The 43636-nt window shown below is 43.2% G+C and carries 36 protein-coding genes; 33 read left to right on the plus strand and 3 right to left on the minus strand.

Annotated features, from left to right (window positions below):
• Positions 1-259: 259 nt before the first annotated feature.
• Complete coding sequence (gene gpr / locus LIZ66_RS14530; protein ID WP_226837939.1) at positions 260-1171, plus strand: GPR endopeptidase; 912 nt, start codon at positions 260-262, stop codon at positions 1169-1171.
• Here the strand turns inward: gpr and LIZ66_RS19500 are convergent.
• Complete coding sequence (locus tag LIZ66_RS19500; protein ID WP_308768430.1) at positions 1125-1235, minus strand: DUF6783 domain-containing protein; 111 nt, start codon at positions 1233-1235, stop codon at positions 1125-1127. The genes gpr and LIZ66_RS19500 overlap by 47 nt on opposite strands.
• Between LIZ66_RS19500 and LIZ66_RS19505 the strand changes: the two genes are divergently transcribed.
• From LIZ66_RS19505 to LIZ66_RS14635, 23 genes are all read left to right on the plus strand, one after another.
• On the plus strand, positions 1200-1316 hold the full coding sequence (locus LIZ66_RS19505) for a DUF6783 domain-containing protein (protein WP_308768429.1): 117 nt from the start codon (positions 1200-1202) through the stop codon (positions 1314-1316). The genes LIZ66_RS19500 and LIZ66_RS19505 overlap by 36 nt on opposite strands.
• A gap of 143 nt (positions 1317-1459) precedes the next feature.
• On the plus strand, positions 1460-2707 hold the full coding sequence (locus tag LIZ66_RS14535; RefSeq protein ID WP_226837928.1) for a stage II sporulation protein P: 1248 nt from the start codon (positions 1460-1462) through the stop codon (positions 2705-2707).
• Between the two features lie 138 nt (positions 2708-2845).
• On the plus strand, positions 2846-4663 hold the full coding sequence (gene lepA, locus LIZ66_RS14540; protein ID WP_173769622.1) for a translation elongation factor 4: 1818 nt from the start codon (positions 2846-2848) through the stop codon (positions 4661-4663).
• A gap of 101 nt (positions 4664-4764) precedes the next feature.
• Positions 4765-5196: a hypothetical protein gene (locus LIZ66_RS14545; RefSeq protein ID WP_226837929.1), complete on the plus strand. Its 432-nt coding sequence runs from the start codon at positions 4765-4767 to the stop codon at positions 5194-5196.
• A gap of 56 nt (positions 5197-5252) precedes the next feature.
• Complete coding sequence (hemW, locus tag LIZ66_RS14550) at positions 5253-6389, plus strand: radical SAM family heme chaperone HemW (protein ID WP_173718897.1); 1137 nt, start codon at positions 5253-5255, stop codon at positions 6387-6389.
• A gap of 159 nt (positions 6390-6548) precedes the next feature.
• Entirely contained in the window at positions 6549-9386 is a 2838-nt protein-coding gene (gene uvrA / locus LIZ66_RS14555; protein WP_226837930.1) for an excinuclease ABC subunit UvrA, read from the plus strand.
• A 210-nt stretch (positions 9387-9596) separates the two neighbouring features.
• Positions 9597-10586 (plus strand): rod shape-determining protein, encoded by a 990-nt coding sequence (gene mreB / locus LIZ66_RS14560; protein ID WP_118579698.1) that lies wholly within the window; start codon positions 9597-9599, stop codon positions 10584-10586.
• 219 nt (positions 10587-10805) lie between these two features.
• Positions 10806-13082 carry an SF1B family DNA helicase RecD2 gene (gene recD2 / locus LIZ66_RS14565; RefSeq protein ID WP_195699130.1) on the plus strand — a complete coding sequence of 759 codons (2277 nt, stop codon included), beginning with the start codon at positions 10806-10808 and terminating at the stop codon, positions 13080-13082.
• Positions 12979-13719: a ComF family protein gene (locus LIZ66_RS14570; RefSeq protein WP_226837931.1), complete on the plus strand. Its 741-nt coding sequence runs from the start codon at positions 12979-12981 to the stop codon at positions 13717-13719. Before recD2 ends, LIZ66_RS14570 begins: the two co-directional genes overlap by 104 nt.
• A 92-nt stretch (positions 13720-13811) precedes the next feature.
• Positions 13812-14246 carry a hypothetical protein gene (locus LIZ66_RS14575; protein ID WP_118579692.1) on the plus strand — a complete coding sequence of 145 codons (435 nt, stop codon included), beginning with the start codon at positions 13812-13814 and terminating at the stop codon, positions 14244-14246.
• The gene (locus LIZ66_RS14580) at positions 14243-15361 is read left to right on the plus strand and encodes a hypothetical protein (protein ID WP_118579689.1); all 1119 of its coding nucleotides are present in this window, start codon (positions 14243-14245) and stop codon (positions 15359-15361) included. The genes LIZ66_RS14575 and LIZ66_RS14580 overlap by 4 nt, the downstream gene beginning before the upstream one ends.
• Before the next feature lie 44 nt (positions 15362-15405).
• Positions 15406-16293 carry a diadenylate cyclase CdaA gene (gene cdaA / locus LIZ66_RS14585; protein ID WP_118579686.1) on the plus strand — a complete coding sequence of 296 codons (888 nt, stop codon included), beginning with the start codon at positions 15406-15408 and terminating at the stop codon, positions 16291-16293.
• A complete protein-coding gene (locus LIZ66_RS14590; protein WP_148461731.1) occupies positions 16271-17566 on the plus strand; it encodes a CdaR family protein in 1296 nt (431 codons plus the stop codon). Before cdaA ends, LIZ66_RS14590 begins: the two co-directional genes overlap by 23 nt.
• 77 nt (positions 17567-17643) lie before the next feature.
• Positions 17644-17907: an HPr family phosphocarrier protein gene (locus LIZ66_RS14595; RefSeq protein WP_118579680.1), complete on the plus strand. Its 264-nt coding sequence runs from the start codon at positions 17644-17646 to the stop codon at positions 17905-17907.
• Between the two features lie 32 nt (positions 17908-17939).
• Entirely contained in the window at positions 17940-20525 is a 2586-nt protein-coding gene (locus LIZ66_RS18810) for a L,D-transpeptidase family protein (RefSeq protein WP_227200952.1), read from the plus strand.
• 261 nt (positions 20526-20786) lie between these two features.
• The gene (locus LIZ66_RS14605; protein WP_227200953.1) at positions 20787-22364 is read left to right on the plus strand and encodes a GH25 family lysozyme; all 1578 of its coding nucleotides are present in this window, start codon (positions 20787-20789) and stop codon (positions 22362-22364) included.
• Between the two features lie 49 nt (positions 22365-22413).
• Positions 22414-22500: a DUF6783 domain-containing protein gene (locus LIZ66_RS20130; protein ID WP_368370244.1), complete on the plus strand. Its 87-nt coding sequence runs from the start codon at positions 22414-22416 to the stop codon at positions 22498-22500.
• A 44-nt stretch (positions 22501-22544) separates the two neighbouring features.
• Positions 22545-23099: a dTDP-4-dehydrorhamnose 3,5-epimerase gene (gene rfbC, locus LIZ66_RS14610; RefSeq protein WP_118579668.1), complete on the plus strand. Its 555-nt coding sequence runs from the start codon at positions 22545-22547 to the stop codon at positions 23097-23099.
• Between the two features lie 10 nt (positions 23100-23109).
• Entirely contained in the window at positions 23110-23925 is an 816-nt protein-coding gene (locus LIZ66_RS14615) for an ABC transporter permease (protein ID WP_173773102.1), read from the plus strand.
• Between the two features lie 118 nt (positions 23926-24043).
• Positions 24044-25297 carry an ABC transporter ATP-binding protein gene (locus tag LIZ66_RS14620; RefSeq protein ID WP_226837934.1) on the plus strand — a complete coding sequence of 418 codons (1254 nt, stop codon included), beginning with the start codon at positions 24044-24046 and terminating at the stop codon, positions 25295-25297.
• A gap of 6 nt (positions 25298-25303) precedes the next feature.
• A complete protein-coding gene (locus tag LIZ66_RS14625) occupies positions 25304-26233 on the plus strand; it encodes a class I SAM-dependent DNA methyltransferase (RefSeq protein WP_148461728.1) in 930 nt (309 codons plus the stop codon).
• On the plus strand, positions 26230-27465 hold the full coding sequence (locus tag LIZ66_RS14630; RefSeq protein ID WP_173734903.1) for a hypothetical protein: 1236 nt from the start codon (positions 26230-26232) through the stop codon (positions 27463-27465). Before LIZ66_RS14625 ends, LIZ66_RS14630 begins: the two co-directional genes overlap by 4 nt.
• A gap of 1 nt (position 27466) precedes the next feature.
• Positions 27467-29941 (plus strand): glycosyltransferase family 2 protein, encoded by a 2475-nt coding sequence (locus tag LIZ66_RS14635; RefSeq protein ID WP_227200954.1) that lies wholly within the window; start codon positions 27467-27469, stop codon positions 29939-29941.
• A gap of 63 nt (positions 29942-30004) precedes the next feature.
• Here LIZ66_RS14635 and LIZ66_RS14640 read toward each other — a convergent pair whose 3' ends face one another.
• Positions 30005-31258, minus strand: coding sequence for a D-alanyl-D-alanine carboxypeptidase family protein (locus tag LIZ66_RS14640; protein WP_118579657.1), 1254 nt, complete (start codon positions 31256-31258; stop codon positions 30005-30007).
• A 262-nt stretch (positions 31259-31520) separates the two neighbouring features.
• On the opposite strand from LIZ66_RS14640, the gene LIZ66_RS14645 reads away from it, so the two are divergent.
• The 9 genes from LIZ66_RS14645 (at position 31521) to LIZ66_RS14685 (ending at position 43098) form a co-directional block, all read left to right on the plus strand.
• Entirely contained in the window at positions 31521-33389 is a 1869-nt protein-coding gene (locus LIZ66_RS14645) for a glycosyltransferase family 2 protein (protein ID WP_195590142.1), read from the plus strand.
• Between the two features lie 9 nt (positions 33390-33398).
• Entirely contained in the window at positions 33399-34355 is a 957-nt protein-coding gene (locus tag LIZ66_RS14650) for a glycosyltransferase family 2 protein (protein WP_195699133.1), read from the plus strand.
• 228 nt (positions 34356-34583) lie between these two features.
• Positions 34584-35987 carry an undecaprenyl-phosphate glucose phosphotransferase gene (locus LIZ66_RS14655; protein WP_173734901.1) on the plus strand — a complete coding sequence of 468 codons (1404 nt, stop codon included), beginning with the start codon at positions 34584-34586 and terminating at the stop codon, positions 35985-35987.
• Between the two features lie 14 nt (positions 35988-36001).
• The gene (locus LIZ66_RS14660; RefSeq protein WP_118579654.1) at positions 36002-37414 is read left to right on the plus strand and encodes an LCP family protein; all 1413 of its coding nucleotides are present in this window, start codon (positions 36002-36004) and stop codon (positions 37412-37414) included.
• 153 nt (positions 37415-37567) lie between these two features.
• Positions 37568-38488: a glycosyltransferase family 2 protein gene (locus tag LIZ66_RS14665; RefSeq protein ID WP_118579651.1), complete on the plus strand. Its 921-nt coding sequence runs from the start codon at positions 37568-37570 to the stop codon at positions 38486-38488.
• 216 nt (positions 38489-38704) lie between these two features.
• On the plus strand, positions 38705-40390 hold the full coding sequence (locus tag LIZ66_RS14670; protein ID WP_173734900.1) for a S1C family serine protease: 1686 nt from the start codon (positions 38705-38707) through the stop codon (positions 40388-40390).
• Positions 40391-40554: 164 nt separating this feature from the next.
• Positions 40555-41988 carry an ATP-dependent Clp protease ATP-binding subunit ClpX gene (gene clpX / locus LIZ66_RS14675; RefSeq protein ID WP_118579648.1) on the plus strand — a complete coding sequence of 478 codons (1434 nt, stop codon included), beginning with the start codon at positions 40555-40557 and terminating at the stop codon, positions 41986-41988.
• A gap of 107 nt (positions 41989-42095) precedes the next feature.
• On the plus strand, positions 42096-42620 hold the full coding sequence (locus tag LIZ66_RS14680; protein ID WP_148461720.1) for a zinc ribbon domain-containing protein: 525 nt from the start codon (positions 42096-42098) through the stop codon (positions 42618-42620).
• A 13-nt stretch (positions 42621-42633) separates the two neighbouring features.
• A complete protein-coding gene (locus tag LIZ66_RS14685) occupies positions 42634-43098 on the plus strand; it encodes a signal peptidase II (protein ID WP_178090597.1) in 465 nt (154 codons plus the stop codon).
• A gap of 37 nt (positions 43099-43135) precedes the next feature.
• Here the strand turns inward: LIZ66_RS14685 and LIZ66_RS14690 are convergent, their stop codons facing one another.
• A complete protein-coding gene (locus LIZ66_RS14690) occupies positions 43136-43384 on the minus strand; it encodes a helix-turn-helix domain-containing protein (protein WP_118579639.1) in 249 nt (82 codons plus the stop codon).
• Positions 43385-43636 lie beyond the last annotated feature (252 nt).

Consider the following 43636-nt stretch of genomic DNA (forward strand, 5'->3'; position numbering starts at 1 on the left):
AAAGCCGGGGCTAATACTTCAATTATTTTAGGACATTTTCAAAAACGCTTGACATACATATTTTCAAAAATGCTTGACATACATATTTTCAAAAATGCTTGACATACATATTTTTGCAAAAAAGTGGGGAAATTATATAAAAATCGAAAGGTGTGGCTGTGAAGAGTATGAATTGCACTGGGAAATATATTTTGCACACAGAAAACAGCAGGTGGAGCCGGTAATAAGGGAGAATTTGGGAAAGTATGGAGGAACTGATATGCTGGGAACTTACAAGCTCAGAACCGATTTGGCGGTAGAGGCAAGAGAACGTTTTACAGAGAACAATGTAGAAGTGCGCGGGGTGGAGGTTCAGGAAGATTATAATAAGGAAAAAGACATTCGAACTACTGTGGTGAAAATAACTACGGAAAATGGTGCCAGGGCGATGGGAAGGCCTCAGGGGACATATATTACAATTGAATCAGAAGGGCTTTCAGCGCCGGATGAGGACTATCACAGGGAAGTGTCTGAAGAACTTTCCGGACATTTACGCCAGCTGATCGGTCTGGAAAAGGAAAAGTCCGTGCTTATTGTTGGACTTGGAAATCCGGGGATTACGGCGGATTCATTGGGACCGGAAGTAATTGGAAATCTTCATATAACACGCCATCTGATCCGCGAGTATGGGCTGAAAAGTACAGAAAAGCAGATTCTTCATGCGATCAGCGGAATTGTTCCAGGCGTAATGGGGCAGACTGGAATGGAAACTTCGGAAATCGTGGAGGGCGTGGTGAAAATAACACGGCCTGATGTAGTGATCGCTGTGGATGCTCTTGCCGCAAGGAATACCAGGCGTCTTAATCGGACCATTCAAATCACGGACACAGGAATTACTCCGGGATCAGGGGTGGGAAACCACAGAAATGGTCTTACAGAAGAAAACCTGAATGTAAAAGTGATCGGGATCGGAGTGCCTACCGTGGTGGATGCGGCGACTATTGTTCATGATTCTATGGCTCATTTGCTTGAGACACTGGACGAGGCTGAACAGAAAGAATTTTTGGAAGAAATGATTTCTCCGCATCTTCATGGAATGTTTGTGACGCCGAAAGACGTGGACGAGACCATAAAATATCTGAGTTTTACGATTTCAGAAGGATTAAATATGACTTTTGCAGAGAGCTATTAGAGCGTGTTTGAAAAAAGCTTTCTGCAAGATGTGCGTCACAATTTGTGGGAGATTTTGCCCAGATGAGGGCGCCGTAGCGGGCTACGGCAACCGAATTCGGGTGAAATCATTCCCGCAAAGCAGGGGGTGCAGATTGCGGGAATGATTTTTCAAAACACGCTCTGGCTCATGAAGCTGGTGTAAAGGTGGTGAGAGGTGGGGAAATATTGAGAATGTGGAAAGTCAGCCTAAAAAAAGAAACATACGGAGGAAAAAACTGTCATAGGATAACCTTAAAGAGGTGATTTCGTGACAAAAGTCCAGAAGGTTTTCTGCGTGTTTCTTTGTCTGTGCTTTTTTGCGGTTCTGGCTGTGCTGCCAGGACCTTTTTCCATGCGGGAAACTGTGCATAATGTGTACAGGCAGTTTCCGTTCTATTATTTTACAGAAGAAAAAGCACAGGAAACCTGGATGGAAATGGATGGAGAAACTCTGGCTGAGATTGGGAAGAGAAATGGAGCATATTTAGAAGAAGTTGCAGAGAATGAGCGTAATTTGCGAGAGGAAAATGCAAAGAAATCCAAGGAAGCCAATCTGGAAAAAAACAGCAGTGCTTCTGAGGAAAGTAAGAAAATAAATAATACAGATAAAATAGAAAATAAAGATAACTCTGAGATGTCAGAAGTCATAGAAAACAGTGAAAATCACTTAAATTCAGAAACCCAGCCTGCAAATACCCTTCCTCAGTCTAACATCGTTCTCCCGCATCCAATTTTGGATTTGTCCAGAGACAAGCTGTCGGATTACGATTATCTAATGAACAATTTTTACATCGTAGATGAGAACACAGATGCATCTGCCGCAAAAATAAATGCTGCTGAATTTCTGGCAGAGGATTTTTCCTTGAGTCATGGCCCGTTGGAGCCGCAGATCCTTATTTATCACAGTCACTCCCAGGAAACGTTTTCCGATTCCAGGGAAGGAGAAGAGGAGGATACGATTGTGGGGGTTGGAAATTATCTGACCAGTTTGCTGTCAGAAAAATATGGTTATCAGGTGATCCATATAAAAGAAGCTTTTGATATGATGGGCGGAGAACTGGATCGGAATAAGGCCTATGATTATGCCTGTGATTACGTGGAAAAGGTTTTGGAAGAAAATCCGTCTGTGGAGGTGGTTATTGATCTGCACAGAGATGGAATCGATGAAGACAGACGGCTGGTGACCAAAATAAACGGAAAAGATACGGCGCAGATTCTTTTTTATAATGGCCTTAGTTACACGAATGCCCAGGGGAAGGTTTCTTATTTGCCCAATCCTTACATACAGGACAATCTTGCTTTTTCTTTTCAGCTGGAATATCAGGCAGCGTTGTATTATCCTGATTTTTACAGAGGAATTTACCTGGCGGGTTTGCGCTATAATCTCCATTTGCGCAAAAGAGCCTTGCTTCTGGAAGCCGGTGCCCAGACAAATACGGTGCAGGAAGTAAAAAACGCCATGGAACCCTTTGCAGACATTTTGAACAGAGTGTTAAAGGGCTGCGGAACAGGATAAAAATAATATATTTTATCCCGTCAAGAACGTTACTGTGAACGGAGTGAACAGGAACCATATAAAAGGAAGTGACAAACAGATTTAATCTGTGCTATAATCTTTTGATAGAATAAACAGTAAAGCATAACCAGAGGAGGAATGTCTGGAATGACAGACCAGAGTAAAATTCGAAATTTTTGTATTATTGCACATATTGACCACGGTAAATCTACACTGGCCGACAGAATTATAGAGATGACAGGGCTTTTGACTGAGAGGGAAATGCAGGCCCAGGTTCTGGATAATATGGATCTGGAGAGAGAACGTGGAATTACCATCAAATCCCAGGCTGTCCGCACGGTATATCATGGAAAAGATGGAGAAGAGTATATTTTCAATCTGATCGATACACCTGGACATGTGGATTTTAACTATGAAGTTTCACGAAGCCTTGCAGCCTGCGACGGTGCCATCCTCGTAGTTGACGCTGCACAGGGAATTGAAGCGCAGACGCTGGCAAATGTTTATATGGCACTGGATCATGATCTTGAGGTTATTCCGGTAATCAATAAGGTTGACCTTCCAAGTGCAGAGCCAGAGCGTGTTATCAATGAAATTGAGGATGTGATTGGACTTGAAGCCCAGGACGCACCGCAGATTTCTGCAAAAACAGGTCTGAATGTGGATCAGGTTCTGGAACAGGTAGTGGCTAAGATCCCGGCACCTGCAGGAAATCCGGATGCACCGCTGAAGGCACTTATTTTTGACTCCATTTATGATTCTTATAAGGGTGCCATTGTTTTCTGCCGAATGGTAGATGGAAAAGTCCGCAAAGGCACAACCATCCGTATGATGGCTACCGGATTTGTGGCAGAGGTTGTGGAAGTTGGGTATTTTGGAGCAGGACAGTTTATTCCATGTGAGGAACTGACAGCAGGAATGGTAGGCTATATTACCGCCAGCATTAAGAACGTAAGAGACACTCGTGTTGGTGATACTATTACAGACAATAGCCGCCCTTGCGAGGAGGCTTTGCCTGGATATAAGAAGGTAAATCCAATGGTTTACTGCGGCCTTTATCCGGCTGACGGAGCGAAATACGGGGATCTTCGAGATGCTTTGGAGAAACTGCAGTTAAATGACGCCTCTTTATTCTATGAGCCGGAGACATCTGTTGCTCTTGGATTTGGTTTCCGCTGCGGATTTCTTGGGCTGCTTCATCTGGAAATCATCCAGGAACGTCTGGAACGTGAATATGACCTTGATCTTGTTACTACAGCTCCAAGCGTTATTTACAAAGTACACAAGACAAACGGCGAAGTGATTGATCTGACAAATCCGACCAATCTTCCAGATCCATCTGAGATCGAATATATGGAAGAGCCAATCGTGAATGCTGAGATTATGGTAACTACAGAATTTATCGGTGCCATTATGGATCTTTGCCAGGAGCGCCGTGGCCAGTATCTTGGCATGGAATATATGGAAGAGACACGAGCACTTCTGAAATATAAGCTTCCATTGAATGAGATTATTTACGATTTCTTTGATGCCCTGAAATCCCGTTCCAGAGGATATGCGTCTCTGGATTACGAGCTTTGTGGTTATGAGAGAAGTGAGCTTGTGAAACTGGATATTCTGGTAAATAAAGAAGAAGTGGATGCCCTTTCATTTATTGTGCATGCAGATACTTCTTATGAAAGAGGCCGCAAGATGTGCGAGAAGCTGAAAGATGAGATTCCGCGTCAGCTCTTTGAAATTCCGATCCAGGCAGCAATCGGAAGCAAGATCATTGCCAGAGAGACGGTTAAGGCTATGCGTAAAGATGTTCTTGCCAAGTGCTACGGCGGTGATATTTCTCGTAAGAAGAAACTTCTGGAAAAACAGAAGGAAGGTAAGAAGAGAATGCGCCAGGTTGGAAATGTAGAGATTCCGCAGAAAGCATTTATGAGCGTACTGAAACTGGATGAAAATTAATTGTTGTCAATCCTGTGGTGAAAAGCAACAAATAAAGGTGTCTGAGTGTGACTGATTGACATAAGATATATGCCAGCTGGCATCAGACGCGGAGGTATCCGATGAAAGCTAAGATACGTATTCTGACAAGAAAAATAAAGAGAAGTTATAAAAAAGACAGGGAACAGTGGATCAAGGGCGGGATTTTGACAGTGATCCTGCTGGTAATCGTAATTTTTGCAGGCAGCTGTGCATGTGGGAAGAAAACGGTGAAAGCACCAGACGCAGAGTCGCAGGGCGTAATGAAGATCACGCCGATCCCTACAGCAACACCTACGCCGGTACCTCGCCAGGTAAATAAAGATGCGGTAGCGCAAAGCGGAAGCGTGACTATGGTGAATGAGTATCTGGTTCAGAAAGAAGAGGGAAAGGCTGCAGGCAGCAGTAAGAGCGGCTCTTCAGAAGAGCAGACTGCTGCAGATTCGTCTGACAGCGGCAGTGATGCTACTGGAAATTCAACAGATGAAGAAACTGAGACCGGTAGTGGAGATTAATTTTACAGAAACAGCATTGTAAACAGAAGAAAATAAACAATGTGGAGAAAATCAGAATGGGAACAAAGAAGAATGGTTTGGAATTGTACCTTCACATCCCGTTTTGCATAAAGAAATGTGATTATTGTGACTTCCTGTCAGGCCCCTCTACCAGGGCCGGGCAGGAAGCTTATATTTATGCACTTTTACGGGAAATGGAGACGGTTTCAAAGAATCTGAAAAAACGTCCGGTAGATACAGTTTTCATTGGCGGGGGAACACCTTCTGTGCCGGAATGTGATGTAATGGAAAAGCTTTTACAGGGGCTGAGAGATTATTTTTTGTTTTCGGCGGATGCGGAGGTAACGATTGAAGCAAATCCTGGAACATTGACGCCTGAGAAACTTTCTATTTACAGAAAATACGGAATTAACCGGATCAGCATTGGCTTACAGTCGCCAAACAATAAGGAACTGGCTATGCTTGGAAGAATTCATAATTATGCACAGTTTCTGGAAAGCTTTCAGATGGCAAGAGAGGCTGGCTTTTCCAATATAAATGTGGATCTGATGTTTGCCATTCCGGGACAGTGTTATGAAGGTTGGATAGAGAACCTTCGGATGGTGGCGGCACTTGGCCCGGAGCACATTTCGGCATACAGTCTTATTATTGAAGAAGGCACCCCTTTTTCCAGAAAAAAGCTGGATTTGCCTGATGAAGATACGGAGTACCGCATGTATGAAGATGTTGCTGTAGTTCTGAAAGAGTATGGCTATCATCAGTATGAGATTTCCAACTATGCAAAAGCAGGGTGTGAATGCAGACATAATGAAGGATACTGGCAGAGAAAGGATTATCTGGGGCTTGGGCTTGGAGCGGCTTCCTTATTGGGAAAGGAACGTTTTTCCAATACTTCCGATATGCAGGAATATCTGAAAAACAGCAGTGCACCAGAAAAAATTCAAAAAAACTGGGAACTTCTTACAAGAGAAGATGAGATGGCAGAGTTTATGTTTCTTGGACTTCGTATGACACAGGGCGTGTCCAAAAAGGAATTTCAGGAGTATTTTGGCACTGCAATAGAGAATATATATGGAGAAGTTCTGAAAAAATATAAGAAACAGGGACTGCTGTTGGAAGAAAGCGGCAGGATATTTTTATCAAGAGAAGGCATTCATGTGAGTAATGCAGTGATGGCAGATTTTTTGCTGTAAGTTTTGGTGGAAAAAGAATTTAGAAATGGTTGACGAACAAATGTTCCTGTGATATTCTTGAAGAACACATTAAGAAATGTCTGAGCCGGAGGATTCCGGATCAGATTAGGATACAGGGAGTTACAGCCGGTGCTTTCCGGTTAAGAAATGGAGGAACAGATGGCAGCAGAGAATAAGAAACAGTTTATCAGAATCAGAGGAGCCAATGAGAATAACCTGAAGAATCTCAGTGTGGATATTCCCAGAGATAAGTTTGTAGTTCTTACCGGCTTAAGCGGATCAGGAAAGTCTTCACTGGCATTTGATACGATCTATGCAGAAGGGCAGAGAAGATATATGGAATCTCTGTCTTCCTATGCCAGACAGTTCCTTGGCCAGATGGAGAAGCCAGATGTGGAGAGCATAGAGGGACTTCCACCGGCTATTTCTATTGACCAGAAGTCTACTAACCGCAATCCCAGATCCACAGTAGGAACGGTGACAGAAATTTATGATTATTTCCGTCTTTTATACGCCCGTGTTGGTATTCCACATTGTCCGAAATGCGGCAAGGTGATCGCCAAGCAGACAGTAGACCAGATGGTGGATCAGATCATGGAATTGCCGGAGCGCACCAGAATCCAGCTTCTTGCACCGGTAGTACGAGGACGCAAGGGTACCCATGCGAAATTACTGGATCAGGCCAGACGCAGCGGTTATGTACGTGCGGAAATCGATGGAAATGTGTATGAACTTTCAGAGGAGATTACCCTGGATAAGAATATTAAACACACGATTGCCATTATTGTAGACCGTCTGATCGTGAAGCCTGGAATTGAGAAAAGACTTACAGATTCTCTTGAGACAGTATTGAATCTGGCTGACGGATTGGCTGTGGTGGATACCATGGAAGGAAATTATATGAATTTCAGCCAGAGCTTTTCCTGTCCGGATTGTGGAGTCAGTATTGATGAGATCGAGCCAAGAAGTTTTTCGTTTAATAACCCATTTGGGGCCTGCCCGGAGTGTCTTGGCCTTGGTTATAAGATGGAATTTGACCCGGATCTTATGATCCCGGATAAGTCTCTGAGCATTTCTGAAGGGGCTATTGTAGTGATGGGCTGGCAGTCTTGCACAGATAAGAGCAGTTTTACCAATGCTATTCTGAATGCCCTTTGCAGGGAATACGGTTTTGATCTGGATACACCTTTTAAAGATTATCCCAAGAAGATACAGGATATTATTCTATACGGCACAGGCGGACATTCTGTGAAGGTTTATTATAAGGGACAGCGCGGAGAGGGGGTTTATGATGTGGCTTTTCCAGGCCTTATAAGGAATGTGGAACAGCGCTATAAAGAGACTGGCTCTGAATCTATGAAACAGGAATACGAGAGCTTTATGCAGATCACTCCGTGTAAAGCATGTAGGGGACAGCGACTGAAGAAGGAGTCACTTGCGGTTACGGTAGCGGATAAGAATATTTATGAAATTACCAATATGTCCATTGATAAGCTGAAGAGATTTCTGGCAGAAATGCAGCTGTCTCCGCAGCAGCAGCTTATTGGAAAGCAGATACTAAAGGAGATCAGAGCCAGAGTTGGGTTCCTGGCAGATGTAGGTCTGGAGTACCTTTCCCTGGCACGTGCCACTGGTACTCTGTCTGGCGGAGAGGCACAGAGAATCCGTCTTGCTACCCAGATCGGTTCCGGCCTTGTCGGGGTTGCCTATATTCTGGATGAGCCAAGTATTGGTCTGCATCAGAGGGATAATGATAAACTTCTTGGAGCTTTGATGCACCTAAGAGACCTGGGAAACAGTCTTATAGTGGTTGAACATGATGAGGATACTATGCGCGCAGCGGACTGTATTGTAGATATCGGACCCGGCGCAGGAGAACATGGTGGACAGCTTGTTGGAATGGGCACTGCTGAGGAACTTATGCAGAATCCGAAGTCCATTACAGGAGCATATCTCAGCGGAAAACTGAAAATCCCGGTTCCGGAAGTACGAAAGGAACCTACCGGTTATCTGACTGTTAAGGGGGCGGCAGAGAATAATCTCAAACATATAGACGTGGATATTCCTCTTGGAATTATGACCTGTATTACAGGTGTTTCCGGGTCTGGAAAGAGTTCTCTGATCAATGAAATCCTTTACAAACATCTTGCAAGAGATCTGAACAGGGCCCGCGTGATCCCGGGAAAGCATGATGATATTATTGGAATAGACCAGTTGGATAAGGTAATTGCCATTGACCAGTCTCCAATTGGCCGTACACCAAGATCTAATCCTGCTACTTATACAGGCGTATTTGACCAGATCAGAGATCTTTTTGCTGCTACAGCAGATGCCAAGGCAAAGGGGTATAAGAAAGGGCGCTTCAGCTTTAATGTAAAAGGCGGACGCTGTGAAGCCTGCAGTGGTGATGGTATTATTAAAATTGAAATGCACTTCCTGCCAGATGTTTATGTCCCTTGTGAAGTTTGCAAGGGTAAGCGCTATAATCGGGAAACTCTGGAAGTGAAGTATAAGGATAAGAGCATCTACGATGTACTGAATATGACAGTTGAGGAGGCAATGACGTTCTTTGAGAACGTTCCATCCATCAGAAGGAAGATAGAGACCTTATATGATGTCGGTCTTTCTTATATTCGTCTCGGACAGCCTTCCACCACTCTTTCCGGCGGAGAAGCACAGCGTATTAAGCTGGCTGCAGAGCTGAGTAAGCGCAGTACAGGTAAGACTATTTATATTCTGGATGAGCCTACCACCGGATTGCATTTTGCAGATGTTCAGAAACTGGTGGAGATTTTGCGTCGACTTTCGGATGGTGGAAATACGGTTGTTGTAATTGAACACAATCTGGACGTGATCAAGACCGCTGATTATATAATTGATATCGGACCGGAAGGCGGAGATGGCGGGGGAACAGTTGTTGCCAAGGGAACACCTGAAGAAGTGGCGAAGAATCCAGCTTCTTATACAGGACGTTATGTTGCGAAATATTTGAAGTGATTCTGATAATAAACCTCTTTCCAATTGAAGCATTTTTGTTTATAATGGTACGAAGACTATTAATTATGAAAAATCTATGAGACAATTATAAAGTCACATCTGCAGAATGTGGTGTTTATGATTACAGTTCGGAATGTGAATGGTAATCATTTACGGCACAATTCTTGCAGAGAAAGTGTGACAAAGTGTTTTGAGAGAAAGGGGAATTTAATGCCTGCCAGTGATATTGGAATTGACCTGGGAACCAGAAACAGTCAGGTATATTCCACTGGACGGGGGCTGGTAGTCAGTGAGCCGTCTATAGTGGTTTATGATAAGAACTCAGAGAAAATAAAAGCAATCGGTGAGGAAGCCAGACAGATGACCGGACATGTTTCATCAAATATGGAAGTAATCCGGCCAATCCGCCAGGGAGTGATCGTAGATTATACGGTTATGGAGAAGATGCTGAAGTATTTCATTTCCAAGGCAATGGGTCGCCATGCCTTTCGAAAGCCTAGAATCAGTATCTGTATCCCCAGCGGAACCACAGAGATTGAAAGAAAGGCAGTAGAGGAAGCTACTTATCAGGCCGGAGCAAGGGAAGTGTTTCTTGTGGAAGAGCCGATTGCAGCTGCAATTGGTGCCGGAGTAGATGTGACGAAGCCTTTTGGTAATCTGATTGTGGATATAGGAGGCGGAACCACTGATGTTGCCGTGATTTCCATGGCTGGCTCTGTTGTGTCTGCTTCCGTAAAGGTTGCCGGAGATAATTTCGACCAGGCAATCATGAGCTATGTGAGAAAAAATCACAGCCTTTTTATTGGGGAAGAGGCCGCTGAGAACATAAAAATAAAAATCGGAACTGCCTGCCAGGAAGCATCTCCGCGGATGCTGGAGGTAAAAGGCAGAAATGTGATCACCGGACTTCCCAAGGTTGTAACTCTGACTTCAGAAGAAATCCGTATTGCATTGAGGGATGCTACCAATCAGATTGTGGAGACTGTGCACGGAGTGCTTGAGAAAACTCCGCCGGAACTGGCTGCAGATATTGTAGACAGAGGAATTGTTCTCACAGGTGGCGGAGCATTGCTCCATGGAATGGACACCCTCATTGAGCAGAAGACCGGCGTAAGCACTCTGACTGTGCAGGATGCTATGTCTGCGGTTGTGGTGGGAACCGGTAAATATGCGGAAGTAATTACCAGGATGGAAGAATAATCTGATTGCTTTGAAAAGCGTAAACAGTAACATATAATTTGGCTATTCTGTTTTGCAAAAGATAAAATATTATGTAAACTATAATGAAAAGGGTACTGCGTTCTAGAGCGTGTTTGAAAAAGGCTTTCTGCAAAGTGGGGCGTGCAGATTGCGGGAATACTTCTTCAAACACATTCTAGCAGTGCCCTTTGGTTAGTGCTGGCGGCAGGAGAAGAACAAATGAGTGAGAAAGTTACAGGCTATATAGATCATGTCATATTCCGTAATGATGAAAATGGATATACAGTTATGGTTCTTAAGACCGCGGATTCAGAGGAAGAGCTGACTTGTGTAGGAACATTTCCTGACGTTACACAGGGTGTGACCATTGAAGCTGAGGGACAGTTTTCCCAGCATCATATATACGGCAGACAATTTAATATCCAGTCTTATGCGGAAAAGGCACCAGAGGACACCCAGGCTATGGAACGTTATCTGGGTTCCGGAGCGATTAAAGGGGTAGGTGCAGCACTTGCTGCCAGAATTGTGCGGTGTTTTGGCGAGGATACCCTTAGAATAGTGGAAGAAGAACCGGAAAGGCTGGCGGAAGTCAAGGGAATCAGTGAGAAGAAAGCCAGAGAGATTGCAGTACAGGTGACTGAGAAGGCAGATATGCGAAAAGCCATGATGTTTCTGCAGAAATATGGCATTTCCCTGAATCTTGGAGCAAAGATATATCAGAAATATGGTCAGTCCGTATACAGTGTGCTTCAGGAGAATCCCTATCGTCTGGCAGATGATATCTCGGGAGTTGGCTTTAAAATTGCAGACACCATTGCGTCACGTATTGGTATACATGCAGATTCAGATTACAGGATCCGCAGCGGTATGATGTATACTCTTCTCCAAGCTTCAGGGGAAGGACATGTATATCTTCCGAAGGACGAACTGTTTGACAGAGCTTCCCAGCTGCTTCAGGTAGATGTTTCTTATATGGAGAAACATCTGATGGATATGGCAATTGACCGGAAAGTTGTTTTAAAAGAGAATGACAGAGAGGTACTGGTTTATCCAAGCCAGTATTACCGCTTGGAACTGAATACAGCAAGAATGCTCACTGAATTAAATATCCGTTATCCACAGAATGAGCAGATGATGGAGCGAAGAATTGCCCAGATTGAGAAAGAAACAGGAACTGTTTTGGAGGAAATGCAGAAGAAGGCTGTTGTAGAGGCTGCTGGAAATGGCCTTTTTGTACTTACAGGAGGACCAGGTACCGGTAAAACTACCACGATCAATGCAATTATTCGTTTTTTCGAGGGCGAAGGCGCAACTCTTCGTCTGGCAGCACCTACAGGACGCGCAGCCAAGCGAATGACAGAAGCTACAGGTTATGAAGCACAGACAATACATCGGCTTCTGGAATTGAACGGTGTGCCGGATGAGGATGGCAGAGAGTCTCAGGGTGTTCATTTTGAACGGAATGCAGAGAATCCGCTGGATACAGATGTAATTATTATTGATGAGATGTCTATGGTGGATATTTTTCTTATGCATTCACTGCTTCTTGCGGTGACTGCGGGAACCAGGATCATTCTGGTAGGAGATGAGAACCAGCTGCCAAGTGTAGGTCCTGGAAATGTGCTGCGGGATATTATTCAAAGCGGCGTTTTTCCAGTAGTAGAACTGAAGAAAATTTTCAGGCAGGCCTCTCACAGTGATATTGTAGTAAATGCACACAAGATCCATAACGGAGAGCAGGTTTCCCTTGATAACAAAAGCCGCGATTTCTTTTTCCTGAAGAGATATGATGCCGATATTATTATCCGCGTGGTCATCGCACTGATTCAGGAGAAACTGCCGAAGTATGTGGATGCAAGACCTTTTGAAATACAGGTTCTGACTCCAATGCGAAAGGGGCTTCTGGGCGTAGAGAGGATGAACCAGATCTTACAGAGATACCTGAATCCACCAGAATCAGGTAAAAAAGAGAAAGAAATTGGAGACCGGCTTTTCCGTGAGGGAGACAAGGTTATGCAGATTCGGAACAACTATCAGCTGGAATGGGAAGTCCGGGGGAAATACGGAATTCCTGTAGAAGAAGGGGTGGGCGTATTTAATGGAGATACTGGCATTCTGAAGGAAATCAATGAATTTGCAGAGACTGCCACTGTGGAATTTGAGGATGGCCGTTTCGCTGACTATTCTTTTAAGCAGCTGGAAGAATTGGAACTTGCCTATGCTATAACCATACATAAATCCCAGGGCTCAGAATATCCGGCAGTTATTCTGCCGCTCCTTTCCGGCCCCAAGATGCTGATGAACCGCAATCTTTTGTATACAGGTGTTACAAGAGCACGGAAATGTGTTACTGTAGTTGGAAGTGAGGAGACTTTCGGGGAGATGATCCGCAATGAGAAGCAACAGAAACGTTACAGCTCTCTTTGGGCAAGGATACAGGAACTTTCTGGATCTGTTGTATCCAAGACGGTGTCCTCTGTGTCACAGGATTCTTAGGAGCAGCCATCAGTTGATCTGTCTGGACTGTGCCGGAGATTTAAGACCTGTATCGGGGCCACGGTGTTACAAATGCGGAAAACCGGTAAATGGAGATGAAGAATACTGCAGGGACTGCGGCGCCCATCCAGGCGCTTTTGACCAGGGACGCGGGATTTTTCTCTATGATGACCGGATGAGATACTCTATAATGAAATATAAATATTTTGGTTGTCAGGAATACAGCCGCTTTTATGGAAAAGCATTGTATATTTACGGAAAAGATATGCTTGCATTATGGAAGCCGCAGATAATCATTCCGGTTCCGCTTCATAGAAGAAAACAGCGCATAAGAGGGTTTAATCAAGCTGAACTTCTGGCGAAAGAACTGTCCCGTTATGCTGGGATTCCTGTAGATACTGCTATTCTAAAAAAGTGCCATGCTACCCGATCACAGAAAAAACTGGATGCGGCTGAAAGAAAGAAGAATCTTCAAAAAGCTTTTCAGGTTGTAGGAAATCCTGCAGGAATGCGTATCTTGCTTATTGATGATGTATATACTACTGGAAGTACCATGGATGTGCTGGCAAAGCTTCTGCTGGAAAAGGGAGCATCCCATGTATATTTTCTCACGCTGTGTATTGGAAACAACAGGTAAAAAAATACTTTTCATGGCATGGGATATATGATACAATCATCCTGTATGAGTATAGCTTTTCAGCTTTAAAAGAAACGCATAAGGAGCCATTTATGATAAACGAAGAAAAAGTAAAGATAATGGACCGGCTTGCTGTATATGAGAAACAGGAAGGCAGAAAGTATCTTCCAGTAAGCAAGTACTACAGGAGTGACTATATTGGTCTGGCGCTGATTAAGAATTTCTTTCTTGTAACAATTGGATATGGATTGATACTGGCTGTGATTGCAGCGTATAATTTGGAATATCTGCTGGATAATGTGCACAAGATGGATCTGATCTCTCTTGGAGTTGTAGTCCTGGGGGGATATATAGGGATATTGGTATTATATTCTGTGCTGACATATATCCAGTACACTGTGAAGTACCATAAGGCGAAGAAGAGTGTAAAACAGTATTACACTCAGCTGACGAAATTAGAGAAAATCTATACTCGTGAAGAAAAGAAATTCGCAGGACGTGAAATGTCAGGAGGATATAGAAAATGACAGCATTACTTGAGTTAAAGCAGAAAATAAAAGAAATATACGGACAGTATGAAATGTATATCCTGCCTGTAATGAAGTTTGTTCTTGCACTGGTTTATTTCCTGTGGATCAATGCGAATATGGGATATATGTCTCGCCTGAATAATGTATTTTTAGTACTGATCCTGGCATTGATCTGTTCCATTTTGCCGTCTTCCGCTATGATGTATATTGGTTTTGTGCTGATCCTTGTTCACAGTTATGCACTTGGAATTGAAATTGCGGCATTTATGCTTGTTCTGATCCTTCTGATGATGATCTTTTTCCTGAGGTTCAGTGGTGAACAGAATGTAACATTTGTATTTACACCGCTTTCCTTTGCATTCAGCCTTCCGGCATTACTTCCTATTGGAAGCGGACTTATGGAGAGCAGTTTATCTGCAATTCCGGCTGGCTGCGGTGTGGTTATGTATTATTTTATCCGTTTTTTAAGATCACAGTCAACAATTCTTGTGAATCCGGATCTGGAGATGACAGATAAGCTGCAGATCATGGCTGACGGTCTGGTACAGAACTGGGGAATGTGGATTGCAGTTGTTGCTTTTGTAGCAGTTATCCTTCTGGTACATCTGATCCGTACCCGCTCTTTTGATCATGCATGGAGGATATCTATTATTACAGGCGGTGTTGCCTATGTGTTTATAATGCTTGTTGGAAGTTTTGGAATGAACCTGAATGCAACTGTTGCAATGGTTCCGCTTCTGATCTGTACGATTGCAGCTGTTCTCCTGGCACTTGTGCTTGAGTTCTTTGCATTTGGAGGAGATTACAGCCGTGCAGAGCGTCTGGAGTATGAGGATGATGAGTACTTCTATTATGTAAAAGCAGTTCCCAAGGCTTCTGTTGCAACTTCCGAGAGAAGTATTAAGAAAATAAATGCAGAACCTGTTCGTGAAGAGCGCAAGGCAGAGGACAACTCTGGTACTTATGCCAATCCAATCTTCCGACAGGATGAGAAGCCTAAAAGAAAGAAAGCTTCTCCAGCAGCAGACAGAAAGCCAAGACAGGCAGAGAAACCTGCTGCTAAGGATATTGATTTTGAAAAAAAGCTTGAAGAATCTCTTAAAGATCTTTAAGGTTACTGCTTGGCAGTGAATGGTAACAAAGAAAGGAGTACACTATGCAGGATATGGCAGTCAGATTATCAGGATATTTGTCAAAACTCTCCCTGCCCAGTCTGGGAGTAACAGACATACTGGAGATTGCCCTGATTTCCTTCTTTATCTATCAGTTTATGGTGTGGATCAAGTTTACCCGCGCTTATACTCTGTTGAAGGGAATTCTGATAGTACTCCTTTTTATTTTATTTGCATATGTGTTGAAAATGAATACGATCCTCTGGATCATTAAGAATCTTTCTACTATACTTCTTACCAGTGTTGTTGTTATTTTCCAGCCAGAACTTCGGAAAATGCTGGAGCAGCTGGGACAGAAGAAGTTTATGGCTTCTATTTTCCCTTTGGATGCCGGCAAAGAGGTACAGGAAAGGTTTACAGATAAAACAATCAATGAGCTTGTGAAGGCATGTTTTGACATGGGAGAAGTAAGAACTGGCGCATTGATCGTCATTGAGCAGAATATCCGCTTAAGTGAATATGAGCGCACAGGAATCAATGTGGATGCAGTTCTTACAAGTCAGCTCCTGATCAATATTTTTGAACATAATACACCACTCCATGATGGCGCTGTCCTGGTGCGTGGCAATCGAATTGTAGCAGCTACCTGTTATCTGCCTCTTTCCGATAATATGGAGCTGAGCAAACAGCTTGGAACCAGACACAGAGCTGGTGTGGGAATTAGTGAAGTAAGTGATTCCCTGACAATTATTGTTTCAGAAGAAACCGGGCAGGTGTCCATGGCCCAGAACGGACAGCTCAGCAGAGGTCTTACCAGTGCTGAACTGAGATCTGCATTGATCAAGGCTCAGAATAAAAAGGTTGTAACTAACAGTAAACTGCGTCATCTGTTGAAAGGAAGAATGAGACATGAAGAAGACAAAGCTGACTAGGAATTTTACCTTGAAGATCATGTCTGTTTTCATCGGATTTCTGATCTGGTTTATTGTGGTAAATGTGGACAATCCGGTATCCAGTAAAAGTATCACCATTGCCGGAGAAAATGTAGAACTCCAGAATACGGCTTATGTGGATAGTGCAAACATGATGTGTATGCAGGATGATGATCCGGATCCTATAAGGGTTACAATCACAGGAGAGAGAAGACTTCTTTCCAGGATTACTCAGACCAATATAACCTTGACGGCAGATCTGCAGCAGGCAGGAAGCCTTGATACAGATCCGGTTATGGTTCCAATCACTGCCTCCTGTCCGGGAATCAGCCCCGAGAATATTAAAGTGACACCACAGTATCTCAGTGTCAGACTGGAAGAAAAAGTAACACAGGAGTTTCTGGTTAATGTAAATTACGGTTCCAGCCAGCCGGGCAAGGGCTACGAGGTTGGTTCCCAGACTGCAAGTCCGGAGAAAGTTAAAATTACAGGTCCGAAATCTCTTGTGAATAAAATTGATAAAGTAAATGCGACCGTTGATGTTGATGGCCGAACAAAGGATTTTTCCGAAGAGGCAGAACTGAATATTATTGATAAGAATCAGGACAGTCTTGCCGGAAGAATGGCTTATCTCACCATAGATAATACCAAAGTTGTTGTTACAACTAAATTTTGGAAGATTCGCACAGGCGTTAATATTGGTGCGGACTATGTAGGTGTGCCGGCAGATGGCTATCAGGTGGAGAGTGTGACTACTGTTCCGGATACTGTAAGTATTGCGGGAACAGATGAGGCATTGGAGACTCTGAAGCAGAATGACAACACGATCTGGATAGGCGGTACTGATATTGATATTACAGGAGAGACAACTGATATTGAGAAGAAAGTCAGTCTGAAAGATGTGCTTCCTGAGGATGTGAAGCTGACAAGCGGAACCAGTGAGGACGTTTGGGTGAAGGTAAGTATTTTACCTATTGGAAGTCATTCATATGGTCTTCCCTCCAATCAGGTTACGGTAGATAACCTTGCTGATAATCTTCTGGTAACATTTGGAACAGATAAGATTGAAATCCGCGTGAAAGCAACAGCTGGAGAGCTTGATGACTTTAATCTTGACGAAGTGAAAGCTTCTGTTGATCTGAAGGATATGGAAGTAGGAAGCTATCAGATCCCTGTGACTGTGAAGCTGCCTAAGGGATTTGAACTTCTGGATGATGTGGTTGCAGATGTGACTATATCAGAAGTTTCCAATTCAGATACTAATAATGAATGAGCTGTTGTTTACGGATAACGTTTGGCGAAATATATTGCCATGGATCTAGAGAACAGCAGCAATAAGGGAGAGAAACTATGGTAAGTGAGAAAGTAAGGGTGAACAATCCTTCCGGCCTTCATTTACGACCGGCAGGCATTCTTTGTAAGGAAGCTATGAAATATAAATCTCTTATAACATTTCAGTATGGTCAGGGGTCTGCCAATGCCAAAAGCGTGCTCAGTGTTCTGGGCGCGTGTGTGAAATGTGGTGATGAGATTACTATATTTTGCGAAGGCGAGGACGAAACAGAGGCTTTAAGAAATCTTGTAACTGTTATCAACAATGGTTTAGGAGAATAAGATTTACAACGTTACAATAGGGAGGCATAAAAGTGAAAAAGAGAGTAGCAGCCGCAGTTTTAGGGATTATGTTAAGTGTGTCCATGGGTCTGGAAGTTCCAGCCGCAGCTTTGGATAGCGGATTTGAATCCGGATTTACATCTGAACAGGCAGCAGATGTGCAAACAGAAGACGGAGCAGAAGCAGTACAGCCGTCTGAGGATACAGAGGCACCTGCGGATACGGCAGCAGCTGAGAAGCAGCAGGCACAGGAAAGCCAGGACAAGGAAGAACATACAGACAGTGAAAATTCAGGAGAAAGTACAGATGGTTTTTCCGATGGCTTTACTTCAGGTGAAACAGTGGAGGAGAATGGAGGTACTGCTCCGGTAGATGGATTTGAAGCTGTTCCTGAAGGCACATTGGATGGGACTCAGGAAGTACAGGCAGATAATTCAGACGGAGTATTTGACTGGAAAGAATGGGAGCAGACAGCTGATGGTTTTAAGCTTCGCAAGAAGAAATCAGCTGTAAGTGCAGCTGCTGAGGCTCAGAATGTGGCTGGTTCTGATGAGATTCAGGCTTTTGATGAAGTCCAGGAGAATGGCGAAGCAGCAGGTACGGAAAGTGTAGAGGCTGAAGGAACAGCTGCCCAGACTGAATATTATACTGCAGCAGATGGCATTGTAGAGATTACTACAAGAAACGAGGCTGGAGCAGTTCATACAGGAAGTTATCTGTTTGATGCCAATGGATTTCTGGTTACTGGCATTAAGACTTTAGCTGGAACGGAGAGTGCAAATGGGGCTGTTGGTGAATTCTATTTTACAGCTTCCGATAGTGCACAGGCATATACAGAATATAATGGACAGGGTGCTGCACTGGTTCCGTGGAAGACCACACTTGGTCAGATGAAGAAGGATTACTGGCTGTGGAACAAAGAAAGCAGAAACTTCCATTATTATGGCGCAGATGGTAAGGCATTAACCACTGCACAGCTGGATGAAGCCGCCAAGGCAAATAATACATATACAGGATATTATAAGATCAATGATGAGTATTATTGTCTGGATGAGAATGGAACACCACGTACAGGGGATGTTACTCTGACAGTAAACGGAGTAGCTGCACAGTACTACTTCCAGCCAGCAGAAACAGATCAGGAAATTCCAGGAAAGATGTACCGTGATGGATGGAAGAGTTTTGCAGGAACAGCCGGTGAGCAATGGAAATATTATGATTCCGGTGAGCTGGACAGCAGTAAGATTGGACAGCTTATGGTTCATGGCGTTATTGTAACAGAGCTTGACGGACATAAAGATGCGGAAAATTCCTATCTGATCGATAAGAATGGCTATCTTCTTAAGAAGACTATGAAGAAAGCCACAGATGGCAAATATTATCTGACAGATAAGAATGGCTGTATTTATAAGAATCGTATTGTCACTTATAAAAAGAAACAATATTATGTAACAGAAACTGGTGCAAGAGCAAACTGGAAAAAGGTATGGCATCGCTGTCCTGGGGCTGGAAACAGAATGTACTATTTTGGTTCTACTGCTGGCCGGATCGTGAAGAAAACCGGATGGCAGAAAGTAACCACCTCTAAGGGGAAATTCTATGGCTGGTTCCTGTTCAATAAAAAAGGAAAGCATTATGCCAATACACTGAGAAACGGATATTATTTCAAAGCTGACGGAAGACTTGCCAGCGGAGTTACCGTGATCAATGGCAAGAGTTATTTCTTTAAACCATCTACATCTAATACAAGAAATGGCCAGATGGTTAAGAATGAAATGTTTGTTTACAAGAAAAAAACATATTTTGCAGACTCTAAAGGTGTACTTCGCAAGAGCGGATGGCAGAAGATTGATGGAAACTGGTATTACTTCAAGAATATGAGTCTTGTGAAGAATGCATTCGTGAAGAAAGGCAAAAAATATGGATATGTAGATGCCACTGGTAAGTTCACTACAGGCTGGGTGGTTGTAGACAATTCCCAGAATCTGGTTCGTTACATTAACCCGGATAAGAAGGGCTTTGTGCAAAATGAATCCAAGTGGATTGATGGCAAGCTGTATTACTTTGATAAGAATGGTTACAGAATCAATGACGTGACAAATATTTACAAATCAGGATATACAGTTGAAGTGGATCGTGTAAATGGTGTTATGACAATTTATGCAGATGCGAACCGTACAATTCCGGTTAAGACCATTCGTGTTTCAGTAGGCAATCCTGGAACAGATACTCCGACAGGCAGATATAAACTGACAAGATACAGCAGATGGCAGGCGCTTATGGGACCGTCCTGGGGACAGTATGGTACTCATGTAGATGGTGCTGGTCAGGGCGGAATTTTCGTCCACTCTATTGCATGCGGCTCAGCAAACAGCTATAATTTACCGGTTAGTGCATATCTTAAGCTTGGAAGCCCGGCTTCCCATGGCTGTATCCGTACCTGTGTTGCCGATGCAAAATGGGTATATGAGAACTGCAATGGTTCCACCATTTATATTTTCGATGGAACCTATAAGTCTGACGAAGTATTCAAAGGACCGCTGGGACGTCGCGCAATTACACCGCTGAAGGGAATTAAGAATGGCGGATACTACGATCCGACCGATCCAGCAGCTTAATAGCTTACTCTGAAAGATATTTGTTGATAAAAAAAACGACATAAAAAGCCAAAAAGAGTGTCTTAAAATTATCAGATTTGATGATTTTAAGGCACCTTTTTACTGTTTTGGAGAATAACATTGAAATTTGAAAATGGAAACTGTATAATAACAAAGTAACACATTTTTAACATCTTGTAAGAAACAAGCGAATAAGGGAAAACGGTAAACACTACTGGTCCGGTAAGGAACGTAACCTGAAACTGTTTATCAGGAGGAGATATGGGAAAATGGAAAAAATGGCTGTCTGCCGGTTTATTTACAGCTATGCTTGGAACTGCAATAATTGCAGGACCAACTGCAGATGTAAGTGCCAATGCAGGAAATAAGCCATATAATATTGAAAATGTTTCACCAGATGCGCATCTGGCACCAAGTGTAGGAGATTCCTCTTCCAAGACAAGCTCAAAGGCATGGCACAAAATTGACGGAGTCTGCTACAATGGAAGTGGAAAGAAAGTAGAAGGAGCCATTACCAGAGGTATGGATGTCTCAGAATGGCAGGGAAAGATCAATTGGAAGGAAGCCAAGAAAGATCTGGATTTTGCCTTTGTGCGTATTTCCTATGGAACCAGACATCTGGATGATTATTATGCCTATAATATGACTGAGGCAGAAGCAGCAGATGTGCCGGTAGGAACTTATGTATACAGTCTTGCCAAGACAAACAAAGAAGCACTTGCTGAAGCGCAGCTGGCCATTCGTCAGATGCAGGGACATAAGGTTTCCTATCCGGTAGCTTTTGACCTGGAAGATGAAGCTACATTGGGAACCTTGACTAGAAAGGAAATTTCCCAGATAGCTCTCACATTCTGTGATGAGATTCGCAAGGCAGGATATACACCAATTCTCTACATGAATCTGAATTGGTATAATAATTTTGTAGACTGGAATGTTCTGGAAGGCTCCGGTCTGGATGTCTGGATTGCAAGCTACGGAGATACAATTCTTGCACCGAGCGCCAGCAAATACAAATACACCATCTGGCAGTGCACAGCTGGTGATGAAGTTCCAGGTATGATCAGTACCAAGAAGCTGATCAGTGGAGTTCCCAAAGAGAACAATGTGGATCTGAACTTTGGCTATGTAGATTATACAACCAAGATTGTTCCCAGATGGAATTCTCAGGAAGGCTATACCCCTGCAAAACAGCCGTTATATTCAGATCCCAAGCTTCACAAGAATGGCTGGACCACTGTTAAAAGCAGAAAATATTACTACACAAATGATAAAAAGGCCAAAGGCTGGCTGGAAATTGATGGCAAGTATTACTGCTTTAGTTCCGTAGACGGACACTTATATAAAAGCAAGCTGATCAAGAAAGACAGCACTGCTTATTACGTGGACAAAAACGGTGTACGTGTAGAAAATAAAGTTGTGACAAAGAAAGGCAAGACCTACTATTTCGGAGCAGATGGCAAAGCCCTGACAGGTATGCGCAAGGTGGGCAGGAAATATTATTATTTTAGCACTACATCCTTTGCTATGGAAAAGAATTACAAATATGTAGCAGCTAACGGCAGCATTTACTATTTTGGAAGTAAAGGTTACCGTGCAAAGAACAAGTTTATCACCCTCACAGAGAATGGCAGGAAGAATACTTACTATTTTGGAAAAAATGGAAAGGCTTATAAGGGCTGGTACACCATCAAAGGAAAAAAATATTATTTCTACCGCGGAACGGGTGCCGGCGCAGGAGTACGTGCGCAGAACGTGAGCCTGACCAGTGCAGATGGACTCGTTTCCGTATTTAACAAAAATGGTGTATGTACCAAACAGTACAGATTGGATGAACAGTAACCGCAACCAATAATCTTGATTTATCAGACGGAATCATGTATATTAGAGCGTGTTTGAAAAATCTCCCATAAATTGTGACACACATCTTGCAGAAAAACTTTTTCAAACATGCTTTAAGAAGTCGATAAGACTGTAAATTTGACTGAATATAAAATGAAAGATAAATAAGGAGAAAAGAAAATGGGAAAAATTAAAGTAACAAATTGTGATGATATTGAAGGATTAAAAGTAATTGAGCCAACCGTATTTGGAGATTCCAGAGGTTATTTTATGGAGACTTACAATTACAATGACTTCAAAGAGGCAGGAATTGACGTAGAATTCGTACAGGATAATCAGTCCAGCTCACGTTATGGTGTTCTTCGCGGTCTCCATTTCCAGCTTCATTATCCACAGGACAAACTTGTCCGCGTAGTAAACGGAGAAGTGTTTGATGTGGCTGTAGATTTAAGAGAGGGCTCCAAAACTTATGGAAAATGGTACGGAGTTGTTCTTTCAGCAGAGAATAAGAAACAGTTTTTTATTCCGAAAGGATTTGCACATGGCTTCCTGGTTCTTTCTGAGAATGCGGAGTTTACTTATAAATGCTCCGATTTTTATCATCCAAACGATGAGGGCGGTCTGATCTGGAATGATCCGGACATCAATGTACAGTGGCCGATTCCGGAAGGTATGGAGCTGATCTTCTCTGACAAGGATCAGAAATGGGGCAGCTTTAAGGAACTTAACAGATAGGAGACTGTAAATGCTTAAGTCTATTTTTTCCCTGCCGGCGGATTTATATAAAAACCGCCGGCTGGTTATGAAACTGGCAAAAAATGATTTCAAGACCCGATATGCAGGTTCTTATTTTGGAACCTTCTGGGCTTTCGTTCAGCCGGTGGTAACAATTCTGGTATACTGGTTTGTATTTTCAGTGGGGTTCCGGTCCAACACAGATGAACTGGGAGTCCCTTTTGTGCTTTATCTGGTAGCTGGTATTGTGCCCTGGTTTTTCTTTTCTGATGCGCTTTCCGGAGGTACCAATTCGCTTCTGGAATACAATTACCTTGTAAAAAAGGTAGTATTCAACATTAGCGTCCTTCCGGTGGTAAAAATAATTTCTGCTTTATTTGTACATGGCTTTTTTGTACTTCTGGCAATTATTCTTTATATATGTAACGGAAGATTTCCAGACTGGTACTACCTTCAGATATTGTATTATAGTGCATGCGTCTTTTTCCTTGTTCTGGGACTTTGCTATGCTACCAGTGCAATAGCAGTCCTTTTCCGCGATCTGAACCAGATTATTGGTATCGGATTACAGGTTGGAGTATGGTTGACTCCTATTATGTGGGTGTCAGAGAGCATGATCGGTGCCAACAGCCTTCTATACAAAATTCTTCAGCTGAATCCTGTATTTTATATTGTATCAGGATATCGTGACGCATTTATTATCAAGCGCTGGTTCTTCGAAAGACCAGTCTGGACATTATATTTCTGGATATTTGCCATTTGCTGCTTCCTGTTTGGAAACTGGATCTTTAAGCGGCTTCGGGTTCATTTTGCAGATGTTCTGTAAATAGGAGAAAAGCAGTTATGAATCGAAATGTATTCAGCGAAGAAGGCATGTTCGATGAAGTACAGAACTGTAGAGGAACTGAGCAGTTACAAAGCGGATAGAAAAGAAAGGAAACAACGTGGAAAGTAAAAACGCCATTGAAATAAGAAATTTGTCCAAGATGTATAAGCTCTATAACAGACCACTGGACCGCCTGAAGGATTCTCTGGGGCTTAGTCGTAAGAAGCTGTATAAAGAGCATTATGCACTTAAGGATGTTAGTTTTGATATTGGAGAAGGAGAATGCGTTGGTATTATTGGAACAAACGGCTCCGGAAAATCCACTATTCTGAAAATTATTACCGGTGTACTGGCTCCTACAGCCGGAACCGTAACCGTAAATGGAAGAATTTCGGCTCTTCTGGAACTGGGAGCCGGATTTAATCCGGAATATTCTGGTATGGAAAATATTTTCCTGAATGGTACCATGTTAGGTTTTTCCGAAGAAGAAATCAACGCAAGGCTGGATGAAATCCTCAGTTTTGCTGATATTGGTGATTTTATCCATCAGCCGGTAAAGACCTACTCCAGTGGTATGTTTGTACGCCTGGCCTTTGCTGTGGCTATCAACATAGATCCGGAGATCCTGGTAGTGGATGAAGCACTTTCTGTAGGTGATGTATTTTTTCAGGCGAAATGCTATCATAAGTTCGAGGAATTTAAGAAACAGGGCAAAACTATTTTGTTTGTAAGTCACGACCTGGGAAGCATTTCCAAATACTGCGATCGTGTTATTCTTTTGAATCAGGGTGTCATGCTGGACGAGGGCACGCCTAAAGCTATGGTAGACATGTATAAGCAGCTTTTGGTACATCAGGATCCGGTGAAACAGGCAGAAGGCTCAGAGACAAAGAAAGAAGACTGGAAACAGGGATTCCTTGTGAACCCGAACACATTGGAGTATGGGGAAAAACAGGCTGAGATCACAGACTTCGTTGTAATGGATTCCAAGAGCCTTCAGACCAACACGATCGAGAAGGGGTCTAAATTTCAGATTAAAATGCGCATTCATTTTCATGAAAGCATTCAGCAGCCTATTATGGCTTTCACATTCAAGAATATTCAGGGAACTGAGATCACAGGAACCAACACTATGTATGAAGGTGTGAATGTGGAACACACAGACGCAGGGGATGAGTGTGTAGTGGTTTTTGAGCAGAAAATGGATATGCAGGGTGGGGAATATCTTCTCTCCTTTGGCTGTACCGGCTATCGGAATGGAGATTTTACCGTATTCCATCGTTTATATGATGCATGCAACATAACTGTGGTTTCTTCCAAAAATACAGTTGGATTCTACGATATGAATTCCAAAGTGTGGATAGAGGAATAATAAAATATGCAGGAAAAAATCGGAAACGTAACATTAGATTATGAATATTACCCAGGCGAGGATCTGTACAGTGATGGTCCTGTGGAAGAAGAACTTCTGGAAATTGCGAAAAATTATCAGGAGAAGGAACTAAACCAGTTGATCTATGAGCGAAACAGCTGGCCGGTCCTTTATCATTTTTCACATATTCGCCAGAATATTCTGGAGTGGCTTCCTATCACAAAAGAACAGAAGGTTCTGGAAATCGGGTCCGGATGTGGACCGATCACAGGAGTTCTCGCGCGAAAAGCCAAAAGTGTCACCTGTATCGATCTGTCAAAAATGCGCAGCACCATCAATGCATATCGAAATCGCGAATGTGATAATGTGAAAATTATGGTAGGAAATTTTCAGGATGTGGAGAGTAGCCTTACTGAGAAATATGATTACATTACCCTGATCGGTGTGTTTGAATATTCCCAGGGCTATATCGGGACAGCACAGCCTTATGTGGAAATGCTCCGACGCATTGCCCGCCATCTGGCACTGGGAGGCAGAATCGTGATCGCGATTGAGAACCGACTTGGCCTGAAATACTGGGCCGGCTGCACCGAAGATCATGTGGGAAAATATTTTGAAGGACTGGAGAACTATCCGGATACCAGAAGTGTGCGGACTTTTTCCAGAAAGGAACTGTCTGATATTATTGACCAGGCTGGTGAATTTAAGACCACTTTCTATTATCCATATCCGGATTATAAATTCCCGATGACTATTTATTCAGACAAGCGTCTGCCGAAGAAAGGCGAGCTTCGGGATAATTTCTGCAATTTTGACCGTAACAGAATACAATTGTTCAATGAGGGAAAAGTATACGATTCCCTCACTGATGCAGGACTTTTTCAGGAATTTTCCAATTCATTCCTGGTGATTGTGGAAAGGAAGGAAAACAAATGAAAGAGATTATTTTCAGTAAATATTCCAATGAAAGAAGCCGTTCCTTCGCAATTCGCACTGACATTGTGGAAGAAGATGGGAAAAGATGGCTGGAGAAAAAATGGCTGTATCCGGAAGGAAAAGAACATGTTCTTCGCATGAAAAAATGGAATCAGAAGCTTGATCAGATGTATGGGGAAGTTCCGTTTCTGAGCAACAAGTGCGAGATAGGCGAAGACTGTGCTTATTTTGAGTATCTGGAACAGGAGAATCTTGCAGAATATCTGGATGATCTGCTGGGAAAGGGAGAAAAGGAAAAAGCTGAGAAAATTTTTACGGAATATCTGGAAAACGTACAGAAGCTTCACAGCAAAAAGCCGTTCACAATAACTGAGGAATTCAAAAATGTTTTCGGTGATGTGCCTATGCCTGGCGGACTGACATGTACAGATGTTACGAATATTGATATGATCTGTGACAATGTTGTAATGACCCGTCCATATACACTTCTGGACTATGAATGGACATTTGAGTTTCCTGTTCCCTGTGAATTTGTACTGTATCGGATCATCCATTACTATATACAGACGCATAAAGTGCGTGAAGTGCTGAATGCAGCCGGATTTTATGAGAAATTTGGTATTTCAGAAGTGATGAGAACCAGTTTTTCCAGAATGGAAAGCGGTTTTCAGGTATATATCACAGGCACGCATGTTCCTATGAGGGAGATGTATGCCACAATGACTCCAGGGGTGGAATATTTGTCCCTGAGTAATCTGGGACCGCTGCAGGTATATTTCGCGGAACAAAGAGGTATGTATTCCGAAGCAAGTTCTGTAAAAAGGCCTATTATGGCCGGAAAGGTAAAATGCACCTTGAATCTGCCGAAAAGCTGCAGGTTTATAAGAATTGATCCAGGTGATCATCCGTGTACGGTACATCTTGCAGCAATCCGCTTTGACAGGATGCCTGCTTCCATGGATGGGGTTCTGACACCCGATGGAACAATCTGCGGCAGCTGGGCCTTCCTTTCACGGTTTGATCCCTGCATTGTAGATATAGAGGTTCCGGAAGGTGCTAAGAATCTTACACTGAACCTGGAGATTGATGAGGCAAAAGAAGATATGCTGAATGAGATCCGTGCCCTTGAGGTGAGAAGCCACAGTCTTAAAGGAGTGCTTGGAGAGCGGGCGAGAGAAGCAGTGGACCGTCTGAAAAATGGTCGGGAATCTTCTGCAAAGAAAGGAAAGTAGAATGAATCAAAAGGTAATGCTGGTTGAAAAAGAACGGTTTCTTTTGAATGATAATTGCAAATATATGATCACAGGAAGGGTTTCAAAGGAAGCAGATATAGAGTGTTATCTGGATGGTATCCGCCTTCCTTCTGAGGCAAACCTGATTACTGTGATGACCGGATTTATGAGGGCTGTGGAGACGAAAAATCCAGGAGGCAAATGGGTGGAGGTACTAGTTACCCTGCCTGAAAATCTGCAGAATTACAAAAAACTTGAGGTATACGCTGTTAACGGAAAGGAGCGTTTCCTCTGGTATAAGATGAAAACTCCGGATCTTATGAGAAAACAGGGAAAACCTCAGCTTTTTGTTGATGGGGAATCTATAGTCAGAGAGCAGAAGAAGGTGATACTTGCCGGCTGGGCAGTAGGAACTACACCTGTTTCCCTGCAGGTATATGACGAAAATAAAAAGCCTGTGAAAATAACCCTGAAGCGGAATACCCGAATGGACGTGGCTGAAATGTTTCGGGAATGCGAAGTGAATAAGGATTGCGGATTCCATATCCAGGCAGAAAATGTATCTGGAAAGAAGGCTTATCTTGTTGCAAAGGATGAGAACGGAAAAAAGGCAGTCTACCAGATTGGTATTTCAAAGGGCGAACGCTTTAAGGCAAAAGCCAGCCTTTATTCGAAAAAGGCAATGGAGAATTATCGTTCCAATGGTATTCATACTGTGATCCGGAAGTCTCTGATCAAGCTGGAAGCGTTGAGCAAGGGAGACGGTCTTTACCAGACCTGGCTGAAGGAGAACAGGGTTACTAAGAAAGAACTGAATCAGCAGAGAAAGACTGTTTTTCAGGAGAACATTAAGTTTAGCCTTGTGGTTCCTCTCTATAAGACGGATAAGTATCTTTTGAAGGCTCTTGTGGATTCTGTGCTGGCGCAGACATACAGCAACTGGGAACTTTGTCTTTCAGATGGAAGCGGAGCAGATTCTCCAATCCGCAGTATTCTGGAAGAGTATCAGAAAAAGGATCCAAGGATCAAAGTTGTTTTCAATGACAAACAGCTGCAGATTTCAGACAATACAAATGCTGCTATTGGAATTGCCACTGGAAATTATATTGCATTTGCAGATCATGATGATACCCTGGCAGAGGAAGCTTTTTATCAGATGGCAAAGGAGATCTCACAGCATCCGGAGGCGGATCTTATTTATTCTGATGAGGATATTATTGATATAAGAGGAAATCGGCTTTTCCCTCATTTTAAGCCAGATTTTAACCCTGATTATCTGTGCTGCGTAAATTATATCTGCCATCTGGTGGTTGTAAAGAGAACGCTTCTCGACCGAACAGGGCTTCTGCGGCCAGAATATGACGGTTCTCAGGACTTTGATTTTCTGCTTCGCTGCACGGAGCATACAGACAGTGAGAAAATCCGCCATATTCCCAAAATTCTGTATCACTGGAGAAGCCATGAGGGTTCCACAGCGGGAAATCCGGATGACAAGCCATATGCAGTGATCGCAGGAGAAAAGGCACTTGCAGGGCATTATGAGCGCATGGGAATTAAGGCAGAGGTGGAATACACTGGATGCCCGGTCGTTTTCAGAACCCATTTTGTTATAGAGGGTGACCCGAAGGTATCCATTCTGATTCCGAATAAGGATCATACAGAGGATCTGAATAAATGTGTGACTTCCATTCTGGAGAAGAGCACCTGGAAAAATATCCAGATTATCGTAATTGAGAATAACAGTGAGAAGGAAGAGACCTTCCACTATTATGAGGAACTTGAGAAGCGGTATCCTCAGGCAAAAGTGGTTACATGGGATGGTCCCTTCAACTATTCAGCAATCAACAATTTTGGTGCAAAATATGCGGATGGAGATTATTTACTTCTGTTGAATAATGATACAGAGGTTATTACTCCAGAGTGGCTGGAGAACATGATGGGCTATTGCCAGAGAGAGGATGTGGGCATTGTAGGTGCCAAGCTCCTTTACCCGGATAATACGGTTCAGCATGCTGGTGTCGTGGTAGGAATCGCAGGTTTTGCAGGACATATTCTTACCGGATATGACAGATATGCCACAGGATATTTGTGGAGACTGGCAACTACACAGGATGAGAGCGCAGTAACAGGTGCCTGTCTGATGGTGAAGCGAAGCGTTTTTGAGGAGCTTCATGGTCTGGATGAAAGCTTTGCAGTGGGACTGAATGATATTGATTTCTGTCTTAGGGCAAGGGCACTTGGTAAACTGGTCGTATTTACTCCGGAGGCATGCCTGTACCATTATGAATCTAAGTCACGTGGACTGGAGAATACACCGGAGAAGAAGGCGCGTCTTCAGAAAGAGGTGGATCATTTCCGGGAACGTTACAGAGATTTTCTGAAAAAAGGTGATCCGTATTACAATCCGAATCTGAGTATTGTGAGAGGGGATTGTGCATTCAGGATGGCGTATGAGAAGAAGGATGAAATAGTTTGATGCAGAACTAAGATAAAAACCCAGTCGGGAGAGGAAGATACCCTGTCCCGACTGGGTTTTTTATTAGGATTTTACAATTTTCACGATCCTCCAGATCAAAAGAATCAGAAGAAGTAAGAATACACCGGCAATTACAAAATACGGAATTTCAGTGTGATTATCGGAGTAGTCCTTGGCCGCCTGCATGTGCTGCTGACCTTCCTGGACGGAGGCAGTATCATCAGACTGAACAACTTCAAGGACTGCAGATCCCACAGAAGTGCCGTTAAAAAGGTAGGTGCGGTCAATCTGGTCGCCGTTCTGGGAATCTTCTGTGGTAAGGCTATCGGCACCGGTGCCGGCTGGAACTACTACATCACCGCCGGAGATAATGCTGAAATCGCTGTCTCCAAGGGATAAAGTTACAAACTGATCGAATCCATAATTGAGAATAGAGGCTGCATCAGGAGCTGTCTGACCGGAAGCACCTTTCAGGACTACGCTGATCAGAGTCATGCCATTTCGCTGGGCTGCACATACCAGTGTACTTCCAGAGGCTTCCGTATAACCTTCCTTACCGCCGATACATCCTTCGTAAAATCCGGTGCTGCCAGTATCTGTCATGGTGAATTTGCTGGTCAGGTTACGGGCTGCCGCTTTATTGGTGGCAGGGATCGTGTAACTGGTGGCTGCTGCGATGGTTCTGAAAGACTCATTCTGGATGGCGGCCTGCATGATCAGCGCCATGTCGTGGGCCGTAGTGTGCTGGTTGTCATCCGGAAGTCCGGTGGGATTCGTGAATACGGTATTGGTACATCCAAGCTCCTGCGCTCTGGTATTCATCTGCTGGACAAAGCCGTCTACAGAACCGCCTACATGCTCTGCAATCTGCAGTGCAATATCATTGGCAGAGGCAACCATAATGGCATACAGGCACTGCTCTACAGTGAAAACCTCATCAACCTGTGAGGAAATACTGGCACCGCCGTCTGTGACACCAGAAACTCCGGTGGCGGTCATGGTAACCTCATCTGTGAGCTGTGTATTCTCAAGAGCCAGAAGACAGGTCATGATCTTGACTGTACTTCCGGGGAAAAGTACTTCGTCTGCATTCTTGGAATAGAGAATGGTATTGGTGGTATTCTCCATGACTACAGCCGCTTCAGAAGAAATATCGGAAGCCTGGGGCCATCCGGAAATGGAATTGGTAGATATGGTACCTGATGCTTCAACTGCTGCACTCTGGTCTGCCTCTTCTGCAGATATGGGAACCTGGAAAAGAAGAGATGCAAAAAGACCAAGAGCCAGAAAAACTGAGGTTATCTTTCGCTTTTTCATAGTATAATGAACTCCTGTATTAAAATAAGGGTATCTGCAGTGATGTCTGAGAACAACATCGTAACACTCTTTCTGACAGTGCAGATACAATTCTGTTGCAAGTATAACATATAGTATATTTTTCCTGTAAAATAGAAAAATATAATACAAATATAATCATATCCTAAAATGTGGTTCAATTCAACCTTTCTTTTACAGCTTCCTTGCAAAATTGTTTCTTCAATGTTAAAATAGGGTCATTATAAAAGCAAAGGATTTTAATATGAGCGATAAAAACGGATCAGAGGGACGGATCCAGTGGTCTCGTTTCTTCAAAAAATTATCTCCTTACATGATCCAGAAGGGACTTTTATATCTGAAGCATTATGGTCCCAGGGAGTTCTGGATACGGCTGCACGAGCGATTTGAGCCGGAGGAGATCCCTTATGGTCCCTGGTACGCGGCATATGTGCCGGACCAGACGGTCCTTGACAAACAAAGAAAGAAAAAATTTGCTTACGCACCTCTTATCAGCGTGGTAGTTCCGGCTTATCGTACTCCGGAATTATTTTTGCGGCAGATGATCGATTCACTGGAAGCACAGACCTATGAGGACTGGGAGCTTTGCATTGCCAATGGAAGTCCGGAAGATCAGTCCATGAGAAAAGTGCTGGAAGAATACAGCAGCAGGGACAGGAGAGTACGCTGGCAGGAGCTCACTGAGAATAAAGGGATTGCAGAGAACACCAATGCTGCATTTGCCATGGCAAAGGGAGAATTTGTGGGGCTTCTGGATCATGATGATCTTCTTGCGCCAAATGCTCTTTACGAGGTTGTGAATGCACTGAACCAGCATGAGCACGGGGATGCAGTATACACAGATGAGGATAAGGTGACTGCTGAACTGGATGAGCATTTTCAGCCGCACCTGAAGCCAGATTTTAATATTGATCTGCTTCGTTCCAATAACTATATTTGTCACTTTTTTGTTGTGCGGCGGCAGCTTGTAGAAGAAGTGGGCGGATTCCGCAGGGAATTTGACGGAGCACAGGACTATGATTTTATTTTCCGTTGTGTGGAAAAAGCCAGGGAAGTGGTGCATGTACCGGAGATTTTGTACCATTGGCGTACCCACAAGGCATCTACTGCTGATAATCCTGCAAGTAAGATGTACGCTTTTGAAGCAGGCAAACGCGCTATCGAGGCACATCTTGAAAGGACTGGAGTAAAAGGCACTGTAAGCCATACTCCTGATCTTGGATTTTACAGAGTGAAATACCCGGTACAGGGACATCCGCTTGTTTCCATTATCATTCCCAATAAAGACGAGAAGGAAACTCTGGAGAAATGCCTAGAATCTATTAAGAAGAACACACTCTACGACAATTATGAGATCATTATCGTGGAGAATAACAGCACTACAGATGAGATTTTTGATTATTACAGGAAGATTTCAGAGGATCCCAGGATCCATCTGATCTGCTGGAAAAAGGAATTCAACTATTCCGCGATCAACAACTTTGGGGTCAAAAATGCCAGAGGTGAATATCTCCTTTTTCTAAATAATGATGTAACGGTCATTACAGAGGACTGGATGGGAGAAATGCTGGGTGTGTGTCAGCGAAGAGAAGTGGGAGCAGTAGGTGTGAAACTGATCTATCCGGACAATACCATCCAGCACGCAGGCTGTGTGATCGGAATTGGTGGAATTGCAGGTCATATGTTTGTGGATATGCCTGCGGATCGTACCGGATATCTCCACAAGGCGTCTATTTTACAGGATATGAGCGCTGTAACTGCAGCCTGTATGATGATGAAGCGCAGTGCTTTTGAAAAAGTGGGCGGCTTCACAGAAGAACTTGCAGTCGCCTTTAACGATGTGGATCTGTGCCTGAAGACTACGAAAGCAGGTTATCTGGTGGTTTATGATCCTTATGCAAGGCTTTACCATATGGAATCCAAGACCCGCGGAGCAGAGAACAATGAGGTGAAAGTCAGACGTTTCCAGCGGGAAATCGAATATATGAGATGTAACTGGATCGATATTCTGAAGAACGGTGATCCCAATTATAATAAGAATCTTTCCCTGACCAAGTGGAATTATTCTTTAAGACCACTTCCGGGCATGACCGGCAAAAAGGAGGAAGACTAAGAAGACATTATGCAGGAAGTATCAGTCATTATTCCCAATTATAATGGGATGGCATATCTGGAGGGTGTGCTTTCAAGCCTGGAGCAGCAGGCGTTTCAGAATTTTGAGACCATTCTGGTGGACAATGGATCCTCAGATGGAAGCGTTGCCTTTGTAATGGGGAACTTTCCCTGGGTACACATTGTGGAGCTGCCAGATAATTTCGGCTTTTCAAGAGCTGTAAATGAGGGGATTTATGCATCACGGACACCTTATGTGCTCCTTTTGAATAACGATACAGAAGTAGATAAGAATTTTGTGGGAGAAATGCTGGCAGCTATAAAGCGTCATAAGAAGGCATTCTCCTGCAGTGCAAGGATGATCTGTTATCATGACCGGAATAAACTGGATGATGCAGGAAATTATTATTCTGCTCTTGGCTGGGCATATGCCCGGGGCAAAGGAAAGGATATTCATTCCTTTGAGAAGGAAGGGCGGATATTTGCTTCATGCGCCGGCGCAGCTATTTACCGTAAGAAGGTTTTTGAGAAAATCGGATATTTTGATGAAGAGCATTTTGCATATCTGGAAGATATTGATGTGGGCTATCGTGCCAGAATCTTTGGATATGAGAACTGGTATGTGCCAACTGCACTGGTCTATCATGTGGGCAGCGGAACAAGCGGCTCCAGATACAATCAGTTTAAGACCAGATATTCTTCAAGAAATAATATTTATCTGATCTACAAAAATATGCCAGTTCTTCAGATTATTTTGAATCTTCCTTTTCTGGTGCCGGGCTTTGGCATGAAGATCCTGTTTTTTTTCCAGAAGGGAATGGGCAGGGAGTATGTGGCTGGAATTAAAAATGGATTCCAGATCAGTCACAGAAATAAAAAAGTGAAGTTCCACATGAGAAATCTTGGAAGATATGCAAGAATCCAGCTGGAATTGTGGTGGAATATAATTTACAGATTTATGGTATAAAAAGTTTGTGCAGAAGTGATTCGTTAGTATTTCGTAACTTTTTTTCACATTAATGTATGAAGAATTTATTGCAATTCTGTTTTATCTATTATAAGATAGAGAAAGTCACAGACCAGATAGTGCTTAAAGCGTGAGATGTGGATGAAACGCGCAGCAGGAACAGGTTTGTGAAGGTTGCTGTGAGTGACAGAACCAGCAACATGCGAAGAAGGGCAGAGGTGGCAGAGATTGATTAAAGATAATCAGAAGAACTTCAGTCGGCTCCATGTCGTTATAGATGCCTGTGTAATTACGTTATCTTATATGTTTGCCTGGGCGCTGAGATTTATCGGACCTTTTGCAGCAAATGCAGTCCGGGCCAGAAGCTTCCAGCAGTATATGTCTGCACTGGTATTTATTCTGCCGGCATATATTCTGCTGTATCATGCGTTTTCGCTGTATGAACCAATGCGTATGCAGGGAAGACGTCTTGTGCTGTCTAATATTGTGAAAGCCAATTCTCTTGGTATTCTGATCACTACATTTATTTTGTATACCATTGAAGAAGGCGATATTTCCCGTTCCGTACTGTATATGTTTTACGGAATCTGCATTGTGGCAAGCTGGGGAGCAAGAATGTTCATTTTCTACAGCCTGCGCAAAATGCGAAAGAAAGGACTGAACCAGAAACAGGTAGTACTGGTTGGGTACAGCCGGGCAGCAGAAGAGTATATTGACCGCATTCAGCAGAACCCTCAGTGGGGATATGTGGTAAGAGGCATTCTGGATGACAATATTACTGCAGGTACCATGTATAAAGGCGTCAAGGTGATCGGAAGAATTGCCAATCTAAACGTGATCCTGCCGGAGAACAGGCTTGACGAGATTGCGATTACACTGGGATTAAGTGAATATTACCGACTGGAGGAGATTGTAGCGCTTTGTGAGAAATCAGGAGTGCATACAAAATTTATTCCGGATTATAATAAGATTATTCCTACGAAACCATATACAGAGGATATTCTGGGACTTCCGGTGATCAATATCCGGTATGTTCCTCTTAGTAATACTTTTAATGCCATGATAAAAAGAATAATGGATATCTGTGGCTCCATTATTGGAATCATTGTGGCGTCGCCGATCATGCTGGTACTATGTGCGCTGATAAAGCTCACTTCTCCTGGACCGCTGATCTACCGTCAGGAACGTGTGGGTCTCCATAATCAGACTTTCTGGATGTATAAATTCCGTTCTATGGAGATTCAGCCGGAGGCAGAGGAGAAGAAAGCCTGGACAGTAAAAAATGATCCCAGGGTTACAGCAATCGGCAGATTTATGCGAAGAACCAGCCTTGATGAACTTCCCCAGCTTTTTAATATTTTAAAGGGAGATATGAGTCTGGTAGGGCCAAGACCTGAGAGACCATTTTTTGTGGAAAAGTTCCGTGAAGAGATTCCGAGATATATGGTGAAGCACCAGGTAAGACCCGGGCTGACCGGATGGGCACAGGTAAACGGATACAGAGGTGACACTTCCATCCGCAAGAGGATTGAGTGTGATCTTTACTATATCGAGAACTGGACTGTAGGGCTTGATATCAAGATAATGTTTATGACGATCTTTAAAGGATTCATTAATAAGAATGCGTATTGAGAAAGGAAAGAAAAATGGCAAGACCTGGTAGAAAAAAGAGGACTGCTTTGTTTATTGTGGAAATTATCTGTCTTTTGCTGTTTATTGGCGGATTGTATGTATATGGACAGATTGATTCCAGATTGAACAAGATTGAGACACCTCAGCTGGATGAGAGCAAGATTGTTACGAATGTGACAGCACCACAGATGTCTGGCTATACAACTTATGCACTTTTCGGAATCGACCAGCGTTCCAAGAATGCTGCGCTTGATGCACAGAACAGTGATACCATTATCATTGCAAGTATTAATAATGATACCAAAGAGGTGAAGCTTGCTTCCGTATATCGTGATACTCTTCTGGATATTGGAAATGATACTTATACCAAGGCAAATGCTGCTTACGCATATGGTGGTCCGGAACAGGCCATTTCCATGCTGAATACCATGCTTGACCTGAAAATTACGGATTACGTAACTGTTAATTTTAATGCAATGGTAGCTGCAATAGATGCACTTGGCGGTCTTGATATTCCTCTTTCCTATGCGGAAATGGTGTTTATGAATGACTATTGTATAGAAACTTCCCAGGAGACCGGCAAAAGCTACACGCCAGTAGAACTGCCGGATCCCAAGCCGGAGAACGAGGAGGAAATCCTTGGAACATACCATCTGAATGGTGTACAGTCAGTTTCTTACTGTCGTATCCGTTACACTGCAAGCATGGATATGGGACGTACTGAGCGTCAGCGCCGTGTGATCGGAATGATGGTTGACAAAGCAAAGGCAGCAGGAATTACCACCATTTTCAATATTATGGACGAGGTATTTCCTATGATTTCCACATCCATCACGAAGACTGAGATTCTGAACCTGATTCCGACGCTGATGGGGTATAACATTGCAGATACTACCGGTTTCCCAGCCAAGTACAAATTTGCGGATGTGAAGAAGGCCAGCATGGTTGTTGCAGACACGCTGGAGGATAATGTAAAGGAACTTCATAAGTTTCTGTATGGTGCTGATGAGAATTACCAGCCGTCACAGAACATCGTGGAGGCGAATGCCCGGATCATTGAGCTTGTAGGCGGTGCAGATACCTTGGTTGACCAGTCTCCGATTGCAAGTAATGAAGCAGGAAATTCTTCTGATATTGTATGGCAGGGTGACGGAAGCGGAAACTATGATTACAACGATTATGGTGGAAGCGATTACGACAATAGCTATGATAACAGCTACGACAACAGCTATGATAACAGCTACGACAATAGCTATGACAGCGGAAACGACTATAGTGGAGACGATAGCGGCGATTATAGCGATGGCAGTTATGACAGTGGAAGTGATTCTGGAAGCAGTTACGATAATGGAGGAGACTACAGCGGCGGAGATTATAGTGGAGACAGCTCCGGCGATGGCGGTTTCGAAGATGGAAGCGGATATTGATCAGTAGATAAATATTCCATGATTGAAAATTTAAAGGGACCATCCGAAAGGAAGTGGTCCCTTTTTCGCGAAAAGGATGTGCGCTCTGCCAGCATTGTTACCATATTGCGAAAGTATATTTATTCGTGCAGAACCTGAAAGAGGAGAGATACTATGGAAACAGTTGACGTAATTATTCCTGCATACCGTCCGGGAAAAGAATTTGAGAAGTTGTTGGATTCTCTTTCCACACAGAATTATCCAGTGGAAAAAATTCTTGTTATGAATACAGAAGAGAAATTCTGGAACACGGCCTGGGAGAAAAAATTTCCAAAAGTGGACGTGGTACATTTGAAAAAGGCGGATTTTGACCACGGTGGAACCAGATGCCGGGGAGCAAGACTGTCTGATTCAGATATTATGGTATTTATGACTCAGGATGCAGTTCCGGCAGACAGAAATCTGATTGGAAATCTGATCCGTCCACTGCAGGAAAATTCCAAAGTTGGAGCTGCCTACGCAAGACAGCTGGCTCGGGAGGACTGTGCTTACCTGGAAAAATACACCAGAAGATTTAATTATCCGGAAACTTCTTCTATAAAATGGGAAAAAGATACTGGCATATATGGAATAAAAACTTATTTTTGCTCCAATGTGTGTGCAGCTTATAAGAAAAGTATTTATGAGGAAATTGGCGGTTTTGTAAAAAAAGCTATTTTTAATGAAGACATGATCTATGCAGGAACTATGGCAAAGCGGGGATATGGAATTGCCTATGCTGCAGATGCCTGTGTGATCCATTCACACAATTATTCATGCAGACAGCAGTTTCACCGGAATTTTGATCTGGGTGTTTCCCAGGCAGATCATCCGGAGATTTTTGAGGGAGTACCATCAGAGGGAGAGGGACTTCGCCTTGTGAAAAAGAGCCTGGCTTATCTTATAAAAACAGGGCATATCTGGCTGGTTCCCAAGCTGGCAGGGCAAAGTGGCTTCAAATATATGGGATATTTTCTTGGAAAAAGATATAAAAAGCTGCCGAAAAAGGTGATTTTGTTTTGTACTATGAACCGTGAATATTGGAAAAACGAGTAACTGTTCAGTGTTTTTACAGTTATGCACTTCGTGAATAGGGACTGTGGCTATGAAAGGTGACACTTTTTTTCGTGTCACCTTTTCTTAATGAATCTATCACATTTTCAACACAATTGCTTGCTAAACTTGTATCATAAATAAAAGAAAATGTTACAGAATGCTGCAGATTCCAACGTGAACAGCAGCACTGTTTATGAACATAGAAGGGAGCAGAAAATGAGTGATGAATGGAATTGGGGACAGGAGCCAGAGAAAACGGATGGCAGCTCCCAACAGCCAGAGAATACAGATGAATCCGGATCGGCTGCATCGGATCAGACAGCGGCCCCCGAAGATGAACTGAATGAAAATGTAACTTATCATTACAGATATACCAGCAGCAGAAACTCAGATGGTGCAGGAAGCACAGACAATGGAAATTATTACGCTTCCAGCAATAATTCAGATACTTCCGGAAATTCATCCAAAGACAGCGGTTTTGAGTCCCAATCTTCGGAACCCAGATATGCGCATTATCAGGTTGATGAACAGGAGAAGAAGCCTGAGGAAAAAAAGAAAGGAAGACATCACAGACTTCATAATGATAAGGCAGCATCTTCCGGTTTGGGAAGGAAAGCAGGAAATACTATTACGCTGGCTGTGATTTTTGGTCTGGTGGCAGGTCTGGTATTTCAGGCAGTGAATATGGTGTCGGATAAATATTTTAAGAAAGAAACTCAGACTGCAGTAGGGTCTGCAGAGACACTTACTTCTTCAGCATCTGCCAGTACTACGGCAGAAGAAAGCACAGATGCAGGCGAAGGCATCAATGCAGAAATCGTAGCAAATGAAAAAGGTCCCGTTGCAGGGGTTGCCCAGGCTGCAATGCCCTCAGTCGTGGCAATCACTTCAGTAAGCATGCAGGAAATTCGCAGCTTTTTCGGCTATGGAATGGAATATCCCAGTACAGGAAGCGGTTCTGGTATTATTGTCGGAGAGAATGATGATGAACTTCTCATTGCTACCAACAATCATGTAGTGGAGGGCGCTACTACACTGAGTGTCTGCTTTATCGGAAGTGATGTGGTAAGTGCAGAACAGGAAACTGAGAATTATATAAATGGAAATGGAGACTTGAATATTGATGGTGCAGTTTCCGCAAAGATAAAAGGAACTGACGAGGATACAGACCTTGCGGTGATTGCAGTTGAAAAAAGTGACATTCCGGAAGAAACCATGAGCCAGATTAAAATTGCCCAGCTTGGCAATTCGGATGATCTTGCTGTTGGTGAGCAGGTGGTTGCCATTGGTAATGCACTTGGTTATGGTCAGACTGTAACATCTGGCTGGGTAAGTGCCCTGGATCGCACTGTTCAGTCCGATTCCAATACTTATGAGGAGCTGATCCAGACAGATGCAGCAATTAATCCTGGCAACAGTGGTGGTGCCCTTTTAAATATGCAGGGAGAATTGATTGGAATTAACTGTGCCAAAATTGCATCAAGCAGTATAGAGGGAACCGGATATGCCATTCCGATTTCCAAGGCACAGCCCATTCTGGAAGAACTTATGAATCGTAAGACAAGGGATAAAGTTTCAGATGAGTCACAGATTGGCTATCTGGGAGTTAAATTCGCCGATCTTTCCAGAGAAGCAATCCAGATGTATAATATGCCATCTGGTGCATTTGTTATGGATGTGTATCCGGGAGAGGCAGCAGATAATGCCGGAATCCAGAAAAGTGATATTATTACCAAGCTGGATGGCCAGAAGGTTTCAAGTAAGGCTGATATCAACGATAAGCTTCAGTATTATTCAGCTGGTGAAGAAATCGAAATTGAGGTGGCACGGTTAAATAACGGAGAGTATGAGGAATCGACAGTAACTGTTACATTGAGTGCAAGACCGGATGGTAATCAGTAATATGCAAGGGGAGCTGATAAGGCTCCCCTTTTCACATTTTATAAAAAGTTAATTTCTAAATCAGAGAAAAGTATGGTACAATAAGAAAACAAAAATGATTTTTACATAAGATAGGAAAGACTGCTGGTTAGCCTGATAACAGCAGCAGGAAAGGAAATAATTATATGACTGAACATTTTGACGATGAAAAAGACGAAATCATCGATGGCGATATAACAGAGAAGAACGATGATCACGAAGATGACAGCGATTATGAGAAATTCTGTTTTCTCTGTCATCGTCCGGAGAGCCAGGCAGGCAAAATGATCGAGCTTCCTAACAATATACATATCTGTAATGATTGTATGCAGAAAAGCTTTGACACCATGACCCAGCAGATGAATAACGGACTGAATCTGAACGATCTTCTTAATATGCCTAATGTGAGTATGATCAATCTTGGCAGTATTCAGGATGCAATTCCTCGTCCGAAGAAAGTAAAGAAGAAAAAAGAAGATGCCAGGCCAGAGATTGATCTTAAGAAGATCCCGGCACCACATAAGATCAAGGCAAGCCTTGACGAATATGTAATTGGTCAGGAGAGAGCCAAGAAAGTAATGTCTGTTGCTGTCTATAATCATTATAAGCGTGTGGCTACAGACACTATGGATGAGATTGAGATAGAGAAGTCCAATATGCTGATGATCGGACCTACCGGATGCGGAAAGACCTACCTGGTAAAAACTCTTGCCAGACTTCTGGACGTGCCGCTGGCTATTGCAGATGCTACTTCTCTTACAGAGGCAGGCTATATTGGTGACGATATTGAGAGTGTGATCTCCAAGCTTCTTGCTGCAGCAGATAATGATGTGGAGAAAGCAGAGCATGGGATTGTCTTTATTGATGAGATTGACAAGCTGGCCAAGAAAAAGAACACCAATCAGCGTGATGTAAGCGGTGAAGCGGTTCAGCAGGGACTTTTGAAGCTTCTGGAGGGAAGCGAGGTAGAGGTGCCGGTCGGAGCCAACAGCAAAAATGCCATGGTTCCTATGGTAACGGTAAATACCAGAAATATTCTGTTTATCTGTGGAGGGGCATTCCCGGATCTGGAGAATATTATCAAGGAGAGACTGAATAAGCAGGCATCTATCGGCTTTTACGCAGACCTGAAGGACAAATATGACAATGATCCACATATTCTGGAGAAGGTGACAGTAGATGATATCCGTGCATTTGGTATGATTCCGGAATTTATCGGACGTCTGCCGATTATATATACACTGGACGGACTGAATGAGGATATGTTAGTGCAGATTCTGAAGGAACCGAAGAATGCAATTCTGAAACAATATCAGAAGCTCCTTGCCCTGGATGAGGTGAAGCTGGACTATGAGGAAGATGCGCTTCACGCGATTGCGGCCAAGGCACTGGAGAAACACACTGGAGCCAGAGGTCTTCGCGCCATTCTGGAGGAATATATGCTGGATATCATGTATGAGATTCCGAAAGATGACAGTATTGGACAGGTGATCATTACCAGAGAATATATTGAAGGTACAGGCGGTCCGAGAATCCTGCTTCGCGGACAGGAAATTCCCCTGATCGGGATGGCACAGTAGACAGGGAAACAGGTGTTTCATCATTTTGCAGCTGTTCAGGAGACAGCTTTTAGCCGTAAAAGTACTGAATAGTTACAACACTTTTTATATGAAAGGGAGATGGTATTATGGCACGCGATTTTTTTGACGAGTTAAGTGACACAATTACAAGGACAACCAAGGATCTTGGAAAAAAAGCCGGTCAGCTTTATGAGGCACAGAAGATCAGAAGCAAGATTTCCAGTGAAGAGCAGATGGTACAGAAACTGAAAGCAGACATTGGAAATGTGATCTTTGAGAAGTACAAAGAAGGTGCAGAAGTAGAAGAAGCTCTTAAAGGGTTCTGCGAAGAGATTGAGCAGCATCTGGATATTATTGATGGATATAAGGATGCAGCAGCGGAGATGAAGGGACGGAAAATCTGTCCGGCATGTGGAAAATCTGTAGACAGAAGTGTCTCCTTTTGTCCATATTGTGGCTCTGTATGCCCGACTCCGGAACCGGAGAAAGCTGAGGGTGATGTGGTGGACACTGAGACTGCAGAACCTGTAGAAGAGACAGAAGAGAAGCAGGCAGAGAATGAGGCAGGTACAGAGGAAGAAAAGGTCTCAACAGAAACTGAGGAAAGTGGTCAGGATTTTCCAGGTAAATAAGGAGGCTGCATTTATGCTTTCGCTAACAATTGCCGGCGGAATTTTTCTGTTGGATTATAAGATAAAAGAACATATTGACAGTACCCGCCTTCAGGGAAGCAAAGAAGAAGTACTGGGAGGCAGACTGCTCCTTCGGAACTGTCACAATAAAGATAAGATTCTTGGTAAGGTAAAAATCGGCAGGGAGAATTGCCAGGAGCTTGCAGCAGCTGGTATGGGCTGTGTGGCAGGGGAATACTGGCACCAGCTTCTCCACGGCGGAAATAAGCTTAGCAGAGTCGGTCTTGCCATGATCCTGGGTGGTGGAATGGCCAACTACACAGACCGTCGAAATAAAGGATATGTTACAGATTATGTGAGCCTGAATGTGAAGAAAAAAGAAATTCGTAAGATCGTATTTAATCTGTCTGACGTATGTATTGCTGCAGGTACCATTCTGTGGGCAGCAGGAAATTTATTTTCATATAGGAAAAAATAATCTGAGACAGAAAACAAAAGACACCTGGCACAGTGCGCTAGGTGTCTTTTGTTTTTCTGGAGAGCAGTGAGGGAGGATAAGGCTGCTTTGTATCTGTGCGTTCCAGCAGATAATCTACACTTACATTATAGAAGTCTGCAATTTTGCATAAGACATCAGGAGGGATGATTCTTTCCCCTCGTTCATAACGTGAGTAGGTACGCTGGATCACATTGAGATAGTGAGCCATGTATTTCTGTGTCAGATCATGATCTTCCCGCAGCTCTCTGATTCTTTTGTACGTCATATTTCATTTCTCTGGTGTAAAAGTATAAATAGTATCAGCCGTCAGCCACAGGTGGATAACGGTTGATTTCATTATAGATTGCGGTTCCCTTGGAATAGTTAAAAAGACCAAAATGGACTAAGAACAAATCTATGCCGGAATCCTAAAAGATACAAAAATATATTTTTTAAATTTTTCAAATTTTTTTGAAAATTAGTGTGTCAAGCGTTTTTGAAAATGTCCTAAAATAATTGAAGTATTAGCCCCGGCTTT

The sequence above is a fragment of the Blautia faecis genome, from assembly GCF_020554845.1.
GTDB classification, from domain to species: domain Bacteria; phylum Bacillota; class Clostridia; order Lachnospirales; family Lachnospiraceae; genus Blautia_A; species Blautia_A faecis.

Bases quoted from the DNA above. Each gene is read 5' to 3' on its own strand.
- gpr (WP_226837939.1), top strand. From the start codon at position 260: ATGCTGGGAACTTACAAGCTCAGAACCGATTTGGCGGTAGAGGCAAGA.
- LIZ66_RS19505 (WP_308768429.1), top strand. From the start codon at position 1,200: ATGTGCGTCACAATTTGTGGGAGATTTTGCCCAGATGAGGGCGCCGTA.
- lepA (WP_173769622.1), top strand. From the start codon at position 2,846: ATGTCTGGAATGACAGACCAGAGTAAAATTCGAAATTTTTGTATTATT.
- LIZ66_RS14545 (WP_226837929.1), top strand. From the start codon at position 4,765: ATGAAAGCTAAGATACGTATTCTGACAAGAAAAATAAAGAGAAGTTAT.
- hemW (WP_173718897.1), top strand. From the start codon at position 5,253: ATGGGAACAAAGAAGAATGGTTTGGAATTGTACCTTCACATCCCGTTT.
- uvrA (WP_226837930.1), top strand. From the start codon at position 6,549: ATGGCAGCAGAGAATAAGAAACAGTTTATCAGAATCAGAGGAGCCAAT.
- mreB (WP_118579698.1), top strand. From the start codon at position 9,597: ATGCCTGCCAGTGATATTGGAATTGACCTGGGAACCAGAAACAGTCAG.
- recD2 (WP_195699130.1), top strand. From the start codon at position 10,806: ATGAGTGAGAAAGTTACAGGCTATATAGATCATGTCATATTCCGTAAT.
- LIZ66_RS14570 (WP_226837931.1), top strand. From the start codon at position 12,979: ATGAGAAGCAACAGAAACGTTACAGCTCTCTTTGGGCAAGGATACAGG.
- LIZ66_RS14575 (WP_118579692.1), top strand. From the start codon at position 13,812: ATGATAAACGAAGAAAAAGTAAAGATAATGGACCGGCTTGCTGTATAT.
- LIZ66_RS14580 (WP_118579689.1), top strand. From the start codon at position 14,243: ATGACAGCATTACTTGAGTTAAAGCAGAAAATAAAAGAAATATACGGA.
- cdaA (WP_118579686.1), top strand. From the start codon at position 15,406: ATGCAGGATATGGCAGTCAGATTATCAGGATATTTGTCAAAACTCTCC.
- LIZ66_RS14590 (WP_148461731.1), top strand. From the start codon at position 16,271: ATGAAGAAGACAAAGCTGACTAGGAATTTTACCTTGAAGATCATGTCT.
- LIZ66_RS14595 (WP_118579680.1), top strand. From the start codon at position 17,644: ATGGTAAGTGAGAAAGTAAGGGTGAACAATCCTTCCGGCCTTCATTTA.
- LIZ66_RS14605 (WP_227200953.1), top strand. From the start codon at position 20,787: ATGGGAAAATGGAAAAAATGGCTGTCTGCCGGTTTATTTACAGCTATG.
- rfbC (WP_118579668.1), top strand. From the start codon at position 22,545: ATGGGAAAAATTAAAGTAACAAATTGTGATGATATTGAAGGATTAAAA.
- LIZ66_RS14615 (WP_173773102.1), top strand. From the start codon at position 23,110: ATGCTTAAGTCTATTTTTTCCCTGCCGGCGGATTTATATAAAAACCGC.
- LIZ66_RS14625 (WP_148461728.1), top strand. From the start codon at position 25,304: ATGCAGGAAAAAATCGGAAACGTAACATTAGATTATGAATATTACCCA.
- LIZ66_RS14630 (WP_173734903.1), top strand. From the start codon at position 26,230: ATGAAAGAGATTATTTTCAGTAAATATTCCAATGAAAGAAGCCGTTCC.
- LIZ66_RS14635 (WP_227200954.1), top strand. From the start codon at position 27,467: ATGAATCAAAAGGTAATGCTGGTTGAAAAAGAACGGTTTCTTTTGAAT.
- LIZ66_RS14640 (WP_118579657.1), bottom strand. From the start codon at position 31,258: ATGAAAAAGCGAAAGATAACCTCAGTTTTTCTGGCTCTTGGTCTTTTT.
- LIZ66_RS14645 (WP_195590142.1), top strand. From the start codon at position 31,521: ATGAGCGATAAAAACGGATCAGAGGGACGGATCCAGTGGTCTCGTTTC.
- LIZ66_RS14650 (WP_195699133.1), top strand. From the start codon at position 33,399: ATGCAGGAAGTATCAGTCATTATTCCCAATTATAATGGGATGGCATAT.
- LIZ66_RS14660 (WP_118579654.1), top strand. From the start codon at position 36,002: ATGGCAAGACCTGGTAGAAAAAAGAGGACTGCTTTGTTTATTGTGGAA.
- LIZ66_RS14665 (WP_118579651.1), top strand. From the start codon at position 37,568: ATGGAAACAGTTGACGTAATTATTCCTGCATACCGTCCGGGAAAAGAA.
- LIZ66_RS14670 (WP_173734900.1), top strand. From the start codon at position 38,705: ATGAGTGATGAATGGAATTGGGGACAGGAGCCAGAGAAAACGGATGGC.
- clpX (WP_118579648.1), top strand. From the start codon at position 40,555: ATGACTGAACATTTTGACGATGAAAAAGACGAAATCATCGATGGCGAT.
- LIZ66_RS14680 (WP_148461720.1), top strand. From the start codon at position 42,096: ATGGCACGCGATTTTTTTGACGAGTTAAGTGACACAATTACAAGGACA.
- LIZ66_RS14685 (WP_178090597.1), top strand. From the start codon at position 42,634: ATGCTTTCGCTAACAATTGCCGGCGGAATTTTTCTGTTGGATTATAAG.
- LIZ66_RS14690 (WP_118579639.1), bottom strand. From the start codon at position 43,384: ATGACGTACAAAAGAATCAGAGAGCTGCGGGAAGATCATGATCTGACA.